This window comes from Novosphingobium flavum, from assembly GCF_014230315.1.
Classification (GTDB): Bacteria; Pseudomonadota; Alphaproteobacteria; order Sphingomonadales; family Sphingomonadaceae; genus Novosphingobium; species Novosphingobium flavum.
In genome coordinates this window covers 1-55801 of sequence record NZ_JACLAW010000013.1, presented here as the reverse complement: position 1 = coordinate 55801, position 55801 = coordinate 1, and the positions used below count along the sequence as shown (strand labels likewise).

Sequence of the window (55801 nt, the reverse complement as noted above, 5' to 3'; positions counted from 1 at the left end):
CTCGCTGAAGATCGAGAACGCCGCCAATGGCGCCCGCGTGTTCGAGGGCAAGGCCGAGGCCGTCTCGACCTCCAACCGCCTGCAATACCTTGTGCCGAACCTGGTCGAGGCGATGTTCACCGGCTTCCCCGGCCATTCGGGCGAAACCGTGCGGATCACCGTGGCGCCGGAAAACGCGAAGCGCTGACACGGCCGATCAATGAAAAGCAAAAAGGGGGCCCGCAAGGCCCCCTTTTTCGTGGCTCAGCTGCCGAGCGCGACCACGCCCCCGGTCGAACCGAAGCCGCCGTCGCCGCGCGCGGTCTCGTCCAGCTCGGCCACTTCGACCCACGAACCGCGCGTGACGGGCGCGAGGACCAGCTGGGCCACCCGGTCGCCGCGCAGGATGGCGAACGGCTCGCTGCCGTGGTTGATCAGGATGACCTTCAGCTCGCCGCGATAGTCCGAATCGATCGTGCCGGGCGTGTTGGGCACGGTGATCCCGTGCTTGAGCGCGAGACCGGAGCGCGGGCGGACCTGTATCTCGTAGCCGTGCGGGATGGCCACCGAGAGCCCCGAGGCCACCGCGTGGCGCGCGCCCGGGGCGATCGTCACGTCCTCGGCGGAGACAACGTCCATGCCGGCGGCGCCGTGAGTGGCATAGGCTGGGAGCGGCAGCCCTTCCCCGTGCGGCAGGCGTTTGACCAGCACGGGAACATCATTCGTTGAGTGCATGCGCGATTCTCTCGACCAGGACGGAAGCGACATCCTCCTTGGCCATTTCCGGCAGGTCTTCAACCCCGTCACGCGTGACGATGTGGACGGTGTTCTTCGCCCCGCCCATCACGCTGCGCCCATTCTTGTCGAACGAGACGTCGTTGGCGATGATCCAGTCCGCCCCCTTGCGCTTGCGCTTCTCGGTGGCGTGCTCGACGACCTTGTCGGTCTCGGCCGCGAAACCGACGAGAAGCCTGGGCTTGTTCAGCGGGCTGGAGCCGAGCCCGGCGAGAATGTCGGGGTTTTCGGTGAGGACGAGAACCGGCGGGGCCGAACCGCGCTTCTTGAGCTTGGAATTGGCGACGTCCTTGGTCCGCCAGTCGGCCACGGCAGCGACCATCACCGCGCAGTCGGCCGGAAGGGCCTTCTTGACCGCATCTTGCATCTGCCGCGCGGTCTCGACATCAATGCGGTCCACCCCCGGCGGAGTGGCGAGACGGACCGGGCCGGTGACGAGGGTTACCCGCGCCCCGGCACGGGCGGCGGCGGCGGCGATGGCGAAGCCCTGCTGGCCGGAGGAGCGATTGGCAATGTAGCGCACCGGGTCGATCGGCTCGTGAGTCGGCCCCGCCGTGACGAGGACGTGGCGGCCCGAGAGCGGGCCATCGTCGGGCTTGATGAAATCGGCGTAGACCGGCCCCCCATTCACCGAAGCGTCGTCCGCGCCGCGCAGGACCGAGATCGCGAAACGGTCGCCCGCGATCGGTTCGGGCGCGGCATTCTGGCCGACAAGGTGGTTGAGCGCCTCGGGATCGGTCGGCGGCGCGCTCTTGGCCCTGCCCTTGGCGACCAGCAGCGGGCCGCCGGCGGCTGGAGTTGCATCCGGATCAGGCTCGGCAACAGGCGCGGTCTCGGCCGGGGGCAGCGGGGTCTCGTCGTCGAGAGCGATCGCCCGGCCGCGCTGGACCAGCGAGGCGGAAAGGCCGCCTAGCCCGCTTTCAGCATTGCCGGTTTCGGCCGCGCCTTCGCTGCCGCCGGGCCCGGGCACCCAAGTCTGGTCGTCGTCTCCGCCCTCGCCGAAGACCGGGATGTCTTCGCTGCGCGGTTCGGGCATGACCGGCTTCCAGCGCTTCCCGCCGCCCTGCATCGGCAAGGCTTCGGGACCGGTGAAGAAGGCGGCGATCTGGCGCCAGACCGCCTCGGGCTCGGGCAGGCGGCCGGGGCCGAATTCGCCGCAGGCCATGGCGCCCTCTTCCGGGTCCATCACGAAAACGCCGACTTCGCGCAGCGCGGCGACATTGCGCGTGGTGGCCGCGTGCTGCCACATCCGCACGTTCATCGCCGGGACGACCATCACCGGCTTGTCGGTCGCCAGCAGCAGGGTCGTGGCGAGATCGTCGGCAATGCCGGCGGCCATGCGGGCCATCAGGTCGGCCGTCGCCGGGCAGAGCACGACGAGGTCGGCCTGCCGCGAAAGCTGGATGTGCCCCATCTCGACCTCGTTCTTGAGATCCCACAGCGAGGTGTGGACGGGGCTTTCCGAGAGGGCGGCCAGTGCCATCGGGGTGACGAAATGCGAGCCGCCCTCGGTCAGCACGCAGGTGACCGAGCCGCCGCCCTTGCGGATCATCCGCACGAGTTCGCACGACTTGTAGGCGGCGATCCCTCCGCCGACGATCAGCAGGATGCGCGGGCCGGGCATGGGTTCAGCGGGCTTCCTTCAGGAACAGTCGCCCCAGCCCTTGCACCGGGAAAGCGGCATGCACAAGGCCGCGCGCCGCCATGGGCAAGAAGGCGAGCCCGATCAGCATGGCCGGCGCGACCATCATCCCCCAGTAGAAATTGTCCGGCCGGCCCGCGATCATGAAGGCGATCCCGTAGCCGAGATAGAGCAGCGTGGCGAAGGCCCCGGCGGCCGTGCGCCAACCCGCCCAGCCAAACAGGCTGAGGAGGACGAGCGGGCCCGCGAGCGCTGTCGGCAGCCAGCGCAGGTTGCTGGAGAGCACCTCGAGCGAGAGCCAGCCGGTGAGACCGCGCAGGGTGAGCCACGAGGCCGAGGGCGGATCATCGGCGCGGACCATCGCGGCCACGGTATGGAGGTGCGCGGTCATCGCAGCGAGGAACAGCGCGATCAGGGCAAGCCAGGCCGCGCTCTCCTTCCAGCGGCGGTGATAGAGCGCGAAGGCCGCCATGAGCAGCACGAAGGGCAGCGCATGTTCGCGGATTGCCAGCGCAGCGGCGGCGGCAAGCCAGGCGCCAATCCAGCGGCCCGGCTTACCCTCGCGCTGGGCGGGGCGGTGCAGGCCGAAGGACAGGGCGAGCAATTGCCCGGCCCAGAGTTCATGCAGCACGAAGAAATAGCGCGTGGTTCCGATCGAGACGCCGAAGAACAGCGCGGCCATGGCGATCAGGCGCAGGTCCTTGCCGCCCGGCTCGCCTGCCAGCCGCTTCCACCAGGCCATGAGCACGGCCCCCATAAGGATCACCGAGAGCGGGATCAGCGCGCCCTGGGGCAGCGCGGCCTCGACCACGGCGAGGGTCGGCAGGCGCACGGCGAAGCCGGGATGGAGCGGGAAGCGGTGGCGGCGGTGCTCCTCGGCGATCACCGCGTAATAGGTCTCGCCGTGCTTCAGGCGGGCGATGACATCGTCATACAGCTTGAGATCCTCGTCGCGCTCGCGCTGGGGCGCACGGGCGGCGGCGTGGAGGCTGGGCGGCGCGGCCACGCCTTCGCCCGAGGTCAGCGGGGTGAGCGCGGCCATCAACAGCAACCCGGCGACCAGCACGAGCAGGATCCGGGCCGGGACCCGGTTCCAGTGCGCGAAGCGGTCGAAGGGAGGGAAGGCCCCGGTCATGCGCCGAGCGGCTCTCGGGCCCGGCGCAGGGCCGGCAGGCCAAGCCCGGCGGCGCGCCACAGCGAGGGCAGGCCGAGCCGGACGAAGGCCGCGCCCATGAACAGGACCGGGGTAATCATCACGCCCCAATAGAAGTTGTTGTCGCGCCCGGCGATCATGAAGGCCGCCGAATAGCCGAGCATCAGCAGGGCCGCGAAATCGCCCAATGGGCTTTTCCACGCGGTCCAGCCGAACAGGCAAAGCACCACGGCAGGCCCCGTGATCCATACCGGCAGCAGCGAGAGGAAGGTTGAGTTGGCCACCTTGTAGACCAGCGCATTGAGCCCGCCGAGGACCAGCCAAGGCGGCGAGACCGGGTCATCGGCGCGGACCTGCGCTTGGGCGAAGTGGAGGTGGACGGCCATGGCTGCAAGGAACAGGACGACCAGTGCGGTCCAGGCGGCCGCCTCGCGCCAACGGCGGTGCCACAGGGCATAGGCCAGCATCAGGAAAACGAACGGAAGGGCCAGTTCGCGCACGGCGAGCGCGAGAGCGGCGGCGATGAGTGCGCCCAGCCACTTGCCCTTGTCCGGCCGGTGAAGCGCGAGGCTGAGCGCAACGAGCTGCGCCGCCCATATTTCGTGCAGCACGTTGTACTTGTAGGACAGCCCGCTCGCGATCCCGGTCATCAGCAGGGCGAGCGCGAGCATGCGGAACTCTTCGGAGCCAGGCTCGGCCTGCAGCCGGCGCAGCATGGCGATCATCATCGCCGCGAACAGCACGATCTGGAGAGCGATCAGCCCGTAGGTGCCGAGATAGGCCCCGGCAAAGGCTAGGGTCGGCAAGCGCACGGTAAGGCCCGGAGCGACCGGATAGGAATTGGCGCGCTGTTCGTCGGTGGCGGCGACATAGTAATTGTCGCCCTTCCTCACCCGCTCGGTGATGACCCGGTAGAGGTGGAGGTCATTGTCGTCCTCCTTCTGGACATGGGCCTTGCCGGCCGCGTCCTTGACCGTGATCTTCGGCGGGGCGGGCGGCGGCGGGGCATAGCCGGGCGCCCAGGCGGACATGACCAGCAGGACGGCGAACACGGCCAGCGCGATGCGGGCCAGCCCTCTGGGCCAATGCGCGAAACGGTCGAATTGCGGCGCGCGGGCGCCCTTCAGTGCAGCAGATCGAACGTCAGCGTGGTCCACGTAAGCAATCCCCCGAGCACCCCCGCCAGGAGGTAGCCCCACCAGCTACGCCCGACATGGTTACCACGGGGTTGACGCCGCCGCTCCCAAACGAGTTCGACATCGGGCAGCGGGGGCTCTTCCGGTGCGCCGCCGCGCGGGGGGAAGCGCTCCTCGATCCGGCGGACCAGTTCGGGGATGCGCAGCAGGGTTTCGGCATCGGTCTTGAGCCGCTCGGCAATGGCCGCTTCCGGGCCCAGTTCGTCGCGGATCCAGCCGCGCACGAAGGGGGCCGAGACATCCCACATGTTGATGTTGGGATTGAGTGCGGTCGCCAGTCCCTCGACCATGACCATGGTCTTCTGCAACAGCAGCAGGTGCGGCTGGACCTGCATGTCGAAATCGCGGGTGATGGCGAAGAGCCCGTCGAGCATCTGGCCGACCGACAGTTCGCTGACCGGCTTGCCGCGCATCGGCTCGCCCACGGCGCGCAGCGCGGTCGCGAATTCCTCGACCGAATGGTACGACGGCACGTATTGCGCCTCGAAATGGATCTCGGCCACGCGGCGATAATTGCCAGTAGTCAGGCCATAGAGGATCTCGGCCAGCCATTGCCGGGCGCGCCGGTCGATCCGCCCCATGATCCCGAAGTCGATCGCCACGACCGCGCCGTCGGGCCGGACGAACAGGTTGCCCTGGTGCATGTCGGCATGAAAGAAGCCGGCGCTGATCGCCTGCGTCAGGAAAGCGAGCACGAGCCGCTTGGCGAGATCCGCCATATCGTGGCCCGAGGCGGCGAGCGCGGGCAGGTCGCTCATCTTGATCCCGTCGACCCATTCGATCGTCAGGACCCGGCCGTTGGTGCGGTCCCAGTCGATCGCCGGGATGTGATAGCCCTCGAAGCCCTTCATCGCCTCGGTCAGTTCCGAGGCCGAGGCGGCCTCGCGGCGCAGGTCAAGCTCGCGCGCGGTCCAGCGCTTGAGGTTGGCGACGACGAGCCGCGGGCGCAGGCGCCTCGCCTCCCCGCCCAGCGCCTCGAGGTGCGCCGCGGCCCATTCGTAAGTGCCGATGTCGGAGGCGAACTTCTCGCGGATGCCGGGGCGCAGCACCTTGACCGCGACGGTGCGGCCGTCGGTCGTCACCGCCTTGTGGACCTGCGCGATCGAGGCCGCGCCGACCGGCTCGGGGTCGAGACTGGCAAACAGGGTCTCGAGCGGGGCGCCAAAGCTTGCCTCGATCTCGGCGCGGACGGCGGCGAAGGGCACCGGCGGCAGGCTGTCCTGCAGGTGGAGCAGGTTGCGCGCGGCTTCCTCGCCGACGAGATCGGGCCGGGTGGCAAGGGTCTGGCCGAGCTTGATCGCGGCCGGGCCGATGTCCTGAAAGGCGCCGGCATAGTCCGGAATGCGGGGCTGGACCGTGCCGAGGCGGGCGAGGCGGCACAGGCGCTTGACCTGCGGCGGGGTGTTCTGCCCCTCCTCGATGATCCTCAGCGCGCCGTGGCGGGCGAGAATCCGCCCCCACTTGAGCAGGCGGAAGACGTGGGTAGCCGGCGACGGCACCTTAAATCTTCCAGCCCGAATGGATCGCGACCAGCCCGCCAAGGATCGGCTCGACCTTGGTATGGACGAATCCCGCCTTGCGGATCATGCCTTCGAATTCCTTCATCGGCGGAAAGCGGCGGATCGATTCGATCAGGTAACGGTAGCTTTCGGCATCCCCGGCGATGGCCTGGCCGATCTTCGGCACGAGCCTATGCGAATAGGCGTCGTAGACTTCCTTGAATCCGGGCCATTCGGTGGTCGAGAATTCGAGGCAGAAGAACCGGCCACCGTGGCGCAGGACGCGGTAGGCCTCGGCCAGCGCGAGGTCGATCCGGGTCACGTTGCGGATGCCGAAGGCGATCGTATAGGCATCGAAGAAGCGGTCGCCGAAGGTCAGCGTCTCCGCGTTCTGGCGGCTCCACACCAGCGTGTCGAGCCCGCGCTCCATCGCCCGCTCGATGCCGACGTCGAGCATGTCCTGATTGATGTCCGACACGGTCACGCTTGCCCCGCGCTCGGCCATGCGGAAGGCGATGTCGCCCGTGCCGCCAGCCATGTCGAGGATCTGCTCGCCCTCGCGCGGGCGGACGCGCTTGACGAAGCGGTCCTTCCACAGGCGGTGCATGCCCACGCTCATCGCGTCGTTCATCACGTCGTACTTCTTCGCGACGCTGGAGAACACCGCGCCGACCCGGCGGGTCTTTTCCTCGGGGGAGACTTCCTCGTAGCCGAAGGAAACCTGATCGTGGCCGGGTTGTTCGCTCATGGCAGCGGGCCTTAGGGGAGTTTGCGCCTGCGGCAAAGACTGATAGCGGCGTGTCATGCCTGAATTACCCGAAGTCGAGACGACCGTGCGGGGCCTCGCCCGCTACCTCGATGGCGAGGTGCTGACCCGCGTCGTCACGCACCGCGCGGACCTGCGCCGCCCCTTCCCGCCCGAACTGGCCCAGGTGCTGACCGGGGCGCGGGTGACCGGGCTATCCCGGCGGGCGAAATATGGCCTGATCCATGTGGACCGCGGCCAGACCATGGTCTTTCACCTCGGGATGAGCGGACGCTGGCGGATCGAGCCAGACGAGATCGGCAAGCACGATCACCTCGTGCTGGAAACCGGCGCGGGACACCGCCTGGCCCTGTGCGATCCGCGCCGGTTCGGCTCGGTCGATCTCGTCGAGACGGCCCGGCTGGACGACTGGGCGCCCTTTGCCGGGCTCGGGCCCGAGCCGCTGTCCCCCGCCCTCACCCCGGCCCATCTGGCCGGAGCGCTCAAGGGCCGGATCGCGGCGATCAAGCTGATGCTGCTCGACCAGCGGATCGTGGCGGGTCTTGGCAACATCTACGTCTGCGAAGCGCTTTACCGCGCCCGGATCCACCCCGAGCGTCAAGGCGGCAAGGTCAGCCGCGCCGCGCTGGAGCGGCTGGTCCCGGCGATCAAGACCGTGCTGGCCGAAGCGATCGAAGCCGGCGGCAGCACGCTGCGCGACTATGCCCGGCCCGATGGCGAGCTGGGCTACTTTTCCAAGCAGTTCGACGTCTATGGCCGCGAGAGCGAGCCTTGCCGTTCGTGCGGCGGCGCGGTGAAGCGGATCGTCCAGGGCGGGCGGAGCAGCTGGTTCTGTCCTGACTGCCAGAAGTAACGGTGCGGCGTCTTATTGATCGCGTCGGGTGGGTTTTGAATATTAGTCATCCGTATTAATCCGCAGGCGGCGGCCGCGGGACCGATCCGGACCATCCCCAACGGGAGCCGCCGCGCCGAAGTGGCGCCGAAGTGACGACTCCCCCGTTGACGATTCGCCCCACGCTCTGTAAGGGCGCCCCTTCACGAGGGACGGCTCCGGCCGGGACCCACGTTTTTGCACGGATTTTCAGGACAAGGCCGCAGGGCCGAACGAAGGATCGACATGGCCAATACGCCGCAAGCCCGCAAGCGCATCCGCCGCAACGAGAAGCGCGCCGAGATCAATGGTGCGCGCATCAGCCGCATCCGCACTTTCGTGAAGAAGGTCGAATCGGCGATCGCCGGTGGCGACAAGCCGGCGGCGGCAGAGGCCCTCAAGGAAGCACAGCCGGAACTGGCTCGCGGCGTGGCTCGCGGCGTCCTTCACCGCAACACCGCTTCGCGCAAGCTCTCGCGCCTGTCGAAGGCGGTCGCGGCGCTCTGAAGCACCCGATTCGCTTCTCCGGAATAACCCGGAGGCGGCACGAAAACAGAACATGGCCGGGGGCCCTCCCCCGGCCATTTTTGTTGCCTGCTGCACGCCGTTTTATCGCCCTTGCAGCAAAGCTCGGAAATTGCGCGATTCGGACTCCCGCACAGTCAAAAAAGCGCTGAATTCTGCGGTTTTTTGATGAAAAGGCGGAATTGTTGGGGTCAGTCGAAGTCAAGGCGATTTATTTCAATTTTTTTGCAGCCCGGCGCTTGCCCTGCGCCGATTCAAGTCCATAACTCGCTCTTGTCCCCGACGGAGATTCCTTCGGGGGTATCACGGAACAAATCAGCGCTGGCGGCCGAATCTCGCATTTCGGCTGTGGGGGTTGTTTTGTCTGCCGCTTGCGGGGGTTTGCGGCACCGCGATTGTTCGGGTCTGGCTTGGCTGGGGGAGCATTTCTTGTGACGCAGGCAACGGGGGGACAGCGCGCTTCGGGCGTGTCCATGGAAGGTATGTCCAAATCCAAGGGCATGGCGCATAAAGGTAAGTCAGACGAAGCGCGAATGATGGAAGATAAAGAAGCACTCGACCTCGCCGCGGACTGGGCGGATATCAGCCAGGGCCTGCGAAAGGACCTCGGCCAGCAGTTGCACACGCAGTGGATCAAGCCGATCCAGCTGGGCTCGTTCTGCAAGGAAACCGGCACGCTGGACCTGTTCCTGCCGACCGAATTTTCGGCCAACTGGGTGGCGGACCGTTTCGCCGACCGGCTGAGCCTGGCGTGGAAGATCGCCCGCAGCGAAGTGCGCAACGTGCGCATCTCGGTGCATCCGGCGCGCCGCCAGATGCCCGACCTGCGCCTTGCCGGCCAGCCCTCCTCGCGCCGCCCGGCCAATGACGGCGCCCCCACCGCCCCGATTCCCGAACCCGCCCCGCTCACCATGCCCGGCGGCGAGTTCGCCACGCTCGGCCAGCCCTCGATCGGCCTCGATCCCTCGCTGACTTTCACGACCTTCGTCACCGGCACGGCCAATGTGCTGGCCTGTAACGCGGCGCAGCGCATGGCTGCGCCCGAAAAGCCCCAGTTCTCGCCGCTCTACCTCAAGGCGGCGACCGGGCAGGGCAAGACTCACCTGCTCCACGCGATCGGCCATGCGTTCCTCGCCAACCACCCGCGCGGCCGGATCTTCTACTGCTCGGCCGAGCGCTTCATGGTCGAATTCGTCCAGGCCCTGCGCCAGAACCAGATGATCGAATTCAAGGCGCGCCTGCGCGGCTTCGACCTCCTCATGGTCGACGACATCCAGTTCATCATCGGCAAGGCCAGCGCCCAGGAAGAGCTGCTCTACACGATCGACGCCCTGCTTAACGAAGGCAAGCGGCTGGTCTTCGCGGCCGACCGCGCACCCCAGGCGCTCGACGGGGTCGAGCAGCGCCTTCTCTCGCGCCTGTCGATGGGTCTCGTCGCCGATATCCAGCCGGCCGACATCGACCTGCGCCGCTCGATCCTCGAGCATCGCCTCGCCCGTTTCGCCCCGGCCGACGTGCCGGCCGACGTGGTCGAGTTCCTCGCACGCACGATCAACCGCAACGTGCGCGAACTGGTTGGCGGCCTCAACAAGCTGATCGCCTATGCCCAGCTGACGGGACAGAAGGTCTCGCTCCAGCTTGCCGAGGAACAGCTGACCGACATCCTCTCGGCCAACCGCCGCCGGATCACGATCGACGAGATCCAGCGCACCGTCTGCCAGTTCTACCGGGTCGACCGGACGGAAATGGCAAGCAAGCGCCGTGCCCGCGCCGTGGTCCGTCCGCGTCAGGTGGCGATGTATCTCGCCAAGGTGCTCACCCCGCGTTCCTACCCGGAAATCGGGCGCAAGTTCGGCGGGCGCGATCACTCCACGGTGATTCACGCCGTGCGCCTGATCGAAGACCTGCGCACGCGTGACGCCGATATGGACGGCGACGTGCGCAGCCTGCTGCGCCAGCTCGAAAGCTGATCACCTGACATGCAAAACGGCCCGGACAGCGATGCCCGGGCCGTTTTTCCATGCTTTTCCCGCAGTTCTCCGCCGGGAATCCCCCGCCTTGTCCACAGGGCGGGCGGGCGCGGCGCGTTCCGCGAACCTTACCCCTGCGCCGCCGCGATCAGCCCGACCAGCCAGGCCTGATGGCCATTGATCATCGGGTTGGGCACGGCCGCGGCGAGTTCCTTGGCCGGGGCGCCGTTCTGGGTTTCCTGGGTAAGCACGCGGACGCGGCCACCGGAGAGGTCTTCGACCAGCCAGGCGTGGTGGACGTCGAGGCGCTGGTCACCCTCGCCTGACCAGCCGTGCCAGGCGACGCGGCCGGGGCGATTGCCTTCGGGGACTTCGTACTCGGTCACTTCACATTCGACCGGAAAGCCGAAGGTGCGGAAGAAGAAGCGCGTGCCTGCGGCCAGTTCGGGCCCGGCAGCGCCGTGGAAGGCAATGTCCGAGCAGTTCTCGTAGTAAGTCGGCCAGGCCTCGGGACGCGCCAGCAGGGGCCAGACCCGCGCGGCGGCGAGGCCGGCGACGATGACTTCGTTCGAAGCGAAATTGTCCGAGAAGCCGGGGACATAGCCTTCCGGCCAGACGATTGCGTGCATGACAGGGTTCCTTCTTCGTTACCCCGTCGCAAATGGTCCTCGCCATGATATAAGTCCAATAAGCATCGTTCATCGAGATAATCATGATTCGTGATATCAGGTCGCTCGACCTCAACCTGCTCAAGGCGCTCGATGCCTTGCTGATCGAGTGCAATGCGACGCGGGCGGCGGAGCGGCTCGGGTTGACCCAGCCGGCGGTGAGCGGCCTGCTCGCGCGGCTGCGCGATGCCTTTGGCGATCCGCTGTTCGTGCGCGGCCAGAGGGGGATGCTGCCGACCGAGCGGGCACTGCAACTGGCGGGGCCGGTACGGCAGGTGCTGGAAGCGGCCGAGGCCCTGCTGCAGCGCCCGGCCTTCGTCCCGGCCGAGGCGGACATGACCCTGACCCTGGCCGCGACCGACTATGCGCTGCAGGCCGTGGTCGCGCCGTTCCTGGTGCGGCTGCGCGTCGAAGCGCCGGGCATCCGGGTGGCGGCGCTGGCGGCGGACAGCCTTGCCCTGCAGGCCCGGTTCGATACCGGCGATCTCGACCTCGCCCTGACCACCCCGCAGACCGCCCTGCCCGCGCTACATGCCCGCACCCTGTTCGAGGAAGACTATGTGGTGGCGCTGCGCGAAGATCATCCCGATGCCGCAGCCCCGCTCGGGCTGGATCGCTATTGCGCGCTGGACCATGCGCTGGTGTCGCTCGCGGGTGGCGGTTTTGCGGGAGTGGCCGACGCGGCGCTGGCCGGGCTGGGGCGCTCCCGCCGGGTTGTCCTGTCGGTCAGCAGTTTCCTCGTTCTGGCCGGAATCCTGCGCAGCACCGACCTGATCGCCACGGTGCCGCGCCGGCTGCTGCGTGACATGCCGGGGCTGGCGATCCGACCCCTGCCCCTGCCGGTGCCGGGCTTCACCAAGATCGCGGTCTGGCACGAACGCACGCACCGCGACGAGGGGCACCGCTGGTTGCGTGGGCTCCTGTTCGAGACGGCGCGGGCGGCCTGAGCCGGATTGGCCGCTCGATTGACCCTTGCGCTTGGGGCGCGCTGCCCTAAATCCCGGCGCCATGGCCCTGCCCGCTGACCGTCTCGACCGTTTCGCCCGCCACATCGTCCTGCCCGAGGTGGGCGGCGCCGGGCAGGTCGCGCTGACCGAGGCTCATGTCGTGCTGGTGGGGTGCGGGGGGATCGGGTCTCCGGCGCTGCAATATCTGGCCGCCGCCGGGATCGGCAAGCTGACCCTGATCGACGACGACGTGGTCGAGGCGAGCAACCTTCAGCGCCAGACGCTGTTTTCGCTCGCAAATCTTGGCCAGAGCAAGGCCGATGCGGCGGCAGACTGGGTGCGGCGGTTCGACCTTGCGCTGGAGGTCCACGCGCTGCGCCTGCGCCTCGACCGGGCCAATGCGGGCGACTGCATCGCCGGTGCAACGGTGGTGCTCGATGGCTGCGACAACTTCGCAACCCGCCTTGCCGTGTCCGATGCCTGCGTGAAGGCCGGCGTGCCGCTCACCAGCGCGGCGCTGGGCCGGTTCCAGGGGCAGGTGGCGAACTTTGCCGGGCACTTGCCGGGCCAGCCCTGCTATCGCTGCTGGGTGGGCGATGCCTTCGACGCCGAGGACTGCGACACCTGTGCTGCCGACGGCGTGCTGGGAGCCATGGCCGGCATGATCGGCACGTTCGGCGCAATGCAGGCGATCCGGGTGATCCTGGAAGGCCGCGCGGTGCTGGGCGACCCGCAGTGGGGCCAGTTGCACCTGTTCGACGGCCTCACCCCCTCGCTGCGGACGATCAAGGTGCCCAAGGATACGGGCTGCCGGGCCTGCTCAGGCGCCTAACACCTCATCCACCCAGGCCGGGACCAGTTCGGAGGCCGGGCCAAGCCGGGTCTCGTGAAACCAGGCCGAGCCCTGCGAGCGTTCGAGGTTGAGCTCGAGCGTCTGCACGCCCATCTCGCGCGCGAGGCGAACATAGCCCGCCGCCGGATAGACCGCGCCGGAGGTGCCGATCGAGACGAACAGGTCGGCCTCGCCCAGCGCGGCGTGAATCTCGTCCATCCGGTAGGGCATCTCGCCGAACCAGACGACATCGGGCCTGAGCGCGCGCGAGCCGCAGCGCGGGCAGGCCGGACGGTCGATCAGCGGTCCCGTCCAGCGCGAACGGCCATCGCAATAGGTGCACCAGGCATTGAGGTGCTCGCCATGCATGTGCAGCACGCGGGCGGCCCCGGCCCGTTCGTGGAGGTCATCGACGTTCTGCGTGACGATCAGCAGTTTGCCGCGCCATTCCCGGTCAAGCCGGGCCAGGGCATCGTGCGCGGGGTTGGGCAGCTTGGTCTGGATCGCGGCGCGGCGCATGTCGTAGAACCTGAGGACGAGGTTCGGATCGCGCTCGAAAGCCTCGGGCGTGGCGACGTCTTCCACCCGGTGCTGTTCCCACAGCCCGCCGCCGTCCCGAAAGGTGTCGATCCCGCTCTCGGCGGAAACGCCCGCTCCGGTCAGGACGACGATGTTGGCCGGCTTGCCCATGATGTTCAGCGCTCTTTCAGGTTCGGGCCGAGTTTTCCGGCCCAGGCGATCCCCGCCCGCATCAGTTCGAGAACCCGCGCATCGTCATAGACCTCGGGCCGGTGGCCGATGGCCGAATAGAACGACCGCCCCCGCCCAACGTCACGGGTCCAGGCGATCGGGTGATCGCCCATGGTGAATTCAGGCCCCGGCGCATAGCTCCTCTCGTCCAGCGTGGCGACGACATGGGCGCCGCTTTGGCGCGGATTGGCCGTGAAGGAATACCATTCGTCGGTGAGCGACCATTCGGCCGGAACCTTGGCCCCGAGCGGAGAGCGCTCCATGCGGATCGTTGCCCGCTGGAACTGCGGATCACGCGGATGGCCAAGGAAGCGCGCGCCGACCAGCCGGTCCAGATACCAGTCCCAGAACGCCAGCGGATCGCCCGCGCTGCCATGGATGCCGACATAGCCGCCGCCCTGCTCGACATAGCGGCGGAAGGCGGCGCGCTGCGGCAGGGTCAGCACATCGCCGCTGACATTGTTCCAGACCACGACGCGGAACCGGCGCAGGATCTCGGGCCGCATGACCCCGCCCTTGTCGGTGACGACCACGGCCCAGCCGTTCTCGCGCGCCAGCCGTTCGACCGCGCGCTGGCCGGCCTCGACCGAGGGACCATCGCGGAAGCCGGTGATCTTGGCGAACAGCAGGATCGCGGGCTTGCGGGGCGGAAGGCGGAAAACCGGGCGATCATCGTCATACCTGGCGCAGCGGGCGATGCGATCAGCCCCGGTGACGGGCAATTGGCGCAGATCGGCATCGAGCGCGGCGAGCGACGCGGTCGGCCAGCCCATCCACTTGGCCATGCCCCGGATGGACATGATCGCCCCGAAAGTGGGCGCCTTTGTTGTCGCCATGAGCGGGGGCAAGCCCTCGACCTTGCCGGGAAAGGCGGCGCGCAGGAGGGCGGAGGCGCGCGGCGACAGCAGGACATCGACCAGCGGCCCATCGACCGAGAACGGCGCCCCGGCCAGCGGGCAGGACAGCAGCGGCGCTTTCGCGGCAGCCGGGCTGGCCAATGCCATTGCGCAACTGGCCGCGATGGCCGCCACAACCCTCAATCCCCGCATCTCGCTTCCGCCTCCCCTTCGACGCTTGTCTCGCATCCGTTTGTGCGCCATTCGCTGGCGCGAGTTCAGCATGGCCATCGGGTGGAGGCAAGCAAGTGTCGCGGATCGGAATTATCGGCAGTGCCGGACGGATGGGCAAGGCGCTCGCCGAGGCGATCACGGCGGCGGGCGAGACCGTCTCGGGCGGGATCGACCGCGATGGCGACGTGGCGGCACTGGCCGCCGCGAGCGACGTGCTGGTCGATTTCTCCAGCCCCGCCGCGCTCGAGGGCAATCTCCATGCGGCGATCGTTGCCGGCGTGCCGATCGTGATCGGCACCACCGGCCTTGAGGAACGCCACCACTGGCTGATCGACAGCGCGGCCGAACAGATCGCCGTGCTCCAGACCGGCAATACCTCGCTCGGCGTCAATATGCTGGCCCACCTCGTGCGCGAGGCGGCGAGCCGGCTGGGCGAGGACTGGGACATCGAAATCGTCGAGACGCACCACCGGATGAAGGTCGATGCGCCTTCCGGCACGGCTCTGCTGCTGGGCGAAGCCGCCGCCGAAGGGCGCGGGATCGGCCTGTCCCAACATGCTGTGCGCGGGCGCGACGGAATCACCGGCGCGCGCGAGGCTGGCACGATTGGTTTTGCGGCTTTGCGCGGCGGCTCGGTCGCGGGCGATCACACGGTCCACCTGCTGGCCGACAACGAACGCATCTCGCTCTCCCACCTCGCGGAAAATCGCGGCATTTTCGCCAAGGGCGCGGTCCGCGCCTGCCAGTGGCTGATCGGCAAGGAGCCGGGCCGTTACCGGATGCCCGAGGTTCTCGGCCTTTGAAGCGGGAGCAGATTTTCGAGTTCTTCCGACGCCTCGCCGAGCTTAACCCCTCGCCCGAGACCGAGCTGGAATTCGGCAATCACTTCCAGTTGCTCGTCGCCGTGGTGCTCTCGGCCCAGTCGACCGACGTCGGCGTCAACAAGGCAACGCGGGCGCTGTTCCGCGAGGTCAAGACGCCCGAGCAGATGGTGGCGCTGGGCGAGGACGGGCTGAAGGAGCACATCAAGACCATCGGCCTGTTCAATTCCAAGGCCAGGAACGTGATCGCCCTCTCCGCAATCCTCGTGCGCGATCATGGCGGCGAGGTTCCGGCCGACCGGGACGCCCTCACCGCGCTTCCCGGCGTTGGCCGCAAGACGGCCAACGTCGTGCTGAACTGCGCCTTCGGGGCCGAGACCTTCGCGGTCGACACCCATATCTTCCGCGTCGGCAACCGCACCGGCCTTGCGAAGGGCAAGACGCCGCTCGCGGTCGAAAAGCAGCTGGAAAAGAAAGTGCCGCAGCCATTCCGCGTCGGCGCGCATCACTGGCTGATCCTGCACGGCCGCTACATCTGCAAGGCGCGGACGCCCGAATGCTGGCGCTGCCCGGTGGTGGACCTGTGCGCGTTCAAGGACAAGGTGCTGCAGAAGGGCGGCAAGGCCAAGGCCTAGCCGCCTCGTCATTGCGAGCGTAGCGAAGCAATCCAGCGCCTCGCCTCCCGCCCTGGATTGCTTCGTCGCTGCGCTCCTCGCAATGACGAGGCCGGGGAGATTTACTGCTCCGGATCGAGATGCAGGCCGCGCTTGCCGTGTTCGGGCGTGTCGTGCGGGGCTTCACCAATCGGGGCGTCGGGATCGCGCATCGGCTGGAGCATGCCTTCCCACTTGGTGATGACGGCCGTGGCGACGGCGTTGCCGACCACATTGGTGGCGGTGCGGCCCATGTCGAGGAAGGTATCGACTCCGAGGATCAGGGCGATCCCTTCAACCGGCAGGCCGAACTGGGTGAGCGTGGCGGCGATGACGACGAGGCTGGCGCGGGGCACGGCGGCGATGCCCTTGGACGTGACCATCAGGGTCAGCAGCATGGCGATTTGCTGGCCGATCGAGAGGTGGATGCCATAGGCCTGGGCGATGAACATGGTCGCGAAGGACGTGTACATCATCGAGCCGTCGAGGTTGAACGAATAGCCGAGCGGCAGGACGAAGCCCGAGATGCGGCGCGGAACGCCGAAACGGTCGAGCTGTTCGAACAGGCGCGGCAGGGCGCTTTCCGAGCTGGCGGTGGAAAAGGCGAGGATCACCGGCTCGCGGATGTAGCGGACCAGCGCAAGGGCCCGCTTCCTGAGGACGATGGCGCACATGCCGAACAGGATGGTCCAGAGGATGGCGAGGCCAAAGTAGAACTCGCTCATCAGCGCTGCATAGGTGATGACGATGCCGAAGCCGCGGATCGCGATGACCGAGGCCATGGCCCCGAACACCGCGAACGGGGCGAAGCGCATGACATAGTCGGTCATCTGCATCATCAGCTGGGCCAGCGCATCGCAGCCTTCGACGATGATCTTGCCCCGCTCGCGCAGGGCCGAGAGCGCGACGCCCGCGAACAGAGAGAACACGAGGATCTGCAGGACGTTGTTCTTGGCCATGGCGTCGAGCGCGCTGGTCGGGAAGACCTCGAGCACGAAGTGGCGGAAGGTGAAGTCCGACGTCGCCAGGGCGCCGATGTCTCCGCCCGCCTTGAACTGGAGGCCGACGCCGGGCTGGAACAGGTTGATCAGCAGCAGGCCGACCCCGATCGAGATCAGGCTGGCGGTGATGAACCAGGCCAGTGCCCGCCCGCCAATCCGGCCAAGCGCCGAAGAATCGCCCATGCCCGCGATCCCGGTGACCAGCGTGGCGAAGACCAGCGGGGCGATGATCATCTTGATCAGGTGCAGGAAAACGTCGGGCAGCAGCTTCAGGAAATCGGCGATGGTGGCGAGGGTCGGATCACCTTCCGGATAGGCGTGATGCAGGGCCGTGCCGATGGCGATGCCGAGCACCAGTCCGACCAGGATCCAGATCGTCAGCCGCTTCGTCATGCAAAACCCTTCACCAGCCACATTCCGGCGAGCCTAGCCGCACTACCCGCGCGCGGCAAATGCGCGGGCGTGCGTAGGCGAGGCTTCAGCCGGCGAGGACCGCCTGGGCGATACGCGCGTAGATCCGCGAGAGGGCTTCGAGGTCGTCGATCGCGGCGGCTTCGTCGCGCTTGTGCATGGTGGCGTTGCACAGGCCGAATTCAACCACGGGGCAGACCGCCTTGAGGAAGCGCGCGTCGGAGGTTCCGCCGGTGGTGGAGAGTTCGGCCTCGACCCCGGTTTCGGCGCGGATCGCCTCGGCGATGATGGTGGAGAAGGCACCGGGCTGGGTGAGGAAGGCTTCGCCGGAGATGATCGGGCGGGTGGTGCCGCCGTGGCGCGTGGCGATCTGGTCCACCAGTTGCGAGAGGCTTGCCCCGGTATGCCGGTCGTTGAAACGGATCGAGATGCGGGCCGAGGCCTTGGGCGGGATCACGTTGGTGGCCGGGTTGCCGCAGGAGACGTCGGTGATTTCGAGATTGCTCGGCTGGAACCAGTCGGTCCCCTCGTCGAGCACGAGGGCATCGAGTTCGGCGAGGATGGCGACCAGCTTGGGCAGCGGATTGTCAGCCAGGTGCGGATAGGCGACGTGGCCTTCCTTGCCCTCGACCTCGATCCAGATGTTGACCGAGCCGCGGCGCCCGACCTTCATCATGTCGCCGAGGCGATTGACCGAGGTGGGTTCGCCGACGAGGCAAAGATCAGGCTGCTCGCCGTGGGCGCGCATCCAGTCGATCAGGGCGACGGTGCCGTAAGTGGCAGCGCCCTCCTCGTCGCCGGTGATGATGAAGGAGAGGGTGCCGGCCTCTTGCGGGATCGTGGCGGCCGCGTGGATCATCGCCGCAACCGAGCCCTTCATGTCGACCGCGCCGCGCCCATAGAGGAGCCCGCCGCGCCGCTCGGGAAGGAAGGGGGCGCTGGTCCAGCCCTCGCCCGGGGGGACGACATCGACGTGGCCGGCATAGGCGAAGTGGCGCGAGCCTTCGGGGCCGCGGCGCACGGCGTAGAGGTTCTCGACCGGACCGTCCGGCGCCTCGCCGTTCACCATGCGGTGGACCTCGAAGCCCAGCGGCCGCAGCAGGCCTTCGAGGCAATCGAAGACGAGGCCGGTGGCCGGGGTCACGCTGGGGCAGGCGATCAGCGCTTCGGCGAGGTCGGTGGCGGTGCGGGCGTCAGTCATCCCCCGCGCATATGGCGGGACGGCGCGCGAGACAAGCTCAGGCCATCTGGCCTTCGTATTGCTCGATCACCCATTCCTCCGCCTCGGCCGCCTCGACCCAGGCCTGGAGCCAGTCATGCTCCCACACCGCCTGCATATAGGCGACGGCGAAGCCGGGGACGGGGATCGCATAGGTGAGGAAGCGGCTGACGACCGGGGCGAAGAACACGTCCGCGGCGCAGAACGTGCCGAACAGGAACGGGCCGCCCCGCCCGAAGCGGGCCCGCGCCTCGGCCCAGAGGGTGAGGATGCGCACCACGTCGGCCCGGGTCTGCGGGTGCAGCTCGAACTCGTCGAAGCGGCGGCGCACGTTCATCGGGCACTGGGTGCGCAGCGCGGAAAAGCTGGAGTGCATCTCGGCCACCATCGAGCGGGCCATGGCGCGGGCATCGTCAGCCTTGGGCCAGAACCGGTCGCGCCCCACCTTGTCCCCGAGGTATTCGAGGATGGCGAGGCTGTCCCACACCACGGCATCGCCGTCCCACAGCACCGGCACCCGGCCGTGCGACGGGGCGATCTCGCCCATGTCGAGCTTGGCCGCGTCCCATGCCTCGCCATAGAGCGGGATAGTGATTTCCTCGAAGTGCAGGCCGGACTGCTTCGCCGCCAGCCAGCCGCGCAGCGACCAGCTCGAATAGTTCTTGTTGCCGATGATGAGCTTCATGAGCGCGAGGCTATGCGTTCACGCCCAGCCTGTCGAGACTGAACAAGCCCGTGTCGCAGCCCCGTGCGCCGGGGCAGCGGCGGGGGAAATCAGATCAGCGCGTCTTCCAGCACGGCGGCACGCAGGTCGTCTATGCCCATCTTCAGTTCCGCCGAGGTGACCAGCACCTGCGGGTGCGCGGCGATGTGCTTGCGGGCCTCGGCCTCGGTCCGGGCGGTGACTTCGGCGAGTTCGCTGGCCTTGATCTTGTCGGCCTTGGTCAGGACCACGCGGTAGCCCACGGCGGCCTCGTCGAGCATCTTCATCATGTCGTCGTCGACCGGCTTGATGCCGTGGCGCGCGTCGACCAGCAGCAGCGTGCGGCGCAGGACGACCCGCCCGCGCAGGAAATCGCGCACCAGCCGGCGCCATTTCTCGACCACGGCGGGCGGCGCCTTGGCGAAGCCGTAGCCCGGCATGTCGACCAGCCGGAAGGACAGCGGATCGCCCACCTCGAAGAAGTTCAGCTCCTGCGTGCGGCCGGGAGTGACCGAGGCGCGGGCCAGGGACTTGCGCCCGGTCAGGGCATTGAGCAGCGACGACTTGCCGACGTTGGAGCGCCCGGCGAAGGCGACCTCGGGCACGGTCGGCTCGGGCAGGAACTTGAGCGCAGGGGCGGACAACAGGAAGTCGACGCGCCCGGAAAAAAGCTTCCGGGCGCGCTCGATCAGCTCGTCGCGGTCAGACTGGTCGTTCACTTGGCGCGCTTGGACGCGGCGGCTACGTCCGCCCGTTCCTTGTCGACCATCGCCTTGAGCTGCGGGTGCCGCGCATAGAGGAACTTCTGCTGGGCGATGGTGAGCAGGTTCGAGGTGATCCAGTAGATCAGCAGGCCGGCCGCGAAGGGCGCCATGACGAACATCATCATCCACGGCATGAAGGCGAAGACCTGCTGCTGGACCGGATCGGGGCTCGCCGGGTTGAGCTTGAACTGCAGCCACATGGTAAAGCCGAGCAGCAGGGCGAGAATGCCGATGGCAAGGAAGCCCGGCGGGGTGAACGGCAGCAAGCCGAACAGGTTGAGGACGTGCAGCGGATCGGGCGCGGAAAGATCGTGAATCCACAGCGCGAAGGGCTGGTGGCGCATTTCGACGGCGAGGGTCAGCACCTTGTAGAGCGCGAAGAACACCGGGATCTGGAGGAAGATCGGCAGGCAGCCCGCGAGCGGGTTGACCCCCTCCTCGCGGTAGAGCTTCATGGTCTCCTCTTGAAGCTTCTGCTTGTCCTCCTTGTAGCGTTCCTGCAGCACCTTCATCTTCGGCTGGATCGCGCGCATCGAGGCCATCGACTTGAACTGGCGCTGGGCGACCGGGAACATGATCCCGCGCACGATCAGGGTGAGCAGAATGATGGCGGCGCCGAAGTTGCCCACGGTCTTGAACAGGGCCTTGAGCAGCCAGAAGATCGGCTTTTCGAACCAGAAGAACCAGCCCCAGTCGATCGAGTGACCGAACTTGGCGAGCCCGGCTTCCTCGTAACGGTCGAGCACGCTCGACTCCTTGGCGCCGGCGAAGAGGCGGGTCTCGGTCGTCACCTGCTGGCCGGGGGCGACGTCGACCGGCTGGTAGAACAGGTCAGCCAGATAGATGCCATTGCCGATCGCGCGGAAGTCCGAGCCCTGCGCGTTCTGGCCGGGAACCAGCACGCTCATCCAGTAGATGTCGGTGAAGCCGACCCAATCGGGCTTGCCCTCGTTGGTGACGGTCTGGGCTTCCAGCACGTCCTTGTAGTTGGGCTTGAACGAAACCGAGCCGTCAAAGGCACCGAAGGGGCCCGAGTGCAGGGTCCAGGTCGAGACCGAGGCGGTCTTGTCCGTGCGGTTGAGCTGGGCGATCGGCTGGACCTTGATCGGCGCCGGGGCGGCATTGGCCACGGTCTGCTTCGCAGTGATCAGGTAATCCTCGTCGATCGCATAGGTGATCGTGAAGGTCTGGCCCGCCCCGCTGTTCCAGGTCAGGGTGACCGGGGTCTGCGGCGTGAGCTTCGCGCCCTGCGGCGCGGCCCAGACGGTGCGGGCATTGGGCAGGTTCACCCCCTGGCCGGACCAGCCAAGCTGGGCATAGTGCTGCGCCGGGGTGCCGGCAGGCGAAAACACGCGGTTGGCGCCGCTGTTCTTGTCCGAGGTGGCGGTGTGGCGGTTGGTGACGAGATCGTCGAGCAGGGCGCCGGTCAGGTTGATCGAGCCCGACAGGCCGGGCGCGGCGATGGCCACGCGGCCGGCCGGGCTCAGCGCCGTCGCCAGGTCGCGCGCTTCGAGCGCCTGGTCAGCCGCGTTGGTCAGCCCGCCCTCTCGCGTCGGCTTGCCGCTCGCCGGATCGGCCGAGACCGATCCGGGCGCAGCCGGAGCGCTGGCCGCCGGGCGGGGCTTGCTCGCCTCGGGGTACAGATACTTCATGCCGGTATCCCAGCCGAAGATGAGCAGGATGGTCAGCAGAACTGCCAGTATCAGGTTACGCTGATTGTCCACGAAGGTCCCCGAAGTCTTTCTTCATCAAGTGCCGGGGCCGCTTTACGGCACCGGATCATAGCCGTGCCCGCCCCAAGGGTGGCAGCGCAATAGACGCTTAAGCGCCAGCCAGCCACCCTTAATCGCACCGTATTTTTCAAGCGCCTCGATCGCATATTGCGAGCACGACGGGGCATAACGGCAAGTGGGCGGAAGAACCCGCGAAGGGCCAAGTTGCCAGGCGCGGGCGACGAGAATCAGCAGACGCTTCATCGCCGCGGCCCGCCCTTCCCTTCCGGGCGGCGTTTCCGCGGCGGATCGCCCTTGCCCGCCCCCGCGCGGGCCAGCGCGGCCAGCAGCTCCTCGCGCAGCAGGGCGAAATCACGCTCGATCCCGCCTTCGCGGCCGATCAGCACGTGATCGGTGCCCGCCAGCCCCGCCTCGGGCAGGATCTCACGCAGCAGGGCGCGGAAACGGCGCTTCATCCGGTTGCGGACGACGGCATTGCCGATTTTCTTGGTGACGGTGATGCCGAAGCGCTGGGCGCCGGTCTCGTTCGCCCGGATGAGCAGGACGAAGCCCGGCCGGGCAACGCGGGTGCCGCGATTGGCGCTGAGGAAATCGGCGCGCCGGGTGAGAACTTGCGGCTTGGTCATCGAAGGCAATTCAGGTCACAGGCGCAGAAACGGGTTCGGCCCGCTTTCCCTGCCCAGTCACCCGAATCGCATCGGGATGCATGGGCAGGGAAAGCGGGCCGGATCCGCGAACCCCCGGCACGAGCCGGAGGAACACCCGACCGATCAGGCCGAGAGCTTCTTGCGGCCGCGAGCGCGGCGAGCAGCGAGAACCTTGCGGCCGCCGACGGTGGCGGTGCGGGCACGGAAGCCGTGGCGGCGCGCGCGAACGAGGCGGCTGGGCTGGAAGGTGCGCTTCATGATGAAACCTCTGATACGATAACAAACAGGCCGCCCGCGAAGGCAGCTGAAACTGGAAGGGCGCCGTTAAGCGAGACGGAGATTCGAGTCAATGGGTTAGTGCGTCCCTCGCCTCCGCGAAGGGCTTGCGGCGAGTCTCTTGTTGGTGGGTGGCGCGAGGTCACGCCGTCAGGCGGGACCGGTCAACGCACAAGACTCAGTTGTAACGCACCCACTGGGCCATCTGCCCGGCGCTGAGCCAGCGGGCCTGGGCGTTGGGGACCGAATTGGTCATGTCATAGAAGGCCCGCGCCTCGGCCGCGCTCATGCCCATTTCTCGGTAGTAGTCGAGATAGATCCGGTTTTCGGGCGCGCTCATCGGGAAGTCCGAAGGTTCGTGACCATCCTCGTCGGCCCAGGAGTGGACGGCGAACTCGGCGCCCGGCTCGGCCTTGTGCGTGACCCCGGCGAGGAACAGCTCGACCGCGCCCGAGCGGACCGAACCGCCATCGGGCACGTGAGTCGACAGGCCCCTGGCGTGGATCATCCGCCCGAGCGCGAGGTTGGCGCGGTCATCGTCCGTGCCCGGACATTCGACCAGTTCGAGCAGGCGGATGCCGGGATGGGCCTTCAGCATGGCCGCGAAAGCCGCCGGGCTGCGCTCGTCGGTCGCGTCGACGAGCGCAGCCCGATTGTCGTCCAGCACCCGGAACGGGCCAAAGGCGGCGATCCCGCGCGGATTGGGGGCGCGGGCGGCAGCGGCGACGAAGCGATCGGAACCGCCCTCGCCGCCGACTGCCGGGACTGCTTCCTCGACGACCTCCTCGATCACCGTGACCGTCACCGCCTGCCCGGCCAGCGCGGGGCGCGGCAAGGCAGCGAGCAGGGCGGCCAGCAGAACGGGAGCGAGGCGAGCGGGGGGACGCATGGCCGCAGGATGCCCGCCGGAATGCTACCAGCGGCCTCACGGGGAGCGTGAAGATTGTCTTAACCGAGAGGCTGCGGCGACGCCTTCCGCGCCGCAATCAAGCAACGGCCCTTCCAGACCTTCGGTCGCACGCGGCGACAACTCAGTTTGAATAATGAGCATATATTCATGCTCGGACGGATTTCTTGCTTCGCCAAATTGTTTCATTCATTTTGGCGCCCAGCTGTCTTTACCGAATTTCGGCGCAATAGCCGCTTCGGCTCAATATCGGCTCTGGCAGGGGAAAGCATGAAGCCTCGTTCACCGCTGGTTGCCGGGCTGACCTCGAACCGGCTGTTCGCCCCCCTCGTCATCGCCTCGATGTTACTGTGCATCGCCGCAAATGCGTGGCTGCTCTCCCACCCCAATTTCGTTCGCGTGATGGGCGTCACCGATTTTCAGGATTTCTACGTCGTGGGCCAACTCGCCCTGAACGGCAAAGTCGAATGTGCTTACGAATGGGAGTGCCTTCGGCAGGCACAGCTTGCGCATTTCCACGACTGGCAGTTCATGCCTTGGGCCTACCCGCCCCCCTTCACTGCCGTTGTCGAAGCCTTTGCGACACTCCCGCACGCACTTTCGTATGGGGCGTTCACCGGCCTGACCTTTTGCCTGTACTGCCTGGCCGTCTACAAGTTGGCGGGGCGTTACTCAGCCTTCGCGCTGGCACTCACTATTCCTGCCATGCTGATCAATGTGCGCTGCGGCCAGAATGGGTTCCTGACCGCCGGCCTTGTCGGCCTTTTCGCCCAGAACTATCTGGAGCGAGGCAGGCGTGGAGGCCTTGCGCTTGGCGCAATGATCATCAAGCCCCATCTTGCCGTAGCCTGCGCGTTTCTGGTGCTGATCGACCGGCGCTGGCGAACGACCGGCCAGGCGATCGCCATTGCAATTGCGGCCATGATCGTGGCCACGATCGCTCTGGGCGCGCCGGTCTGGGAGGCCTTCCGCGACAGTTCGGAGGCTTCCACGGCCAGTTTGATGAACGGCGAATTCCCGATTGGGCGCATGACGTCGGCCTACGCCATGGCATATCGGTTCGAATGGGGGGCCAGCTTGGCGATGGCACTTCAGATTGTGGTCGCACTATTCGCGCTCGCCTCAATCTTCATCCTTTCCAGGCGGTGCAAAGATGATCGCATGGTTCTTTCATACACCATTGCCGCATCAATGTTCGTTAGCCCCTACAACTATGACTACGACCTGACCTTCATGGCGATAGCTCTGGCATTGATCGCCCCTGTCGCGGTGCAATACATTTCCGGCCTCGAAATGGTGGCGCTAGGCGCGCTCTCATGGCTTTCGGCAGCCAATTTCGCGCTAGCCTCCATGACTGCCGCGCCTTGGGGGTTCGTCCAGCCCAGTGAAATCTGGTCAATCTCGTTCCCGTGCCTCCTCGGCATGTGCGCCATTCTGGCCAATGCGGTCAGACGGCGCCGGGCAACCGGCGGTGCCACGATCGCGCCGTCGATCCAGGCATTTCCTTGATCACCCCCTCGACAGGACCTGCCGCATAGCCCTACACAAAGATAAGGTTTTGTACGGGGGTTTGCTTGGTCGCGCTGGTTCGGACGGTTGCCTATCTCGGGCTGGAGGCCCGTAGCGTCGAAGTGCAATGCCAGGTCGCTCCGGGGATGCCGGGGTTCCATCTCGTCGGCCTGCCGGACAAGGCGGTGAACGAGAGCCGCCAGCGGGTCCAGGCCACGCTGTCCTCGCTCGGCCTCGCGCTGCCGCCCAAGCGGATCACGATCAACCTCTCCCCCGCCGACCTGCCCAAGGAAGGCTCGCACTACGATCTGCCGATCGCGCTGGCCCTGCTGGCGGCCATGGGGGTTACCGATGCCGAGCAACTGGCCGATCACATCGCCGTGGGTGAACTGTCGCTCGACGGGCGCATCGTGGCGACGCCGGGGGTGCTGCTCGCCGCGATCCATGCCAGCGCCGAGGACAAGGGGCTGATCTGCCCCGCCGCGCAGGGGGCCGAGGCGCGCTGGGCGAGCGGGGTGGCCGTGCTGGCCGCGCCCGACCTCGTCTCGCTGCTCAACCACCTCAAGGGCCAGACCGTTCTGCCCGTGCCCCGGCCGGGCGAGGCCGGAGAGGGGCCGCGCGGGCCGGACCTCAAGCAGGTCAAGGGCCAGGAAACCGCCAAGCGCGCGCTCGAGATCGCCGCCGCCGGGGGGCACAACCTGCTGATGTGCGGCCCGCCCGGCGCCGGCAAGAGCCTGCTCGCGGCCTGCCTGCCGGGCATCCTGCCCGAACTGACCCCGCCCGAGGCGCTGGAGGTGTCGATGGTCGCCTCGGTGGCCGGAACGCTGGAGGACGGGCGGATCAGCCGCGCCCGGCCGTTCCGCAGTCCGCACCATTCCGCCTCCATGGCCGCGCTGACCGGGGGCGGGCTGAAAGTGCGGCCGGGCGAGGTCAGCATGGCCCACCTCGGCGTGCTGTTCCTTGACGAGCTGCCCGAATTCCAGCGCGCCGTGCTCGATTCGCTGCGCCAGCCGCTGGAGACGGGCGAGGTCTCGGTGGCGCGGGCCAATGCCCATGTCACCTTTCCGGCGCGGGTGCAGCTGGTCGCGGCGATGAACCCATGCCGCTGCGGCCACCTCGGCGATCCGGCGCTGGGCTGCAGCCGCGCGCCCAAATGCGCGGCGGACTACCAGTCCAGGGTTTCCGGGCCGCTGCTTGACCGGATCGACCTCCACGTGGAGGTAGACCCGGTCAGCGCGATGGACCTTGCCCTGCCTGCCCCGGCCGAAGGCTCGGCCGAAGTGGCGCAGCGCGTGGGCCGGGCCCGCGCGGTGCAGACCGCGCGGCTCGAAGGACACGGCGCGCGCACCAATGCCGAGCTGGACGGCGACCTGCTCGACCGCTTCGCCACCCCCGACGAGGCGGGCCGCAAGCTGCTGCTGCAGGCGGCCGAGGCGATGCGGCTGTCGGCGCGGGGCTATGTCAGGATGCTGCGGGTGGCGCGGACCGTGGCCGATCTGGCCGGGGCCGAAACGGTGGGCCGGGTTCACGTTGCCGAGGCCCTGAGCTATCGCCGGCAAGCCCCGCGAGCCTGACGGCCTTAGGGCAATCGACCCCGGCGTGATACTGTTAGTCAGGCTGGGGGGCAGAGCTATGTTCTGGGGGCGGATTCGCTGCATGTTCTGCGACCACGAGCCGGATCGGCGGCGGGTCAGGAAAGCCGGCGAAGACTATGTCGGCCATTGCGCACATTGCAACGCGCCGATCCGGCGGATCAAGCGCGATCGCTGGGTCCGGGCGTGGCACTGGCCGGGGTAAGTTCCGGCCGCGCTGACGTTATGGTCAGCGCCTCCCCCTACATTCCAGCCATCCGGCAGCGCGCCGAGTCCCTCGACGGCCGACAACCGCGTGGCCGTGGCCGCCCAGCCTCCGCGCACTCAGGGAGCGGCCGGAGGTGGCGAAACGGGCGCGGGCGGAGAAAGCGGCGCAGCTGCGGGAAGCACCACGCGCCGCACGCTCAGCACCTTTACCGCCGGTTCGAGCAGCTGGCCCTTGAGCGGGGTCCCCTCGCCCTTGGTCGGCGAGCGGGGCGCGTCCCAGATCCGGCGCACCACATCCATCCCCGAGACGACATGGCCGAAAGCGGAAAAACCCGCCTGAAGATCGGGATCGGCTGACTTCGGATCGGCGTCGAGCTGCGGCAGGTCGGCCAGCAGGATCGAAAAATCCGACGTCGCCGTGCCCGGCGCGAAACGCGCCATGGAGAGGGCGCCGGCCTTGTGGCTGATCCCGGTCAGGCTGGTCGGCTCGTGGATGACCGGCGGCAGGACCTTGCGCGGATCGCCGCTCCACCCGCCCTGGATCAGGCCGTTGGGCTGGTCACCCCAATCAAGGTGCATCGCGCGGTAGAAGGTCATCCCGTCGAACCGCTTGCCATCGACATAGCGGACGAAATTCTCGACCGTCTTCGGGGCACGGAGGTGATCGAGGTCCGCCTCGATCGTGCCCATTTCGGTGACGATCGCAACGCGCACCGTGTCGCCCATAGGCAGGGCCACTGGCGGCCGGGGCGGCGGCGGGGCGGCCTTGCGCTTGGCCGGAGCGGCGGCGGTGAGCAGGGCCGCGGCGAGCGGGGCGAGCAGCAGGATGGCGGGGCGATTCATCGCCGTGACCATGCCCTGCCCCGACCTGCGAAACCAGCCCCGCAGCGCCGTCAGGTCAGGACCGCATCGCTCGCCACCGGCAGGACGGCGCAGGCGGCGCCGGGCCGGCCGATATCGGCGCGCTCGATCCAGATCAGGTCGTCGTAGTTGATCGCGCGGCCATCGGCGGCATGGATGGCGATCGGCGCGATCGGCAGGCAGTCCCGCCGATCGACCAGCACCGGGTTGGGCATAGCGCAGGGGCCGTGCCGCTCACCCCACTGGCGCAGCGCGATCAGCGCGGGCAGCAGGTCGGTTCCCTTCGCCGTGAGCCGGTAGGCGATCTTGCGGCGATCGTCCTGCTGCGGCTCGCGCGCCAGGATGCCATGTTCGACCAGCCGCGCTAGCCGGTTGGACAGGATGTTGCGGGCAATGCCCAGCACGGCGAGAAATTCCTCGAAATGGCAAACCTGATGAAAGGCCGCGCGCAGGATGAGGAACGACCAGCGCTCTCCCATCACCTCCAAGGCTGTCGGCAGGCCGCATTCGACGCCGATCACCTCGCGTATGTTTGCCATATCCCCTGTACCCCAGCATGTCCCCGATATGACAATATGCTGAAAGCGTCGTTATTCCAATCAATCAATCATGTTTCGGGCCTGCAATTCGCCGGAAAATGCGGCGGAATCGCGGAACAGGTGCCCCTGCCAGCCGCAAGCGCGCACCGCAGCAATATTGGCCGGGTTGTCATCGACGAACAGCATGGCCCCGGGGGCATGGCCAAAGCGGGCCTCGGCCAGCCGGTAGATCGCCGGATCGGGCTTGGCGATCTTCTCCACGCCCGAGACCACGATGTCGCGGAAGTGATCGAAGATGGGGTGAAGCGGGCGGAAACCCGCCCAGAACTCGGCCCCGAAATTGGTGATGGCGTAAAGCGGCACACCGCGCGCGGACAGTTCCTCGACGATGGCGAAGCTGCCGGGCACCGGGCCGGGGATCGAATCGTTGAAGCGATAGGCCCAGGCCTCGATCAGGTGGGCATGATCGGGGAATTCGGCCTGCCGTTCGGCAAGCATCTCGGCCACGCCGCGCCCCTCGTCGTGCTGGAAGTGCCAGCGCTCGGTGACGACATTGGTGAGGAACCAGTCCAGCTCGGCCGGATCGGGAATCAACGGGGCATAGAGATGGCGCAGGTCCCACTCGAACAGGACCCGACCGACGTCGAAGACCACTGCCTCGACCGGGGCGAAGCGTTCGGCCCCATCGCTGCCGTCAGTACCGTGCACGAATCGCCTCCTCGGCCCTGCCTGTCCGGCGCCGCGCCTTGCGGAGCCCGGAAACGGCGGCGGCCCGCTCCCCTGTCGGAGGCGGGCCGTCAGCCTGCCGGGCCACGGAGGCCCAGACCGCGTGGCGCCGGGCTTAGCCCTGGCGCGCCTTGAAGCGGCGGTTGGTCTTGTTGATCACGTAGGTCCGGCCACGGCGACGGATAACGCGGTTATCCCGGTGACGATCCTTGAGCGACTTCAGGCTGTTGCGAATCTTCATGACTACCTCGTGCGGCGGAGGACCGCTGAAAACTGGAAGTGGGCCGTTAGGCGCTGGCGCCCCCTGAGTCAACCGCCGGCGGGGTTAAAATCGCGCCCTTCGCTTCAGGCTTCGGCGGGGATTTGCGCCGTCCTGATCTCCGACAGGCGCCGCTCCCATGCCAGGGCATGGGCGACGATCGTGTCGAGATCGGCAAAGCGCGGCTGCCACGGCAGGGTAGCGCGGATCAGGCTGTTGTCGGACACCAGGCTGGCCGGATCACCCGCGCGGCGCCCCTCGATCCGCCGCTGAATCTTCATGTTGGTCACCCGGTCGACCGCGTCGAGCACTTCGAGCACCGAGAAGCCCCGGCCATAGCCGCAATTCATCGTCAGCGAGCGGGCGGGATCGGCGATCAGCGCCTCGAGCGCGAGGACATGGGCCGAGGCGAGGTCGGCGACATGGATGTAGTCCCTCACCCCGGTGCCGTCGGCCGTGTCGAAATCGGTGCCGAACACGCCGACATGGCTGCGCTTGCCCAGCGCCGCCTCGACCGCGACCTTGATCAGGTGCGTGGCCCCGGCGGTCGACTGGCCCGAGCGCGCCTCGGGATCGGCGCCGGCCACGTTGAAATAGCGCAGCGCGCAGAAGTTGAGCGGATGCGCCCGCGCCGTGTCCGCCAGCATGAACTCGGTCATCAGCTTGGACATGCCGTAGGGATTGATCGGCTGCTTCGGGCTGGCCTCGGTCACCGGCGAGACGGCGGGATCACCGTAGGTCGCCGCGGTCGAGCTGAAGATGAAGTGCGGCACGCCGGCGGCCACGGCGGCGGCGATCAGGGCGCGGCTCTTCACCGTGTTGTTGTGATAGTAATCGAGCGGCTTCTCGACCGATTCGGGGACCACGATCGAGCCGGCGAAATGCATGATCGCCCGCGTGCCCTGTTCGGCGAAGATCCGCGCCAGCAGGGCGCCGTCCTCGATGTCGCCCTGATAGAGCGGCACCCCTTCCGGCACGGCGAAGCGGAAACCGGTGCTCAGGTTGTCGATCACCGCGACCGGCCAGCCGGCATCCTTGAGCGCGAGTACCGCATGGCTGCCGATATAGCCGGCGCCGCCAGTCACCAGGACCGGAACCCTTGAAGTGGACATCGCGCGAATCATTCCTTGGCTTGTTGCCCCGATCGGCTAGCACGCGAAGTGGAGCATTTGGGTTAAACTGATTGGGTTTACCGCAGCGCGCAAGCCGGCCCGCCCTCCTTCCCGGCGGCCGTTCATTCATGGCCGGGCAAGGCGGCGCGGGATAGTCGGTTGGGTGGGGACGACGAAAGGACGATTTTTCATGCCTGTCTCCCGCCCTGCCCTGTCTTTGGCCCCGTCTATGGCCAAGTCTTTGGCCTCCCGCACAGTCCTGGCGCTCGCGCTTGGCGCAGCCCTTGCCCCCCTTCCCGCTGCCGCGCGCGGCTGGGGTGGTGGTTGGGGCGGCGGCTGGGGCGGCGGGCCGTGGGACGGTCCGATGTACCCCGCCTCCTCCCCTTCCCGCTCGGCCGAGGCCGCCGAGGGGCGCGTCACCGTCTCACGCTTCGTCAGCGAGGGCACGGCGGCCGATGCGCTCGGCCACGGCAAGGTCATGGTCAGCGGCGCGCCGACCGGATCGGGCGTCGAGAGCCGGGAACTGGCCACTTATGAAGCCGCCGTGCTCGATCAGCTCGCCCAGGTCGGCTACCGAACCGATGCGCCCGAATCCGAGGCCGCGACCGTGGTCGAACTGCACGTCAGCCATGACGAGGTCGCCCCGCAGGAAGTGAAGAAGCCGGTCAGCGGCGAGGCGACGGTGGGCGTTTCCAACCGCGGCTCGATGTTCGGCCTCGCCGTCGCGGTCGACCTGTCCAAGCCCAAGGGCGCGCTGATCGCCAGCCGGCTCGAGGCGCGGATCAGGGACAAGGCCACCGGCGCCGTGCTGTGGGAAGGCCGCGCCGACACGATCACCCGCGAGGGCAACGACAAGTGGACCGAGGGCGCGATCGCCAACCGCCTCGCCGCCGCCCTGTTCGACGGTTTCCCCGGCAAGGCCGACCCGGTGCCCGGCCGGCCCTGAAGCCGCGCCCACACCGGCACGGCCATTTGCGCAGGCACGGCTTGCAAATCGCGCCTTGCGGTCACAACTTCGGAACCGATGCGGCGGCCGTGCCGTTCGCTCGGCGAGGAAGTTCAAGATGTTGCGTTTCGTCCGACTGCTGCCCGCCGCCCCGCTGCTGATGCTCGGCGCCTGCGTTGCGCCCACCGGCCCGGTCGAGGTGACCCGCTTTCACGTGGCCGACACGGCGGCGCTGGCGGGGACCGTGGCGGTCGAGGCAGCGCCGGGGATGGACCCGGCGTCGCTCGAACTGCGCACGTTCGAGGGTGCGGTGGGGCGCGAACTGCAGCGCGCCGGATACCGCGAGGTGGCCGCGCCGGACGGTGCGCAGGTGGCCGAGGTCCGGCTGGAGCGGCGCAGCTACAAGCCCGATCGCAACCGCTCGCCGGTCAGCGTGGGCATGGGCGGATCGGCGGGTTCCTATGGTTCGGGCGTGGGCGTTGGGGTGGGCATCGACCTGTCCGGCCCGCCGCCGGAAATGACCGAGACCCTGCTTGGCGTGATGATCCGCGAGCGGGCGACCCGCAAGGTGCTGTGGGAAGGACGCGCCAGCTTCACCGTGCGCACCGCCTCGCCGCTGGCCTCGTCATCGCTGGGCGCTGCCGAAATGGCCCGCGCCCTGTTCAGCAATTTCCCCGGCAAGTCGGGCGAAACCGTGCTTGTGAAGCCCGCCAATCCATGACCGACATCCTGATCCATTCGCAGTTCGACGCGGGCAATATCGAGGTCCTGTCGATCGACGGCGCCGAGGCCCGGCTCGCCATCCGCAAGGACAACCAAAGCGAATTCTACCAGTGGTTCCACTTCCGCGTCTCGGGCGCGGCAGGGCGGGAACTGGTGCTGAAGATCACCGGGCTGGCGGGCTCCGCCTATCCCGACGGCTGGCCGGGATACCGCGCGGTGGTTTCCGAGGACCGCGAGGACTGGGTGCGCGCCGCCACCAGCTTCGACCGCGATGCGGAGGACGGCACCCTCACCATCCGCCACACGCCGCAGGGCGATGCGCTGTGGCTGGCCTATTTCGCGCCCTATTCGATGGAGCGCCATCACGATCTCGTGGCCGCCGCCGCGCAGGCCGAGGGTGTCACACATCGCTGCCTCGGCACCAGCCTTGACGGGCGGCCGATCGACTGCCTCGAACTGGGCGAAGGCGAGGTCCAGGTCTGGCTCTATGCCCGCCAGCATCCGGGCGAGACCATGGCCGAGTGGTGGATGGAAGGCGCGCTCGACCTGCTGACCGACCCGGCCGACCCGTGGGGCCGCACCCTGCGCGAGAAGTGCCGGTTCCACATCGTGCCCAATGCCAATCCCGATGGTTCGGCGCGCGGCCACCTGCGCACCAATGCGGCGGGGGTCAACCTCAACCGCGAATGGCATGCGCCCAGCGCTGAACGTTCGCCCGAAGTGCTGGCGATCCTTTCCGCGATGGACGGGACCGGGGTGGACTTCGCCATCGACGTCCACGGCGACGAGGCTATCCCGGCCGTGTTCATCGCCGGGTTCGACGGCATCCCTTCGTGGACCGACGCACAGGGGCAAGGCTATGCCCGCTACCGCGAGATCCTCGAGCGGCGCACGCCCGATTTCCAGACCCGGCTCGGCTATCCCACCGCACGCCCCGGCAAGGCCAACATGGCGATGAGCACCAACCAGCTCGCCGAGCGGTTCGGCTGCGTGTCGATGACCTTGGAAATGCCCTTCAAGGACCACAACGACCTGCCCTGCGAGCGGCAGGGGTGGAGCCCGGAGCGGAGCAAGGCCCTCGCCCGCGATTGCCTCGCCGCGCTGGGCGAATGGCTGGAGACGCGGGGCTAGGCCGTAACCGGACGGCGCGCGCGCTGGCTCCATGCCGCGCGAATCAGGCGCCGCGCGGGCATCTCGATCCAGCGGAAGGCAAGATCGGCGAGCAGCAGGCTCACCGCCGCGAAGACCACGTGCCCCAGCACGATCCCGCCCAGCCCCGCCCCAGCAAGCGGCCCGTGCCAGGCAAGGAACAGATCGCGCGGCACAAGGTGGATCAGGTAGATCGCATAGGACCTGTCACCCAGCCAGATCAGCGGCCGACACTCCAGCAAGCCTTGCCGCAGGCCGAACAGCAGCGCGGCGGGAAAGACCAGCAGGGCAAAGGGCAGGATCGCGCCCCACGGCCCTTCCGGCGGCAACCAGGCGCCGAAGGCCATGACCGCCAGCAGCGCCCAGCCCGGCACGCGGGCAAGCCGGGCGCGCAGGTGCCAGAGCGCCTGTCCGAGGAAGAAGCCGAGGAAGCCGCGCGGGAAATTGTCCGCCGACCAGGCCTCGGTCGAAGCGTCGCGCAGCAGGAGCGCCGCGCCGAGCGCCACGGCGGCGCCTGTCACCCCGACGAGCGTACGCGGCCCCCGTACCGCCGCCATGGCGAAAAGCAGGTAGCAGACGACCTCGACGCTCAGCGACCAGGCCGGGCCGATGAAAGTGCCCGCCACGGGCTGGACCATGGCCTGCAGCATGAACAGGTGCGCAAGGAAGGCGAGCGGCGTGTTGGCCGCCTTGCCGGCATAGGCCAGCACGGCGACCAGCAGCATGACGAAGTGCAGCGGATAGAGCCGGGCGAAGCGGGCCACGGCGAAGTCGGTAAGGTCCGCCTCGCTGCGCAGGGCATCCCGGCCGAGATAGGCATGGGCGAAGACATAGCCCGAGAGGACGAAGAACAGGTCGACGAACAGCCAGCCATAAACGTGAGGCCAGTCGAGCAGGCGGTTGCCGCTGTCGAGCGCGCCCTCGGGAAAGAGGCTGCGCGCGTGATAGAAAAAGGCCACGCCGAAGGCGGCGAGGCCGCGCATCCCGTCAAGCCGGGCAAGGCGCGGGGGCTCGGCGCTCATGCCGGGGCCGGCCGGTGCTGGCGCTGGGCCCAGGCCGCGCGGATCGCCGCGCGGGCGGGCAATTCGATCCGGCGCAGGGCCGCATCGGCAAGACAGCCGACGACGAGCGCCAGCACGAGGTGAACGGCAAGGATGGAGGCCCAGCCGCCCGCGAACGGCCCGAAGCGCTTGGCGGCGAATTCGATCACCGGCATGTGGATCAGGTAGATCGCGTAGGACCGCGAGCCGAGCCACAGCGCCGCGCGGCTTTCAAGCAGCGGCAAGCGCAGAGCCAGCAACAAGGCGGCGGGCCAGGCAAGGAGGCCAAGCGCGAGCTGCGGGCTCCACGGCCCTCCGGCAAGGGCAAGGCCTAGGCCCAGGCCCAGCACGGTAGCCAGCACCGGCCACGGCAGGCGCTCCAGCCGCTCGCGCCGCTGCCACACCGCCTGCCCCATGAAAAAGCCGAGCAGCCCGCGCGCCACCAGCCCGCTGTCCCACGGCCCGCCGGGCAGTCCGTAGAGCGCCAGCCAGCCGGCACCGCCAAGCACCGCGCCGAACATCACCACCCTCTGGACGCGCGGCCCGAAGTGGGCGGCGCAGGCGAACAGCGCGTAGCACAGGCACTCGATGGTCAGCGACCAGCTCGGCCCGTCGAACGTATCGGCGAAGGGCGCCGCGAAGGCCTGCAGCATGAACAGGTGCGCGATGAAGGCCGATGCGTCGCTGCCCGGCTTTCCGGCGAAGAGGAAGGCGCAGGCGAGCAGCATGACGAGGTGCAGCGGATAGAGCCGGGCGAAGCGTGCGATGCCGAAGCCGGCCAGCGCCCGCCCGCTCGCCAGCTGGCCCGGCGCGCCATAGGCATGGGCGAAGATCGCCCCGGAAATGACGAAGAACAGGTCGACCGCGGTCCAGCCCCAGCCGTGAACCCAGCCGAGCGGGCCGGAAAGACCCGCGAAGGCCTCCGGGACGAACATCAACTGGGCATGGTAGACGACCACGACGGCGGCGGCGACACCGCGCAGGCCATCAAGCCGCGCGAGGCGCGAAGCAGGGCCAGCAGGCGTGACGGGCTCCCCGGACATGAGGCCAGCCCTAGGCAAACATGCTTGGCATCCGGTTAACGTGCGCCGCCGCCGGGCCCTGCCCAAACGAAAAAGGGCGGGAAATCCCGCCCTTTTTGCTCTGCGTGGAGGACCGGCCTTACTTGACCAGCTCGACTTCCTCGAAGCCCAGCTCGACCGGCGTGGCGCGGCCGAAGATCGAGACCGAAACCTTGACGCGATGCTTGTCGAAATCGAGTTCCTCGACCGTGCCGTTGAAGCTGGCGAAGGGCCCGGCGTTGACCTTGACCTGATCGCCGATCTCGTAATCGACCGAAACCTCGCGGCGCGGCTCGGAGGCGGCCTGTTCGCGCGCGCCGAAATAGCGGGCAGCCTCGCGCTCCGAAATCGCCTGGGGCTTGCCGTTGGGGCCGAGGAAGCCGGTCACCTTGGCGGTGTTCTTGACGAGGTGATAGACGTCGTCGTTCATCGCCAGCTTGGCGAGAACGTAGCCCGGCATGAACTTGCGTTCGACCGAAACCTTCTTGCCGCGCTTGACCTCGGTCACGGTCTCGGTCGGCACTTCGACCGCCTCGACCAGCTGCGACAGGCCCTTGCGCTCCGCCTCGGACAGGATCGAATCCCGCACCTTGTTCTCGAAGCCCGAATAGGCGTGGATGATGTACCAGCGAGCCATGGTCTGAATTTCCGTTTCTATGTGCCGCGCGCCACCCGAAGGCTCAGGCCAGCGACAGCAGCCACTTGACGATTTCGCCGAAGACGGTGTCGACACCGAGGAAGAATACCGCGAGCAGGGTCATCATGATCGCGACGAAGATCGCGGTGGTGACGGTTTCCTGCCGGGTCGGCCAGACCACCTTGCGGGCTTCGGCCTGGACCTGGCGCATGAATTCGCCGGGGTTGATCTTGGCCATGATCTGCGGGCTCTTCCTAAACAATTGCGAACAACGTCTTCCGCCACGGGGACAGCGCCGCCCCGGCGCCCTGTGGGGGTCGGCCGGGAGGGGCGTCAGGTCTCCGATGTCGGAAGTAGCGCCCAAGTAGCGATCTTGTGCGCCCTTGGCAAGACGGTGGGCGCGACTTGGGCCCCGGCCCCGATCCCCGCCCCGGTTCAGGTCGCGGGGGGCCCGTCGATCGCAGGCTCGGCCACCGGCGGATGGACCAGGCGGGCCAGCAGCGAATGCTTGGTGCGGAACATGATCTGCGCCCCCTCGGGCAGCTTGGCCGGAGGATACTTGCCGAAATACCACAGGTAATCGGCATCGCGGGCGGGCTTGAACTTGGTCAGGTCCACCCGGCGCCCGGCCCCGGCATAGATCCGCTGGCTGGGATCGACCCATTTCCACGCCTGCGGGGTCAGGGTCAGCATGTGCACGCCGGGAATGGCGAAGTGGTTGTTGACCAGCGCGTCGCGCCGCACCGTGGCATATGTGCCGAGGTGCCCGTAGAGCGGCTGGGCCCAAAGCGAGACTTCCTCGCGCACGGCCACGGCGATCTTGGCTCCGCGCGGGACATAATCGAGCGCTTCCATCATCTTGCCGACATTGGCCGAATGGACCGTCCAGACCGCCGTGGTGATGAACAGGCGCAGGGCCGCCGGGCCCAATGCCACCCACATCAGCGCCCACTGCCGCGGCCGCCAGTCGATCGACAGCGCCAGCAGCATCAGGCCCACCGCGATCAGCCGCAGGTCGGCAAGGTCGCCCCCGCCAAGGTGGCGCGGCACGACCAGCGAAAGCAGCAGATGGATCAGCCCGGCCCAGGCAAGACGGCCGTCGATCCGCTTGTACCAGCAGGCCACCAGCGGAGCGACGATCAGCAGCACGGTCGTCGCATAGTCGATGTAGCGGACGCGGTCGCGCAGCGACTCCTTCCAGAACATCCACTTCACCCAGAGCGGGTGCGGGCCATAGGAGAACGAGCCTTTGGCCTGCTGCCCGGCGAGCAGGGTCGGGATCATCGGCAGCCACAGCGGCCAGGTGGCGAGCGCGGCCTTCCACACGTCCTTCCAAGAAGAGCGGCGCGACCATTCGTAGCCGAAGACCATCACCCCCAGCACGCCCCAGCCGGACTGGTGGCACAGCCAGATCAGCGCGCCGAGCGGCACGAAGATCGGCTCGCGGTAGCGGCTCCCTTCCATCTTCACCCACAGGGCGAAGGCGAAGAGGGTGGCGGCAAGGGCCAACTCGAAATTGAGGAAGCCCATGAGCAGCGCCGGCGACCAGACCGTGGCCAGCGCCAGCAGCGGACCCACGCCGATCCGCCGCCTGAGGGTCCATTCCACGCAGAACATGCCGCCCGCCAGCAGCATCGGGATCAGGATCACGAACAGCCGCCCGGCCGTTTCCAGGCCGAACACCGAGGCGAAGGGGCGGATCAGGATGTCCACCCCGAGATTGCCCGACCAGGCCCATTTGAAGGCATAGTATTTGGCCAGTTCCGGGGTGCGCCCGCCGTCGATCATGATGTGCCAGCGCGCCAGATGGGCCGGATAGTCGGTCATCTGCGGATAGCGCGCCATGATCCCGGGCAGCCCGGCGGCCACGCACAGCAACAGGATCAGGACGAGCTGAAGCCGCGTCGCGTGGATCTTGCTGGTATAGAGCGGGGTGTTCGCGTGCACGAAGCCATCTGCAATTGCGGCAGGAATGGGGCACGTCCTAGCCGCACTGCGGCAATTGGCAAGAGCTTTGCCATGAAGTGATGAACGGACCTGCGGACAACCGCCGATTCGCGTGGCCGACCGCTCACCCATGCACGGCGCGATCCGGCCGGCGGCGGCCATGATCACGGCGATGTGGGGGAAGTTACCCTGGCAGGAGTGGAGGGACTCGAACCCACGGCCCTCGGTTTTGGAGACCGATGCTCTACCAACTGAGCTACACTCCTGCGGGTGCCGGGGCCTCTATCGCCACCCGCGGGCGATGGCAAGCGCCGATCGGCATGAATGCGCTTATCCCTATTGGCCCAAGCCTTGTTTCATGGCTAGAATCGCCGCCGTGCACCCCCTCGGCAAGATCATCGACCCACAGCTGTTGATGCTGGCCTACCGCAGCGGGATCTTCCCGATGGCGGACGGGCGCGAAGACCCGGAAGTTTTCTGGGTCGAGCCGCGGCTGCGCGCGATTCTCCCGCTCGATGGTTTCCGCCTCTCCCACTCCCTCGCCCGGACCCTGCGCCGCGGGCGATTCGAGGTGACCTGCAACGCCGATTTCGGCGGCGTCATGGCCGGCTGCGCCGCCCCCCGGCGCGAGAGCGAGGAGACCTGGATCAGCGGACGCATCGCAGCCTCCTACCGCGCCCTCCACCAGACCGGACAGGCCCATTCGATCGAATGCTGGCAAACCGGGGCGGATGGCGAGCGGCGCCTCGTCGGCGGGCTTTACGGGGTGGGGTTCGACCGGGTGTTCTGCGGCGAATCGATGTTCAGCACCGTGCCCGATGCCTCCAAGGTCGCACTCGCATGGCTGGTCGCGGCGCTGCGGCGCGGCGGGGCCGAGCTGCTCGACTGCCAGTTCATGACCGATCACCTTGCCTCGCTCGGCGCGGTCGAAATGCCGCAGCAGCGCTATCTCGCCCTGCTCAAGCAGGCCCAGCGCGACGGTCCGCGCAGGACCTATTCGGCCGGGACGGCAGCCGGTGCGGGCGAAGGCGCGGCGGAAGGGCTGGCCGAAGGCGCAGGCGCCACAGCCGGGGCCGTGCTCGCCTTGCCCGAAGCCTTTGCCGCACTGCTGGACGATGCATATGCGGCCGGGTCTTCCTCTTCGCCCGGGAACTTCATCGCGCAGTCCTTGACCCAGACGTCATAGACCGGGTGCTCGACCGTGTTGAGCGACGGCGAATCCTTGAACAGCCAGCCCGAGAAGACCTTGTGCCAGGCCAGCTTCTCCTGGACCGAGGCGCGCTCCTCCACGAAGACCTGCACGAAGGCTCCCACTTCCGGCGGGTTTTCCCACGGCAGGGTGCGCTCGCAATTGGCCAGCTTGATGATGACGTTGCCGACCCGGCGCGATTCGCCGGTCTTCATCACGAGGTCCTGGGTCAGGTTGTTGCGCTTGTTGAGCAGGCCGATCGTCGCCACCCGGTCCTTGACCGGAGTGCCGAACTGGCTTTCCACCGCCTTGGCGGAGGGCCCGGAGCTGGCGAAATCCTTGGGCACCTCGGTCGCCTCGGGCGCCGCGTCGCCAGACTGGCCGCAGCCGCCGAGCGCCACGCTCGTCAGGCCCACAATCGAATAGCCGAGAAGGGAAAGCGCCCGCTTCATCGCTTCAGGCGCCCGAAACGGAGCAGTCAGGACGCATCCGGCGACCAGGCCTCGTAGTCGCCCGTTGCCTTGGCGCGCACGCCGCCCTTTTCCAGCGCACCCTGCGGACGATAGGCCGCAGGGGTACCGGTCGCGTTGGGGGTATAGTCGACCTCCCAGATCCGCGGCGGCGGCAGGAAGGATTCGGGCACGCCATCAAACGTGCCGTGCAGCCAGCCGTGCCATTCGGCAGGCACGCGGCTGGCGTCGTTCGGGCCGTTGTAGATCACCCAGCGGCGTTCCTGCCCGGCGCGGGGATGGCCCTTGGGATAGGGCTTCTTCGCGCGGTAGTACTTGTTGCCCTGCGCATCGGTGCCGACCTGCTCGCCGTTACGCGCGCTGTCGAGCATGGTTCCGAAGGTGGCGCCGTTCCACCAGGTGAAGATCGTCGAGAGGATTCCCATGGCGCTTGCGCCTAGCGGAAATGAGGGGGGCGCGGCAAGGGGAACAATTGCGCCCGGTCGCCCGGGCGCGGCCTCTCTTACCAATTCACCGCCGTCCCCGGCCCGATCCCGAGCTGGGCGGCGCGGCCGACGTTGATCTCCAGCACGGCGGCGGCTTTCCCGGCCGAGGGCAGCGGAGTCTCGTCGTAGGGCTTGGCCCCCACCACGTTGAGCACCTTGTGGTCGGCGCCGATGAAGATGATGTCGAGCGGCATGACCGTGTTACGCATCCAGAAATAGGCCTGGCGCGGCGGGTCCATCGGGAAGATCATGCCCTCGTCCGCGCCCATTTCCTTGCGGAACATCAGGCCCTTCTCCTGCTCGGCGCCGGTTGCGGCAACCTCGACGCGGAACTTGTGCCCCCCGGCGGTGAGCGGCACGACTTTCAGGCCTGAAACGGGATGAACCGCGCTGACGGCCTGCCCCCCGGCCTGCTTGCTCTCGACCGTGCCCGGCGAGCAGGCGGCGAGCGCCACGGCCGCCACGGCCAGCATCTGCTTCATCCGCCCAATGTTGCTCATCGTCATTCCTCGTCCTCGTCGGGGCCCGGTTCTGCGGCCCAGCCTTCCACGGTCTCGCTGTCAGCGGCGTGAATGACCGCGCGGGCGATGTCGAGGCGGTGCCCTGCCCTCAGCATGGCGGCAAGCTGCTTTTCGCGCAGCTGGCCGATTTGTTCGGGATCGGACGGGCTGCCAAACGGCCCGAAGCGCCGCCGCCGGGCCAGCGCCACGGCGGCGCGGCGCTGCTCGCCCTCGCCCGCGCGCACGTCCTCGCGCAGGTCCTCGCCGATCCCGGCCGCACCCAGCGCCTGGGCCACGCGCCGCTCGCCATAGCCGCGCCGCCGCAGCGAACCGGCCTTCATCCGGGCATAGGCGGCATCGTCGACATAGCCCGCGCCGACGAATCGACTGAGGATTTCCTGCAACGCCGGCTCGCCTTCACCCTCCCATCCCCGCTCCCTGACCTTGCGTTTCAGGTAGCTTTCGAGTTTAGCCGCGCTCGCTGCGAATCGGGCGACGTAGGCGAGGGCCAATTCCTCCAATCGCGCAGCATCGAGTGGCCGGGGGGTCCGTTTCTGTCTTGGAGCGGTTCGCATTCGGCCTTATTCGTGCCACAGTCCTTCGGGATTGGGGAGGCCCGGATCAACCGGGGTGCTGGCCATGGGGTCATGCATGGCCATCGGGCGTTCATGTCCAGGCGCCTACCCGGACCGCGAAAAGACTGCTGGCGTCAACAACAGACGGGTTACTCGCGCATGACCGACACCATTGCCGCCACGCTGGTGCCGACTCCCAACCAAGATACGCTCGCGCGCCGCATGTCGGACTTCGCCACTTTTGGCGAGGCGCTGGACTATGCCGCCACCGGGCAGCGCGGAATGAATTTCCACGATGCGCGCGGCAATCTTGCCCGGGTCTATCCCTTCCGCGAGCTGCGCGAGGATGCGCTGGCCGTGGCGCACCGGCTGGTCGCGCTCGGCGTGCGCCCGGAAGACCGCATCGCCCTGATCGCCGAAACCGGGGCCGAATTCGCCGCGCTGTTCTGCGGCACGATCTATGCCGGCGCCTGGCCGGTGCCGCTGCCGCTGCCGACCTCGTTCGGCGGCAAGGAAAATTATATCGAGCAGCTCGTCGTCCAGCTGCAGAGCTCTGACCCGTCGATCCTGTTCTTCCCGGGCGAAATCGCCGAGATGGCCGGCGCCGCCGCCGCGCGGCAGGGCTGCAAGGGCATTGCCTTCGAGGACCTGCTCGCCGCCAAGGCCGAACCCTGCGACCTGCCCGAGGGCGATTCGCAGGCGATCTGCTACCTGCAGTATTCCTCGGGCTCGACCCGCTTCCCCCACGGCGTTGCCGTGACTCACGAGGCCCTGCTCAACAATCTCGCCGGGCACGGCCACGGCATGGAACTGGTCGAGCATGACCGCTGCATCTCGTGGCTGCCGTGGTATCACGATATGGGGCTGGTCGGCTGCTTCCTCTCGCCAATCGCCAACCAGGTCTCGGTCGACTATCTGAAAACCGAGGATTTCGCCCGCCGCCCCCTGGCCTGGCTCGACATGATCAGCCGCAATCCGGGCAATTCGATCTCCTATTCGCCCACCTTCGGCTATGACATCTGCGCCCGGCGCATCTCGAGCCAGAGCCATGTGTCCGAGCGGTTCGACCTGGCCCGCTGGCGCCTCGCCGGCAACGGCGCCGACATGATCCGCCCCGACGTGATGCAGGGCTTCGTCAACGCCTTTGCCGAGGCTGGGTTCAAGGCCAGCGCCTTCCTCCCCTCCTATGGCCTGGCCGAGGCGACGCTCGCCGTCACCATCATGCCGCCGGGCGAAGGCATCCGCGTCGAACTGGTCGAGGAAGAGCGCCTGTCCGGCCACCCGCGCGACATTTCGCGCCCCGCGCGCTACCGCGCCATCGTCAACTGCGGCAAACCCGTGCGCGACATGGAAGTGGTGATCCGGGGCGAGCATGGCGGCCCCCTGTCGGACCACCACATCGGCAAGGTCTGGTGCAAGGGCCCGTCGGTCATGCACTCCTACTTCCGCGATCCCGAATCGACCGAGGCCTGCCTCGTCGATGGCTGGCTCGACACGGGCGACATGGGCTACATGGCCGATGGCTACCTGTTCATCGTCGGCCGGGCGAAGGACATGATCATCATCAACGGCAAGAACCACTGGCCGCAGGACATCGAGTGGGCGGTGGAACAGCTTCCGGGCTTCCACCAGGGCGATATCGCCGCCTTCTCGGTCCAGTCCGAAAGCGGCGAGGAAGTGCCCGCCGTGCTGGTCCACTGCCGCGTCTCCGATCCCGAGGAACGCCGCAAGCTGCACGACCAGATCAAGGACAAGGTCCGCTCGATCACCGGCATGAACTGCGTGGTCGAACTGGTCCCGCCGCGCACCCTGCCGCGCACCTCCTCGGGCAAGCTGAGCCGGGCCAAGGCGCGCAACCTCTACCTCGCCGGCGAGATCCAGCCCTACCCGCTCGCGGCCTGACCGCCCCGATCCGAGACACGCGGCCGATGCGCCGCGCGCTTGGCGAAAAGGCCGGATGGGTCTATTAACCATACCGGGTATGGGAAGGTTACGATGGCCGCTATTCCGGGTCCGCGAGAGCAGGAGCGCGCCGAGGATTTCGGCGTCCTGCTCGGCTGGTCGCATACCCGCACAAGCCGAGGCATCCAGCTCAAGGTGCAGAGCACCAGCACCGAGGCCGGCAACCCGCGCGACATTGCCGCACGCAACCTGCTGATGACCCGCAACCAGGCCCTGATCCTCGCCAAGTACCTCCTCGACGCGACCGGGCAAACCCTGCCGGAAAAGCCCCGCCGGGGCCGCCTCCTCCGCCTGCTGCGCCGCCTCACCGGGGGCTGAGCCCGGAGGGCCGCACTCAATCGTCATTGCGAGGGGCGAAGCCCCACGGCAATCCAAGGCGGCTATTTGCAACGGCCCTGGATTGTCACGCGACCTGCGGCCGCTCGCAATGACGATGCGGCTTTACGCAGGTTGCCCCGGCTGATCCTAAAGCTCGCCCCGGTGCATCTCGAGATACTCCTGCGGGATGCGCAGGGTGGCCGCTGCCACGCGGGTTTCGCGCAGGAACAGCACCAGCGCGTACATCAGCAGCAGCACGGCGATCAGGAAGAACACCGCCGCCACCTGCTCCAGCGGATAGCCGAGCATTTCCTCGAGGAACAGGATCACGACCGTCGTCCCGATCGACAGGCCGCTGCTCACCAACGTGCGGATCGCGCGGGTCGAGAGCGAGATGCGCTCGTCGACAGCGCGCATTTCCAGCACGACCATGTCATGCTCGGCGCCAGTGGTCTCGGCATGGAGCTTCTGCAGGGTGCGGGCACGGTCGACGATCCGGCCGAGCCGGCTCGACAGGCTGTTCATGATATTGCCGATCGCCACCAGCACGAAGACCGGGGTGAGCGCGAGCTGGATGGTATGGGCGATCATTTCGTCCGCTTAGCCCCCGAGCCCGGCGCGCGCCACCCCGCGCCGTTCAAACGGCTCGCGTCGTCACCAGATGATCGACCACCGAGGGATCGGCCAGCGTGGACGTATCGCCAAGGTTCGACGTATCGTTCTCCGCGATCTTGCGCAGGATGCGGCGCATGATCTTGCCCGAGCGGGTCTTGGGCAGGCCCGGCGCGAAGTGGATCACGTCCGGCGTGGCGATCGGCCCGATCTCGCTGCGCACCCAGGCGACCAGTTCCCGCCGCAGGGCCTCATCCGGTTCCACCCCGGCATTGGTCGTGACATAGGCATAGATGCCCTGCCCCTTGATGTCGTGCGGCATGCCGACGACCGCCGCCTCGGCCACCTTGCAATGCGCCACCAGCGCGCTTTCGATCTCGGCCGTGCCCATCCGGTGGCCCGAAACGTTGATCACGTCATCGACCCGGCCGGTGATCCAGTAATAGCCGTCCTCGTCCCGCCGGCAGCCGTCCCCGGTGAAGTAGAGGCCCTTGTAAGTGCTGAAATAGGTCTGGAAGAACCGCGCGTGATCGCCCCAGACCGTGCGCATCTGCCCCGGCCAGCTTTGCGCGATGCACAGGTTGCCCTCGGCCGCGCCCTCCAGCACCTTGCCCTCGGCATCGACCAGCCGCGGCACCACGCCGAACATCGGCAAGGTGGCAGAACCCGGCTTGAGGTCCACCGCGCCGGGCAAGGGCGTGATCATGATTCCGCCGGTCTCGGTCTGCCACCAGGTGTCGACGATCGGGCAGCGCCCCTCGCCCACCACCCGCCAGTACCATTCCCAGGCCTCGGGATTGATCGGCTCGCCGACCGAGCCGAGCAGGCGCAGGCTCTTGCGGCTGGTGCGCGAGACCCACTCGTCACCCTCGCGCATCAGCGCGCGCAGGGCCGTGGGCGCGCCGTAGAACACGTTGACCTGATAGCGGTCGACGATCTCCCAGAACCGGCTGAAATCGGGGTAATTGGGCACGCCCTCGAACATCACCACGGTCGCCCGGTTGGCGAGCGGGCCGTAGACGACATAGGAATGGCCGGTCACCCAGCCGATGTCAGCCGCGCACCAGTAAACCTCGCCCGGCCGGTAATCGAACACGTAGTGGTGGGTCATCGCCGCCCAGGTGAGATAGCCGCCCGAGGTGTGCAGCACCCCCTTGGGCTTGCCGGTGCTACCCGAGGTGTAGAGGATGAACAGCGGATCTTCCGCCCCCATCTCCTCGGGCGGGCAATCGGCCGAGGCCGCCGCGCGCCGCTCGTCCCACCAGTGATCGCGGCCCTCGCGCATCGCCGCGCCGTTATCGGCATGGCGAACCACCAGCACGGCCTCGACCCCCGGGCAATGCTCCAGCGCCGCATCGACATTGGCTTTCAGCGGCACGGCCTTGCCCCCGCGCATCCCGGCGTCGGCGGTCACCACCAGCCGGCTGTCGCAGTCCTGGATCCGCCCGGCCAGCGCCTCGGGGCTGAACCCGCCGAACACCACCGAATGGATCGCCCCGATCCGCGCGCAGGCCAGCATGGCCACGGCCGCCTCGGGGATCATCGGCAGGTAGATCGTCACCCGGTCACCGCGCCGCGCGCCCAGCTGCCTGAGCACGTTCGCCATGCGGCATACGTCCTCGTGCAATTCACGATAAGTGATCTGCCGCCGCCGCGCCGGATCGTCGCCCTCCCAGATGATAGCCGTGGTCTCGCCATGCTCGGCCAGATGCCGGTCAAGGCAATTGGCCGAGACGTTGAGCGTGCCGTCGCCGAACCATTCGATGCCGAAATCGGCCTCGTCGAACGAGCAGCGGCTGAGCCGGGTCCACGGCCTGATCCAGTCGATCCGCCCGCTCTCCTCACGCCAGAACGCCTCCGTCTCCTCGATCGAGCGGCGGTACTTCTCCGCCCGCCCCTCGGCATCGACATGGGCACGGGCCGACCACTCGGCAGGAACGGGATGAACGGTCACGGGAAAGGCACTCTCTCGGCAAGTTTGTCGGTCTGTCCGCAAGTTAGTCACGCTTTGGCGGAGCGGCAAGGAACCATCGGGGGCGGCGCGCATTGAGCCGGTGGCCCGAGAAAGTTCACGGGCCTTTTTTCATGGACGGATGAGGTCGATTGCCGGTGCCCAGCCATGTTTCCCCGGCCCTGCGACCGGCCGAGCCCCAACCTGATTCCACGCCCACCCCCACGCTGCGCCCGGTGCTGCGCGCGGCCACCAGCGCCGCTCACGACCTGCTCGACAGCACGGTCGGCGCACTCGATCTCGCTGCGCCTGCCGACTATGCGCGCTTCCTGCGCATCCAGTTCGTCGCCCGTGCGGCGCTGGAGCCGGAACTCGCCGCCCATCTCGGCGATCTCGCCCCGCCCTCGCAGCTCGGCCTGCTGCGCGCCGACCTTGCCGCCCTCGGCGCTGAGGCGCCGCACGTGCGCCTCGCCTGCGTCATCCCTGCCACGGCCGATCCGCTCGGCGCCTGCTGGGCTCTGGCCGGCTCGCACCTCGGCAACCGCGCCATGCTTCATGGCCTCGGCGCCCAGGCCGGGGCGGACTGGCCGACCAGCTTCCTCGCCGACGAGGGCATGGCCGCTTACTGGAAGGGCCTGCGCCCCCGGCTCGACCGCCCCGCCGCAGCGGACGATCCGGCGATCGAATCCGCCCAGGCGGTCTTCGCCCTGTTCCTCGCCGCGGTCCGCGCCGAAGGCGTACCGCCCCCGGCAAAGCGCGCCGCCGCATGAGCCCGTCCCTTCAGCCCGGCGAAGGCGTCGACCTGACCAACTGCGACCGCGAGCCGATCCACATCCCCGGCTCGATCCAGCCGTTCGGCGCGCTGATCGCGGTCAATTCGGACTGGCTGGTCGCTACCTTCAGCCGCAACCACGCCGAATTCCTCGGCCTCGCCGCGCCGATCCAGCCGGGCGATTCGCTGCGCGACCATTTCACCCCCGCCGCGCTCGAAGCCCTGCGCGCCGCCCTGCGCGCCTTGCCCGACAACCACTCGATCCAGCGCCTGTTCGGCATCGACCTCGTCGGCTCGGGCCCCCTGTTCGACGTGGCGATCCACATCAGCGGCCGCCTCGTAATCATCGAGGCCGAACGCCACGATGCCCACGTTCACACCTTCAGCCTCAATGCGCTGCGCCCGATGATGGCCCGGCTCGAACAGGTGCAGGACGTGAAGACGCTGTGCCAGGAAGCCACCGCCGCGCTGGGCGGGCTGCTCGGCCTGTCGCGGGTGATGGTCTACAAGTTCCACCCCGACGATACCGGCGAGGTGATCGCCGAGATGATCGAGCAGGGGCAGGAATCCTTCCTCGGCCTGCGCTATCCCGCGACCGACATCCCTCGCCAGGCCCGCCTGCTCTATCTCACCAACCTGCTGCGCATCATCGGCAACGTGAACGCGGCCCCCGTGCCGCTCGAACCGCCGGTCGGCTTCGGCACCGAGCCGGTCGACCTCAGCCTCTCGACCCTGCGCGCGGTCTCCCCGATCCACCTCGAATACCTGCGCAACATGGGGGTCGAGGCCTCTCTGTCGATCTCTATCGTGGTGCGCGGCAAGCTGTGGGGGCTGTTTGCCTGCCACCACTATGCGCCGGTCATCCTGCCCTTCTCGCTGCGCACTTCGGCCGAGCTCTTCGCCCAGCTCTTCGCCCTGCTGCTCGACCAGCGGATCGGCGATGCCAGCCGTGACCTCGCCGAACGCGGCAAGCAGATGCACAACCGGGTCATGGTCCAGCTGGCCGATCAGGGCGACCTCAACGACAACCTGCCGATGATCACCGAGGCGATCGGCCCGCTGGTGCCGCATGACGGGGCCAGCGCCTTCATCGCCGGGCGCTACACCTGCCGCGGCTTCGCCCCCAGCGAGGAGCAGTTCCGCGCGCTGGTGCCCCTGCTCAATGCCGCCGCCGCCAATTCGGTGATCGCCGAGAGCGAACTGCCCCGCCGCATTCCGGCGGCCGAGGCCTTTGCCGAGCGCGCCGCCGGCGCCCTCGTCATCCCCGTCTCGCGCCGCCCGCGCGACTATGTCGTGCTCTGGCGCCGCCCACTGGCCCAGACCGTGACCTGGGCGGGCAAGCCCGAGAAGATCACCACCTATGGCCCCCATGGCGAGCGGCTGACCCCGCGCAAGAGCTTCGCCGCGTGGAAGCAGGTGGTCGAGGGCAAGTGCGAGCCGTGGTCGGAGGACGAGATCCAGCTTGCCGAGATGCTGCGCATCACGCTGCTCGAAGTCCTGCTCCGCCTCGCCGACCAAGCCAATGCCGAGCGCGCCGCCGCCCAGCAGAAGCAGGACCTGCTGATCGCCGAGCTCAATCACCGGGTGCGCAACATCCTCACCCTGATCCGGGGCCTGATCGGCCAGTCGCGCCACGATGCCGCCGATATCGAAAGCTTCGCCAATATCATCGGCGGCCGCATCCGGGCGCTGGCGCTCGCTCACGATGCGATCACCAGCGAGAACTGGAACCCGGCCTCGCTGCGCCAGCTGATCGCGGTAGAGAGCGACGCCTACCTTTCCGGCAAGGAACAGCGGGTGCGCGTCACCGGACCAGACGTGCTGATCCTGCCCGAAGCCTATACCGTCCTCGCCCTCGTCATCCACGAACTGATGACCAATTCGGCCAAGTACGGCAGCCTGTGCGACCGTTCGGGCCATGTCGCTGTCGATCTCGAACTCGGCGAGTTCGGCGACCTGTCGATGAACTGGCGCGAGGTCGGCGGCCCAGCCGTCCAGCCGCCCCGGCGGCGCGGCTTCGGCTCGACCATCATCGAGCGTTCGATCCCCTACGAGCTGAAAGGCGCGGCCGAGCTGGACTACCGGCTGGACGGACTGGTTGCCCGCTTCATCATCCCGGCCCATTACGTGATCGCCCAGAAAGCGCCCGGCGGCGTCTCACGCCCGCCCCGGCATGACCAGCGCGCCGCCATGCGGCCCGCCCCCGCCGCCCCGGCCGAACGCCCGGCCGCCGTCCGGCGGGTCCTCGTGGTCGAGGACAACATGATCATCGCCATGGATACCGAGGAGTTTCTGCGCGACCTCGGGGTCGAACACGTCCTCGCGGTCGGCTCGGTCGCCGCGGCCGAAGCGGCGGCCGGAAAAGAGGCCTACGACCTCGCCATCCTCGACTTCAACCTCGGCAGCGAGACCAGCCTCGGCCTCGCTCAACGCCTCGCCGAAACCGGTGTGCCGATCGCCTTCGCCACCGGCTACGGCGATGCGATCAACCGCATTTCCGAAGTGTCGCACGTCGCCGTGCTCAAGAAACCCTATTCGTCGGACGACCTCTCGGCCCTGCTGGCCGAAGTTGGGCAGACCGCGCAGGGCGTCGGCTGAGAGTCCCTAAAGCGGCCGCGTGATCAGGGCCAGCGCCCCGCCCTGCACCGCCACTTCGTCGATGTCGCGCGCGATGGCGCATTCGCCCACGGCCACGTCGATGCCGCCCACCGAAACGCCGATCTCGCGCGGGATCACCAGCAGCGGGTGCCCGGCATAGTCCAGCCGCAGGGCCTCGCTCGGGGGGCCGTCGATCCGGTCGAGCCGGAACAAAGGGCCTGAAACCAGCGTGTCCTCGCCCCGCACCTCGACCGGGCGGTGCCACTTCGGCGCATAGACCTCGCCCTTGGCCACCGCGATCCCCGCATCCAGATGCAACTCGCGCGGGCGGCCATAGTCATAAAGGCGGTAAGTGATGTCGCTGTTCTGCTGAACCTCGATCAGGCTGACCCCGGCGCCGATCGCGTGGACCGTGTTCGCCGGAATGTAGAAGAAGTCCCCCGCCTTCACCGGATGCCAGGCCATCAGCTCTTCGATCGAGCCGTCCAGCGCGGCGGCGCGCATCTGCTCGCCCGACACTTCCTCACGAAAACCGATCCCCAGCACCGCGCCGGGCTCGGCGGCGATCACCAGCCAGCATTCCTCCTTGCCCTGATGGCCCAGCCCCATGGCCTCGGTCTGCGCGTCGGAGGGATGGACCTGCACCGACAGGGCCTCGCTGGCGAAGATGTACTTCACCAGCAGGCCGGGGAGCAGCTCGGGCGGCTCGAACCAGATCTCGCCGATCCGCTCGCCGGCCGGTGCCTCGAACGGCGGCGGCAGGACGTCCCTGCCCCAGGGCTTGGCCACGCTGCGGGTTGGCAGGATCGGGTTCACCGGGTCAGTCTCGCTCGTTTGCAGGCGCAGGGCGCCTTACTGGTTCACGGCGCCGTCGAGCTTGCCGACCTTCTGCGCGCCGGCAGCGCTCGTCACCAGGATCTCGCCATTGTCGACCACGATCATCACGTTCTCGAGGCCGATGACCGAGACCCGCGGCCCGTCGCTATCCACCAGAACGTTGCGGCAATCGACCAGTTCCGCCGGACCGGAGACATGGTTGCCCGCCGCATCCTGCGCCCGGGCGGCGTGCAGCGCTTCCCAGTTGCCGATGTCGGACCAGCCCATGTCGGCCGGGACCATGGCCGCGCGGTCGGTGTTTTCCATCACCGCGTAGTCCACGCTCTCGCTGCGGATGGCGGCAAAGGCGGCGGCATCGGGATGGAACCGCTTGCCCTCCTCGCGCCCCAGCGCCACGGCCTGCCGCGCGGCCTCGGCGATGTCGGGCCGGTGCCGCTCCAGCTCGGCCAGGAAAAACCCCGCGCGGAAGGCGAAGATGCCGCCATTCCAGGCATATTCGCCCGAGGCGAGAAACTGCTCGGCCCGCGCCAGATCCGGCTTTTCGACGAACCGGGCCACCTGCGCCCCCGGCCCCGCGCTGATCGCGGCGCCGCGCTTCAGATAGCCAAAGCCGGTTTCCGGGGTCTTGGCCTCAATCCCGAAGGAGACCAGCCAGTCCTCCGCCGCCAGCGCCGCAGCCGCCTCGGCCGCCGCCACAAAGGCCCCGCAATCGGCGATGTAGTGGTCGCTCGGGCAGACCAGCATGATGGCGCCGGGCGAAAGACGCAGCGCGGCCAGCGCGATCGCGGCGGCGGTATTGCGCGCCGAAGGCTCGACGATCACCTCGGCGCCGGGCGCGGCGGCCAGCTGGCTCTCGACATGAGCGAGATGCTTGTCCCCGGTCACCACCAGCGGCGGGGCGAAACGGCCGGCGTCGGCGCAGCGCAGCACGGTCGCCTCGAACAGCGTATTGTCACCCACCAGCGGCAGGAACGGCTTGGGCTTTTCCGCCCGGCTGCGCGGCCAGAGCCGCGTGCCGCTGCCGCCGCAAAGGATGACCGGAGTAATCTGCGTCATTGAAGTCCCGTCTAGATCGGCCCCCCGCGCGGGGGCCCCAGCGCCCCGGCATCCTGCCATTGTTTCCCGTTTCCGGCGATTACACCATAAGTGCTACCAATTCCGCGACCGTGGTCGAGGCGAAACCGACCGCGCTATCGGAAATCCCGTAGGGCACCAGCAGGTGTTCGCCAACCTGCAAGACGCCGCAGGTGTAGACGACATTGGGAACGTAGCCCGCACGGTCGGCATCGATCGCGGTCAGGATCGGCTCGGGCGTGCGGCCGATCACCTTCGAGGGATCGTCACGGTCGAGCAGCGCCGCGCCCAGCGCATATTTGCGCATGGCCCCCACCCCGTGGGTAATCAGCAGCCAGCCGGCATCGGTCAGCACCGGGCTGCCGCAATTGCCGATCTGGATGAATTCCCACGGGAACTTCGGCTCCATCAGCAATTCGCCGTCGGCATCCCAATGGGCAAGGTCGCTGGATCGCAGCATGAACAGGTTCTTGCCGTCCTGCCGCCCGATCATCCGGCATTCGCCGCCGATCTTCTGCGGAAACAGGGCCATGCCCTTGTTGCGCCCGGCGATGCCCCGGATCGGCTCGAGCACGAAATGCTTGAAGTCGCGCGTGCGCAGCAGTTCCGAGCGGATCGAGCGGCCCGAATAGGCGGTATAGGTCCCGACCCACTCATAGTCGCCGTCCTCATGCTCGAAGCGCACCAGCCGCAGGTCTTCCAGCCCCCCGCGCTGCTGCTCGGTGATCGGGAAGATCACCGTGTTGGACAGGCTAGATTCCTCGTGGCGGTGGACCGAGACCGCGCAGTCCGCGCAGGCCATGTCGACGTTGTCCAGCTCGACCGAGGTGGCGAAGGCGCTCTGCGGCCAGAGGCTGAAACTGCCGTCGGTCTCGGCGATGCCCTCGCGGAAGGCGACCGAGGAGATGTGCCCCTCGCCCACGGCCCGCAAGGACATGATGAAACGCATGGCTCCGCCCGCCATGCCCGACTGGTCAGGGTGCGGCACGATCGAAGGGTTCATCAGCGCGGCGGCGGCATAGGTATATTCGTGGCAGAAATAGGCCCCGATCAACCGCTTGCGCGAGCGCGAAAAGCGCGCCGGATCAAGGCCGAGCGCGGCCTCGACCTCGCCGTAACGGGTCTCGAACATCTGCTCGGTCTGCCAGTGGCGTTCCTTGAAGTCGGCCAGAACGCGCCGATATTCGGCGCTCGCCGCCCGCTCGCTGAGCCCCGCGATGTCCTCCACCAGCCGCTGCGCGCGGTCGCCCTGCGCCGTGTTGGATTGCCAGCCCAGGTGGAACGGGCGCAGCACCACCCGCGACGGATCGGCGTGAAGGCGCGCATCAAGGATGCGCAAGGGGCTGAGCGGCTGATTGCCCTGCGGTGCTTCGCGGTCCCGACTCAAGGGTATCTCCCGATCTGTCTGCCGCATGGGTGGCGGCATTCCACAGGGCTAGCATGGAATGGTGCGCCAGTTGAAAGGCGAGAATCGACTCGGCGCCACAATTTTCGTTGGCACCTCGGGGAGTTACCCCATCTCTGGAACGCCCCGTCGCAAGGTCGGCCAGAACCGCGCCGCGATCGTTCGCGCCGAAGAACCAGCGCCACGCCGCCATGGCGTGATCGGACCAGCGCCGGTCAGGCCTTGCGGCCCATGCGCTGCGCGCCGCCTCGATCGCCGCCTGCGCCTCGAGCGGCTGCTGGTCGAAGGGCATCTGGTCAAAGGTCAGGGCCTCGCCCGGGCGGCCGAAGGTTTCCGATCCGATCGGGCGAAAATGCCCGGCACTGGCGGTCTGCCGATCCGCGATCCAGCCGAGCGTGTCGATCCCGGCCGCGATCCATTCGTCCCGCCCACAGACCATGCCCGCCTCGATCAGGGCCTGGCTCAGGCGCGGATTGTCATAGCCGAGCATGGCCTCGAACCAGCCCCAGTCCGGCCGCCGCGAGGCCTCGAGCAGCGCATGGAGCAGGACGCCGCCCCGCTCGGCAAGGCCGCGCGCCCCCGCATGACCGGGATCGACGCGCAGCATGGCCGCGGCGCCGAGCAGGGCGAAGGCCACGCTGCGCGGATAGTCGACGCCCGCGAAGATCGGGCAAACCTCGTCAAACCAGCGCGCCGCCCAGCGCCGCAGCTCGGGCTCGGGCGAAAGTTCGGCCGTATGGCCCAGCGCCCACAGCGCGCGGCCATTGCTGTCTTCCGAGCCGCAGTCCTCGCACCACGTCCGGTCGAAATTCATGAAGTTGCGGAACCGGCCAAGATCCGGGTTCCACGCGTGCTGGACGAAGCTGGCATAGGTCATGGCCCAGTCCATCCGCTCGCTGCGTGAAAGGCCCTGAGCCACGTTCATCAACATCAGCGCGCGGGCATTGTCGTCAAGGCAATAGCCGTGCCGCCGGTCGGGCACCACGCCGATCGCGTGCTGGAGCATGCCGGTCGCATCGCTCATGGCAAAGACGCCCGAGAGGCCCGGCGTGGCAGTGATCGGCACCTCGCGCGCGGCCGGAGCCAGCGCGCGGCCGATCAGCGCGGCCCCGGCACGGGCGAATTCCGGCCAGATCGTGCCGCGCCCCCGGGCATAGGCGCGGCGCTGGATCGCGCCCAGCCGCGCGGGATCGTCAAGCAGGCGGCCCACGGCATCGGCGATCGCGGCCGAAGAGCCCGGCTCGATCAGCACGCCAACATCCCCGGCCAGCAGCTCGCGGGCATGGACATAGGGGGTGGAGACCACGGCCTTGCCCAGCGCCACGGCATAGGACAGCGTGCCCGAAGTGGCCTGCTGCAGCCCCGGATAGGGCGTCAGGTAGATATCGCAGGCCTCGAGCTGGTCGAGCAGTTCGGGGGTATCGAGAAAGCGGTTGTCCCACAGCACGTGGTTCTCGACGCCGAGTTCCTTCGCCAGCCTCATCAGCCCTTCGCGGTAGGATTCGCCCTCGCTGGCAATGAGGTTGGGATGGGTCGCGCCAACGATCCGGTAAACCACCTCGGGATGGCGAGCGACGATTTCGGGCAGGGCCTCGATAACACGCTCCAGCCCCTTGCCGGGGCCGAGCAGGCCGAAAGTCATCAGCACCTTGCGGCCGGGCAGCCCCATGGTCTCCTTGAAGGTTTCGCTCCGCCCGAACGGACGGTCCGGGGCGCCATGCGGGATCACCTCGATCAGTTCGGCCCGCGCGCGGTAGCGCGATACGAGCAGGTCACGCCCCTGCCCGCTCATCACCATGATGCGCGAGGCACGGGTAACGAGGTGGCGCATGATCGCCTCCTGCCGGAGCGACGGGCCGGACAGCACGGTGTGGAAGGTGAGGACCAGCGGCGCGGCCAGCCGGTCGACGAAATCGCAGACCATCTCGCCGTCCGGCCCGCCGAAGATGCCATATTCGTGCTGGAGCCAGACCGCGTCGACCGCGCTCTCGTTGATCCGCCGTGCGGTCACGGCATAGGATTCGGCGCTGTCCTGCTCGATCAGTCCGGTCACCCCGGCCCCGCCCCCGCCGACATAGTCTGCCGGCGCGGCCTGCGGATTGTCGAGCGCATAGACGTCGAGCGCAATGCCCGGATTGAAGCGGGCGAATTGCTCGGCCACGTCGCTGGTGAAAGTGGCGATCCCGCACTTGCGCGGCGGGAAGGTGCCGATCAGCGCCACCCGGCGCGGCGCGGTCACGGCGGCGCGGCCCGCGCCCTCGCGGCCCTGCGGGAAGAAGGAAACGATCTGGTGGGAAGCTTCGCGATCTCGAAGCAGGAATGGTCGGAACTCAACGGGGTCCATCGGCAGGCGTCCTGGATATGGCTGCATGGTGCATGCCCACTCCAACGCCGTTTTTCGGCAATGGTTTCGCCGCAATGCGACGAGCCGCGCCCCTTAACCATTCGTCGCAAGGTCGCATTTCCGCCGCAAAGCAGAGATTTAGCCCGATCGCGCGATTCGCCGCGTTAACCTTCGCGCCTGCGGGATGGCGTGATCACGGCTGGCCCGGATAGAACCAGCGCTGCTGCCAGCCATAGACCGAAACCACCGGATTGCCCGCGCCGTCGCTCGCCGGGCGAAAGCGGAAGCGCTCGGTTGCGAGCCGGCAGGTGATCGCGTCGGCCTCGCTGTCGCGGCTGGCGCGCACCACCCGGCAGGCCGACACCCGCCCGTCGGTGCCCACGGTCAGGGCCACGATCACGTTGCCGCCGATCCTGAGGTCGCGGCTGGCCGCCGGATAGTCCCGCGCCGAATTGATCTCCCCTGCGATCTTCACGGCCTTGGCGCCGCCGCCCGAGCCCGAACCGCTCCCCGCGCCGCCGCTGCCCGGCCCGGTCCCCGCGCCGCCCGCCCCGGTCCCGGCCCCCGCATCGCGCGCGCCGGACCGGTCGGCCGCCCCGGTCG

At 68.0% G+C, this 55801-nt stretch carries 56 protein-coding genes, 1 tRNA gene and 1 pseudogene (1 of these 58 cut by a window edge); 18 read left to right on the top strand and 40 right to left on the bottom strand.

Going from position 1 to position 55801, the window contains the following annotated elements; genetic code table 11:
- On the top strand, positions 1-187 hold the final stretch of the coding sequence (locus H7F51_RS15555; RefSeq protein ID WP_185665234.1) for a DUF4136 domain-containing protein. It extends 512 nt beyond the left edge of the window; only the last 187 of its 699 coding nucleotides appear in the window; the start codon falls outside the window, past its left edge; the stop codon is at positions 185-187.
- 56 nt (positions 188-243) lie between these two features.
- Here H7F51_RS15555 and dut read toward each other — a convergent pair whose 3' ends face one another.
- Genes dut through H7F51_RS15525 form a run of 6 tightly spaced genes read right to left on the bottom strand, consistent with a single transcriptional unit; the run spans position 244 to position 7012 of the window.
- Positions 244-714, bottom strand: a complete 471-nt coding sequence (gene dut / locus H7F51_RS15550; protein WP_185665233.1) for a dUTP diphosphatase — start codon at positions 712-714, stop codon at positions 244-246.
- The gene (locus tag H7F51_RS15545) at positions 698-2398 is read right to left on the bottom strand and encodes a bifunctional phosphopantothenoylcysteine decarboxylase/phosphopantothenate synthase (protein ID WP_185665232.1); all 1701 of its coding nucleotides are present in this window, start codon (positions 2396-2398) and stop codon (positions 698-700) included. The genes dut and H7F51_RS15545 overlap by 17 nt, the downstream gene beginning before the upstream one ends.
- A gap of 4 nt (positions 2399-2402) precedes the next feature.
- Positions 2403-3551, bottom strand: a complete 1149-nt coding sequence (locus tag H7F51_RS15540; RefSeq protein WP_185665231.1) for a hypothetical protein — start codon at positions 3549-3551, stop codon at positions 2403-2405.
- Entirely contained in the window at positions 3548-4726 is a 1179-nt protein-coding gene (locus H7F51_RS15535; protein WP_185665230.1) for a hypothetical protein, read from the bottom strand. The genes H7F51_RS15540 and H7F51_RS15535 overlap by 4 nt, the downstream gene beginning before the upstream one ends.
- Positions 4693-6264 (bottom strand): 2-polyprenylphenol 6-hydroxylase, encoded by a 1572-nt coding sequence (gene ubiB / locus H7F51_RS15530; protein WP_185665229.1) that lies wholly within the window; start codon positions 6262-6264, stop codon positions 4693-4695. The genes H7F51_RS15535 and ubiB overlap by 34 nt, the downstream gene beginning before the upstream one ends.
- Before the next feature lies 1 nt (position 6265).
- Positions 6266-7012: a class I SAM-dependent methyltransferase gene (locus tag H7F51_RS15525; protein ID WP_185665228.1), complete on the bottom strand. Its 747-nt coding sequence runs from the start codon at positions 7010-7012 to the stop codon at positions 6266-6268.
- Between the two features lie 55 nt (positions 7013-7067).
- Here H7F51_RS15525 and mutM point away from each other — a divergent pair, with 55 nt between their 5' ends.
- The 3 genes from mutM (at position 7068) to dnaA (ending at position 10396) form a co-directional block, all read left to right on the top strand.
- The gene (mutM, locus tag H7F51_RS15520; protein WP_185665227.1) at positions 7068-7883 is read left to right on the top strand and encodes a bifunctional DNA-formamidopyrimidine glycosylase/DNA-(apurinic or apyrimidinic site) lyase; all 816 of its coding nucleotides are present in this window, start codon (positions 7068-7070) and stop codon (positions 7881-7883) included.
- A 264-nt stretch (positions 7884-8147) separates the two neighbouring features.
- Entirely contained in the window at positions 8148-8408 is a 261-nt protein-coding gene (gene rpsT / locus H7F51_RS15515; protein ID WP_185665226.1) for a 30S ribosomal protein S20, read from the top strand.
- 551 nt (positions 8409-8959) lie between these two features.
- On the top strand, positions 8960-10396 hold the full coding sequence (dnaA, locus tag H7F51_RS15510) for a chromosomal replication initiator protein DnaA (protein WP_185665225.1): 1437 nt from the start codon (positions 8960-8962) through the stop codon (positions 10394-10396).
- 128 nt (positions 10397-10524) lie between these two features.
- Here dnaA and H7F51_RS15505 read toward each other — a convergent pair whose 3' ends face one another.
- Positions 10525-11025 carry an SRPBCC family protein gene (locus tag H7F51_RS15505; RefSeq protein WP_185665224.1) on the bottom strand — a complete coding sequence of 167 codons (501 nt, stop codon included), beginning with the start codon at positions 11023-11025 and terminating at the stop codon, positions 10525-10527.
- A gap of 83 nt (positions 11026-11108) precedes the next feature.
- Between H7F51_RS15505 and H7F51_RS15500 the strand changes: the two genes are divergently transcribed.
- Both H7F51_RS15500 and H7F51_RS15495 read left to right on the top strand, forming a co-directional pair.
- On the top strand, positions 11109-12011 hold the full coding sequence (locus H7F51_RS15500; protein ID WP_185665223.1) for a LysR family transcriptional regulator: 903 nt from the start codon (positions 11109-11111) through the stop codon (positions 12009-12011).
- A 61-nt stretch (positions 12012-12072) separates the two neighbouring features.
- Positions 12073-12843, top strand: coding sequence for a HesA/MoeB/ThiF family protein (locus H7F51_RS15495; protein ID WP_185665222.1), 771 nt, complete (start codon positions 12073-12075; stop codon positions 12841-12843).
- Here H7F51_RS15495 and H7F51_RS15490 read toward each other — a convergent pair.
- Positions 12832-13533, bottom strand: a complete 702-nt coding sequence (locus H7F51_RS15490; protein WP_185665221.1) for an NAD-dependent deacylase — start codon at positions 13531-13533, stop codon at positions 12832-12834. The two genes, H7F51_RS15495 and H7F51_RS15490, sit on opposite strands and share 12 nt — an antisense overlap.
- Before the next feature lie 5 nt (positions 13534-13538).
- The gene (locus H7F51_RS15485) at positions 13539-14597 is read right to left on the bottom strand and encodes a ThuA domain-containing protein (RefSeq protein ID WP_246448602.1); all 1059 of its coding nucleotides are present in this window, start codon (positions 14595-14597) and stop codon (positions 13539-13541) included.
- 140 nt (positions 14598-14737) lie between these two features.
- Here H7F51_RS15485 and dapB point away from each other — a divergent pair, with 140 nt between their 5' ends.
- Both dapB and nth read left to right on the top strand, forming a co-directional pair.
- A complete protein-coding gene (dapB, locus tag H7F51_RS15480) occupies positions 14738-15466 on the top strand; it encodes a 4-hydroxy-tetrahydrodipicolinate reductase (protein WP_185665219.1) in 729 nt (242 codons plus the stop codon).
- Entirely contained in the window at positions 15463-16119 is a 657-nt protein-coding gene (gene nth, locus H7F51_RS15475) for an endonuclease III (protein ID WP_185665218.1), read from the top strand. Before dapB ends, nth begins: the two co-directional genes overlap by 4 nt.
- 101 nt (positions 16120-16220) lie before the next feature.
- Here nth and H7F51_RS15470 read toward each other — a convergent pair whose 3' ends face one another.
- From H7F51_RS15470 to H7F51_RS15430, 9 genes are all read right to left on the bottom strand, one after another.
- Entirely contained in the window at positions 16221-17531 is a 1311-nt protein-coding gene (locus H7F51_RS15470; RefSeq protein ID WP_185665217.1) for a dicarboxylate/amino acid:cation symporter, read from the bottom strand.
- Positions 17532-17616: 85 nt separating this feature from the next.
- Positions 17617-18750, bottom strand: a complete 1134-nt coding sequence (dapE, locus tag H7F51_RS15465; protein WP_185665216.1) for a succinyl-diaminopimelate desuccinylase — start codon at positions 18748-18750, stop codon at positions 17617-17619.
- A 37-nt stretch (positions 18751-18787) separates the two neighbouring features.
- Entirely contained in the window at positions 18788-19453 is a 666-nt protein-coding gene (locus tag H7F51_RS15460) for a glutathione S-transferase family protein (protein WP_185665215.1), read from the bottom strand.
- Positions 19454-19542: 89 nt separating this feature from the next.
- Positions 19543-20190: a ribosome biogenesis GTP-binding protein YihA/YsxC gene (yihA, locus tag H7F51_RS15455; RefSeq protein ID WP_185665214.1), complete on the bottom strand. Its 648-nt coding sequence runs from the start codon at positions 20188-20190 to the stop codon at positions 19543-19545.
- A complete protein-coding gene (gene yidC, locus H7F51_RS15450; RefSeq protein WP_185665213.1) occupies positions 20187-21959 on the bottom strand; it encodes a membrane protein insertase YidC in 1773 nt (590 codons plus the stop codon). The genes yihA and yidC overlap by 4 nt, the downstream gene beginning before the upstream one ends.
- Positions 21960-22001: 42 nt before the next feature.
- Positions 22002-22211, bottom strand: coding sequence for a membrane protein insertion efficiency factor YidD (gene yidD / locus H7F51_RS15445; protein ID WP_185665212.1), 210 nt, complete (start codon positions 22209-22211; stop codon positions 22002-22004).
- Positions 22208-22594 (bottom strand): ribonuclease P protein component, encoded by a 387-nt coding sequence (rnpA, locus tag H7F51_RS15440; protein ID WP_185665211.1) that lies wholly within the window; start codon positions 22592-22594, stop codon positions 22208-22210. Before rnpA ends, yidD begins: the two co-directional genes overlap by 4 nt.
- A 144-nt stretch (positions 22595-22738) precedes the next feature.
- Positions 22739-22873 (bottom strand): 50S ribosomal protein L34, encoded by a 135-nt coding sequence (gene rpmH / locus H7F51_RS15435; RefSeq protein ID WP_011444236.1) that lies wholly within the window; start codon positions 22871-22873, stop codon positions 22739-22741.
- 196 nt (positions 22874-23069) lie between these two features.
- A complete protein-coding gene (locus H7F51_RS15430; RefSeq protein WP_185665210.1) occupies positions 23070-23780 on the bottom strand; it encodes an alpha/beta hydrolase in 711 nt (236 codons plus the stop codon).
- 288 nt (positions 23781-24068) lie between these two features.
- On the opposite strand from H7F51_RS15430, the gene H7F51_RS15425 reads away from it, so the two are divergent.
- Both H7F51_RS15425 and H7F51_RS15420 read left to right on the top strand, forming a co-directional pair.
- Positions 24069-25307: a glycosyltransferase family 87 protein gene (locus tag H7F51_RS15425; RefSeq protein ID WP_185665209.1), complete on the top strand. Its 1239-nt coding sequence runs from the start codon at positions 24069-24071 to the stop codon at positions 25305-25307.
- Positions 25308-25372: 65 nt separating this feature from the next.
- On the top strand, positions 25373-26881 hold the full coding sequence (locus tag H7F51_RS15420; protein ID WP_185665208.1) for a YifB family Mg chelatase-like AAA ATPase: 1509 nt from the start codon (positions 25373-25375) through the stop codon (positions 26879-26881).
- A gap of 342 nt (positions 26882-27223) precedes the next feature.
- Here the strand turns inward: H7F51_RS15420 and H7F51_RS15415 are convergent, their stop codons facing one another.
- The 5 genes from H7F51_RS15415 to galE all read right to left on the bottom strand — a co-directional run bounded on the left by H7F51_RS15415 (position 27224) and on the right by galE (position 30603).
- A complete protein-coding gene (locus tag H7F51_RS15415; protein ID WP_185665207.1) occupies positions 27224-27949 on the bottom strand; it encodes a peptidylprolyl isomerase in 726 nt (241 codons plus the stop codon).
- Positions 27950-27999: 50 nt separating this feature from the next.
- Positions 28000-28506, bottom strand: a complete 507-nt coding sequence (locus H7F51_RS15410; RefSeq protein ID WP_185665206.1) for a winged helix-turn-helix transcriptional regulator — start codon at positions 28504-28506, stop codon at positions 28000-28002.
- A 60-nt stretch (positions 28507-28566) separates the two neighbouring features.
- On the bottom strand, positions 28567-29214 hold the full coding sequence (locus H7F51_RS15405; protein WP_185665205.1) for an HAD-IA family hydrolase: 648 nt from the start codon (positions 29212-29214) through the stop codon (positions 28567-28569).
- Between the two features lie 133 nt (positions 29215-29347).
- Positions 29348-29473 (bottom strand): type B 50S ribosomal protein L36, encoded by a 126-nt coding sequence (gene ykgO, locus H7F51_RS15400; protein WP_003046794.1) that lies wholly within the window; start codon positions 29471-29473, stop codon positions 29348-29350.
- A gap of 104 nt (positions 29474-29577) precedes the next feature.
- On the bottom strand, positions 29578-30603 hold the full coding sequence (gene galE, locus H7F51_RS15395) for a UDP-glucose 4-epimerase GalE (RefSeq protein ID WP_185665204.1): 1026 nt from the start codon (positions 30601-30603) through the stop codon (positions 29578-29580).
- A gap of 229 nt (positions 30604-30832) precedes the next feature.
- On the opposite strand from galE, the gene H7F51_RS15390 reads away from it, so the two are divergent.
- From H7F51_RS15390 to H7F51_RS15380, 3 genes are all read left to right on the top strand, one after another.
- Complete coding sequence (locus H7F51_RS15390; RefSeq protein WP_185665203.1) at positions 30833-31549, top strand: DUF4136 domain-containing protein; 717 nt, start codon at positions 30833-30835, stop codon at positions 31547-31549.
- Between the two features lie 118 nt (positions 31550-31667).
- Positions 31668-32270, top strand: coding sequence for a DUF4136 domain-containing protein (locus tag H7F51_RS15385; protein ID WP_185665202.1), 603 nt, complete (start codon positions 31668-31670; stop codon positions 32268-32270).
- Entirely contained in the window at positions 32267-33403 is a 1137-nt protein-coding gene (locus tag H7F51_RS15380) for a M14 family metallopeptidase (RefSeq protein WP_185665201.1), read from the top strand. Before H7F51_RS15385 ends, H7F51_RS15380 begins: the two co-directional genes overlap by 4 nt.
- On the opposite strand, the gene H7F51_RS15375 is transcribed toward H7F51_RS15380, so the two are convergent.
- From H7F51_RS15375 to H7F51_RS15350, 6 genes are all read right to left on the bottom strand, one after another.
- Positions 33400-34443 (bottom strand): acyltransferase family protein, encoded by a 1044-nt coding sequence (locus H7F51_RS15375; protein ID WP_185665200.1) that lies wholly within the window; start codon positions 34441-34443, stop codon positions 33400-33402. The two genes, H7F51_RS15380 and H7F51_RS15375, sit on opposite strands and share 4 nt — an antisense overlap.
- Positions 34440-35504 (bottom strand): acyltransferase family protein, encoded by a 1065-nt coding sequence (locus tag H7F51_RS15370; protein ID WP_185665199.1) that lies wholly within the window; start codon positions 35502-35504, stop codon positions 34440-34442. Before H7F51_RS15370 ends, H7F51_RS15375 begins: the two co-directional genes overlap by 4 nt.
- A 118-nt stretch (positions 35505-35622) precedes the next feature.
- A complete protein-coding gene (gene nusG / locus H7F51_RS15365) occupies positions 35623-36159 on the bottom strand; it encodes a transcription termination/antitermination protein NusG (protein ID WP_185665198.1) in 537 nt (178 codons plus the stop codon).
- A gap of 43 nt (positions 36160-36202) precedes the next feature.
- Complete coding sequence (secE, locus tag H7F51_RS15360; protein WP_185665197.1) at positions 36203-36397, bottom strand: preprotein translocase subunit SecE; 195 nt, start codon at positions 36395-36397, stop codon at positions 36203-36205.
- A 197-nt stretch (positions 36398-36594) separates the two neighbouring features.
- On the bottom strand, positions 36595-38106 hold the full coding sequence (locus H7F51_RS15355; RefSeq protein ID WP_185665196.1) for a hypothetical protein: 1512 nt from the start codon (positions 38104-38106) through the stop codon (positions 36595-36597).
- Between the two features lie 190 nt (positions 38107-38296).
- Positions 38297-38372 (bottom strand) — tRNA-Trp (locus H7F51_RS15350).
- A 35-nt stretch (positions 38373-38407) separates the two neighbouring features.
- Between H7F51_RS15350 and aat the strand changes: the two are divergent.
- Positions 38408-39070 (top strand): annotated as a pseudogene (aat, locus tag H7F51_RS18750) (leucyl/phenylalanyl-tRNA--protein transferase); the annotation flags it as partial.
- Positions 39071-39099: 29 nt separating this feature from the next.
- On the opposite strand, the gene H7F51_RS15345 reads toward aat, so the two are convergent.
- The 4 genes from H7F51_RS15345 to H7F51_RS15330 all read right to left on the bottom strand — a co-directional run bounded on the left by H7F51_RS15345 (position 39100) and on the right by H7F51_RS15330 (position 41154).
- Positions 39100-39747 (bottom strand): DUF2155 domain-containing protein, encoded by a 648-nt coding sequence (locus H7F51_RS15345; RefSeq protein WP_185665195.1) that lies wholly within the window; start codon positions 39745-39747, stop codon positions 39100-39102.
- A gap of 26 nt (positions 39748-39773) precedes the next feature.
- Positions 39774-40190 carry an NADH:ubiquinone oxidoreductase subunit NDUFA12 gene (locus H7F51_RS15340; protein WP_185665194.1) on the bottom strand — a complete coding sequence of 139 codons (417 nt, stop codon included), beginning with the start codon at positions 40188-40190 and terminating at the stop codon, positions 39774-39776.
- Positions 40191-40267: 77 nt separating this feature from the next.
- Positions 40268-40750: a DUF192 domain-containing protein gene (locus H7F51_RS15335; RefSeq protein ID WP_246448600.1), complete on the bottom strand. Its 483-nt coding sequence runs from the start codon at positions 40748-40750 to the stop codon at positions 40268-40270.
- A 2-nt stretch (positions 40751-40752) separates the two neighbouring features.
- Positions 40753-41154, bottom strand: coding sequence for a RecX family transcriptional regulator (locus H7F51_RS15330; RefSeq protein WP_343061307.1), 402 nt, complete (start codon positions 41152-41154; stop codon positions 40753-40755).
- Positions 41155-41484: 330 nt separating this feature from the next.
- On the opposite strand from H7F51_RS15330, the gene H7F51_RS15325 reads away from it, so the two are divergent.
- Both H7F51_RS15325 and H7F51_RS15320 read left to right on the top strand, forming a co-directional pair.
- Positions 41485-43227, top strand: a complete 1743-nt coding sequence (locus H7F51_RS15325) for a fatty acyl-AMP ligase (protein ID WP_185665192.1) — start codon at positions 41485-41487, stop codon at positions 43225-43227.
- A gap of 93 nt (positions 43228-43320) precedes the next feature.
- Positions 43321-43605 (top strand): hypothetical protein, encoded by a 285-nt coding sequence (locus H7F51_RS15320; protein ID WP_185665191.1) that lies wholly within the window; start codon positions 43321-43323, stop codon positions 43603-43605.
- Positions 43606-43752: 147 nt separating this feature from the next.
- On the opposite strand, the gene H7F51_RS15315 is transcribed toward H7F51_RS15320, so the two are convergent.
- Both H7F51_RS15315 and acs read right to left on the bottom strand, forming a co-directional pair.
- Positions 43753-44196, bottom strand: coding sequence for a DUF2721 domain-containing protein (locus H7F51_RS15315; protein WP_185665190.1), 444 nt, complete (start codon positions 44194-44196; stop codon positions 43753-43755).
- A gap of 46 nt (positions 44197-44242) precedes the next feature.
- A complete protein-coding gene (gene acs, locus H7F51_RS15310) occupies positions 44243-46171 on the bottom strand; it encodes an acetate--CoA ligase (protein WP_343061306.1) in 1929 nt (642 codons plus the stop codon).
- Positions 46172-46320: 149 nt separating this feature from the next.
- Here acs and H7F51_RS15305 point away from each other — a divergent pair, with 149 nt between their 5' ends.
- Positions 46321-46938, top strand: a complete 618-nt coding sequence (locus H7F51_RS15305; RefSeq protein ID WP_246448597.1) for a biliverdin-producing heme oxygenase — start codon at positions 46321-46323, stop codon at positions 46936-46938.
- Complete coding sequence (locus H7F51_RS15300; protein ID WP_185665188.1) at positions 46935-49538, top strand: HWE histidine kinase domain-containing protein; 2604 nt, start codon at positions 46935-46937, stop codon at positions 49536-49538. The genes H7F51_RS15305 and H7F51_RS15300 overlap by 4 nt, the downstream gene beginning before the upstream one ends.
- Positions 49539-49544: 6 nt before the next feature.
- On the opposite strand, the gene H7F51_RS15295 is transcribed toward H7F51_RS15300, so the two are convergent.
- From H7F51_RS15295 to H7F51_RS15275, 5 genes are all read right to left on the bottom strand, one after another.
- Positions 49545-50354, bottom strand: coding sequence for a cupin domain-containing protein (locus H7F51_RS15295; RefSeq protein WP_185665187.1), 810 nt, complete (start codon positions 50352-50354; stop codon positions 49545-49547).
- Between the two features lie 36 nt (positions 50355-50390).
- Positions 50391-51431: a mannose-1-phosphate guanylyltransferase gene (locus H7F51_RS15290; RefSeq protein WP_185665186.1), complete on the bottom strand. Its 1041-nt coding sequence runs from the start codon at positions 51429-51431 to the stop codon at positions 50391-50393.
- Positions 51432-51510: 79 nt separating this feature from the next.
- The gene (locus tag H7F51_RS15285; protein ID WP_425491031.1) at positions 51511-52836 is read right to left on the bottom strand and encodes a glycoside hydrolase family 130 protein; all 1326 of its coding nucleotides are present in this window, start codon (positions 52834-52836) and stop codon (positions 51511-51513) included.
- On the bottom strand, positions 52775-55198 hold the full coding sequence (locus H7F51_RS15280) for a glycosyltransferase family 4 protein (protein ID WP_185665184.1): 2424 nt from the start codon (positions 55196-55198) through the stop codon (positions 52775-52777). Before H7F51_RS15280 ends, H7F51_RS15285 begins: the two co-directional genes overlap by 62 nt.
- Positions 55199-55391: 193 nt before the next feature.
- A partial coding sequence (locus tag H7F51_RS15275; RefSeq protein ID WP_185665183.1) for a TonB family protein occupies positions 55392-55801 on the bottom strand: 410 nt, incomplete at its 5' end.

Bases quoted from the DNA above. Each gene is read 5' to 3' on its own strand.
- dut (WP_185665233.1), bottom strand. From the start codon at position 714: ATGCACTCAACGAATGATGTTCCCGTGCTGGTCAAACGCCTGCCGCAC.
- H7F51_RS15545 (WP_185665232.1), bottom strand. From the start codon at position 2,398: ATGCCCGGCCCGCGCATCCTGCTGATCGTCGGCGGAGGGATCGCCGCC.
- H7F51_RS15540 (WP_185665231.1), bottom strand. From the start codon at position 3,551: ATGACCGGGGCCTTCCCTCCCTTCGACCGCTTCGCGCACTGGAACCGG.
- H7F51_RS15525 (WP_185665228.1), bottom strand. From the start codon at position 7,012: ATGAGCGAACAACCCGGCCACGATCAGGTTTCCTTCGGCTACGAGGAA.
- mutM (WP_185665227.1), top strand. From the start codon at position 7,068: ATGCCTGAATTACCCGAAGTCGAGACGACCGTGCGGGGCCTCGCCCGC.
- rpsT (WP_185665226.1), top strand. From the start codon at position 8,148: ATGGCCAATACGCCGCAAGCCCGCAAGCGCATCCGCCGCAACGAGAAG.
- dnaA (WP_185665225.1), top strand. From the start codon at position 8,960: ATGATGGAAGATAAAGAAGCACTCGACCTCGCCGCGGACTGGGCGGAT.
- H7F51_RS15505 (WP_185665224.1), bottom strand. From the start codon at position 11,025: ATGCACGCAATCGTCTGGCCGGAAGGCTATGTCCCCGGCTTCTCGGAC.
- H7F51_RS15500 (WP_185665223.1), top strand. From the start codon at position 11,109: ATGATTCGTGATATCAGGTCGCTCGACCTCAACCTGCTCAAGGCGCTC.
- H7F51_RS15495 (WP_185665222.1), top strand. From the start codon at position 12,073: ATGGCCCTGCCCGCTGACCGTCTCGACCGTTTCGCCCGCCACATCGTC.
- H7F51_RS15490 (WP_185665221.1), bottom strand. From the start codon at position 13,533: ATGGGCAAGCCGGCCAACATCGTCGTCCTGACCGGAGCGGGCGTTTCC.
- H7F51_RS15485 (WP_246448602.1), bottom strand. From the start codon at position 14,597: ATGGCATTGGCCAGCCCGGCTGCCGCGAAAGCGCCGCTGCTGTCCTGC.
- H7F51_RS15470 (WP_185665217.1), bottom strand. From the start codon at position 17,531: ATGACGAAGCGGCTGACGATCTGGATCCTGGTCGGACTGGTGCTCGGC.
- dapE (WP_185665216.1), bottom strand. From the start codon at position 18,750: ATGACTGACGCCCGCACCGCCACCGACCTCGCCGAAGCGCTGATCGCC.
- H7F51_RS15460 (WP_185665215.1), bottom strand. From the start codon at position 19,453: ATGAAGCTCATCATCGGCAACAAGAACTATTCGAGCTGGTCGCTGCGC.
- yidD (WP_185665212.1), bottom strand. From the start codon at position 22,211: ATGAAGCGTCTGCTGATTCTCGTCGCCCGCGCCTGGCAACTTGGCCCT.
- rnpA (WP_185665211.1), bottom strand. From the start codon at position 22,594: ATGACCAAGCCGCAAGTTCTCACCCGGCGCGCCGATTTCCTCAGCGCC.
- rpmH (WP_011444236.1), bottom strand. From the start codon at position 22,873: ATGAAGCGCACCTTCCAGCCCAGCCGCCTCGTTCGCGCGCGCCGCCAC.
- H7F51_RS15430 (WP_185665210.1), bottom strand. From the start codon at position 23,780: ATGCGTCCCCCCGCTCGCCTCGCTCCCGTTCTGCTGGCCGCCCTGCTC.
- H7F51_RS15425 (WP_185665209.1), top strand. From the start codon at position 24,069: ATGAAGCCTCGTTCACCGCTGGTTGCCGGGCTGACCTCGAACCGGCTG.
- H7F51_RS15415 (WP_185665207.1), bottom strand. From the start codon at position 27,949: ATGAATCGCCCCGCCATCCTGCTGCTCGCCCCGCTCGCCGCGGCCCTG.
- H7F51_RS15410 (WP_185665206.1), bottom strand. From the start codon at position 28,506: ATGGCAAACATACGCGAGGTGATCGGCGTCGAATGCGGCCTGCCGACA.
- ykgO (WP_003046794.1), bottom strand. From the start codon at position 29,473: ATGAAGATTCGCAACAGCCTGAAGTCGCTCAAGGATCGTCACCGGGAT.
- galE (WP_185665204.1), bottom strand. From the start codon at position 30,603: ATGTCCACTTCAAGGGTTCCGGTCCTGGTGACTGGCGGCGCCGGCTAT.
- H7F51_RS15390 (WP_185665203.1), top strand. From the start codon at position 30,833: ATGGCCAAGTCTTTGGCCTCCCGCACAGTCCTGGCGCTCGCGCTTGGC.
- H7F51_RS15385 (WP_185665202.1), top strand. From the start codon at position 31,668: ATGTTGCGTTTCGTCCGACTGCTGCCCGCCGCCCCGCTGCTGATGCTC.
- H7F51_RS15380 (WP_185665201.1), top strand. From the start codon at position 32,267: ATGACCGACATCCTGATCCATTCGCAGTTCGACGCGGGCAATATCGAG.
- H7F51_RS15375 (WP_185665200.1), bottom strand. From the start codon at position 34,443: ATGAGCGCCGAGCCCCCGCGCCTTGCCCGGCTTGACGGGATGCGCGGC.
- H7F51_RS15370 (WP_185665199.1), bottom strand. From the start codon at position 35,504: ATGTCCGGGGAGCCCGTCACGCCTGCTGGCCCTGCTTCGCGCCTCGCG.
- nusG (WP_185665198.1), bottom strand. From the start codon at position 36,159: ATGGCTCGCTGGTACATCATCCACGCCTATTCGGGCTTCGAGAACAAG.
- secE (WP_185665197.1), bottom strand. From the start codon at position 36,397: ATGGCCAAGATCAACCCCGGCGAATTCATGCGCCAGGTCCAGGCCGAA.
- H7F51_RS15345 (WP_185665195.1), bottom strand. From the start codon at position 39,747: ATGAAGCGGGCGCTTTCCCTTCTCGGCTATTCGATTGTGGGCCTGACG.
- H7F51_RS15340 (WP_185665194.1), bottom strand. From the start codon at position 40,190: ATGGGAATCCTCTCGACGATCTTCACCTGGTGGAACGGCGCCACCTTC.
- H7F51_RS15335 (WP_246448600.1), bottom strand. From the start codon at position 40,750: ATGAGCAACATTGGGCGGATGAAGCAGATGCTGGCCGTGGCGGCCGTG.
- H7F51_RS15325 (WP_185665192.1), top strand. From the start codon at position 41,485: ATGACCGACACCATTGCCGCCACGCTGGTGCCGACTCCCAACCAAGAT.
- H7F51_RS15320 (WP_185665191.1), top strand. From the start codon at position 43,321: ATGGCCGCTATTCCGGGTCCGCGAGAGCAGGAGCGCGCCGAGGATTTC.
- H7F51_RS15315 (WP_185665190.1), bottom strand. From the start codon at position 44,196: ATGATCGCCCATACCATCCAGCTCGCGCTCACCCCGGTCTTCGTGCTG.
- H7F51_RS15300 (WP_185665188.1), top strand. From the start codon at position 46,935: ATGAGCCCGTCCCTTCAGCCCGGCGAAGGCGTCGACCTGACCAACTGC.
- H7F51_RS15290 (WP_185665186.1), bottom strand. From the start codon at position 51,431: ATGACGCAGATTACTCCGGTCATCCTTTGCGGCGGCAGCGGCACGCGG.
- H7F51_RS15280 (WP_185665184.1), bottom strand. From the start codon at position 55,198: ATGGACCCCGTTGAGTTCCGACCATTCCTGCTTCGAGATCGCGAAGCT.